The following is a 57,671-nucleotide window of genomic DNA, read 5'->3' on the forward strand; positions in this document are numbered from 1 at the left end:
TGAAATTTTAAAAAATGATGATAAGTATAGAGTAATAATAGGTGATTCCAAGCTGAGAAATAAAGGTGGAGAACTGAAATCTTTGGAAAAATATTCTTTAAATAATATTTTTTATAATAGATTTATTCCTCAAAATTTGAAAGAAAAGCATAAACTGTTGTATGTAATTGCTTTTCAAGCTATTAGGCTCTGTGGGTTACTACATGATATAGGACATCCTCCTTTCAGTCATGTCACAGAGTATTCTATAAATAAAATATATAAATCATTACAGGAAAAAGAGGAGTCTTTATTAACATCAAGAGAAAAACAATATGTGGAAATTATAAAAGACTATGACTCTGGTGATGGAAATTTCCAATTACATGAAAAAATGGGGATAAAGATGACTAATAAATTATTTAGTCAGATTATTTTTTCAGATAACATGAATAATGGAAAATTGAGTTTTGAGGAAAAATGGTTTAAAATTATAGTATTTGAATTAACAAAATTAATTTTTTCGGAGAGAGAAGGGTTGGAGTCATTACATAGTATTATTTCTGGTACTATTGATGGAGATAGATTGGACTATGTGAATAGAGATATTGAAAATTCAGGTATTGATAATGGGAAAATAGAATACAATAGATTGATTGCGTCTTGCAAGTTCTGTAAGGTTAAAATTGGCGATTCTGAAAAGGTAGAAGTTGTTTATGACGCTAAAACAATAAATACTATAGAAGATTTTTTTATGAAGAGGTGGTACTTATATAAGAATATAATAAACCATCATAGAGTTTCGAAAACAGATACTATTTTACAAAATTGTGTTGAAATAATTATTAAAAATTATTTGATTGATGAAACGTTGGCTGTGGAAACAGAAGAGTATATTCTACCAGATGATATATCAGGACTATGGCTTGCTATTAGATTTGCTCACTCTAATGAAGAGTACTTTGATTCTTTGATTCAGTGGGATGATAACTGGCTTATAACAGTTTTGAAAAAACATTATTTCAGAGATTATTACAAAAAACAAGAGAGTGTATCGTATATGTTAGAAGAATTTTTATCTAATCAAAAAAATTATTACTCTCTTATTAAAAATAATAATGATTTCAAATTTTTTAGTAGTGCTTTTGAAACTGAGATTAAATTTAATTGTATAGAAAATACTTCACAGTATAAAAAAATTGAAGAGAAATATTCTCAAAATTACAAAAATCGTGCGATGCATATAATATTTGCATATTTAGATTCAACTTTAGATGAAAAAATAGACATAAAACAAGTTATGGATGCTTTTATTAAATCAGAATATGAAAATGAAGTGGAAGACTATTTTGTAGTTTTCAAGAAGATAAAAACAGGATTAGATACAGATCCTATAATTTATAGCTTTGAAAATGAATTTAGCCTTTCTGAATTGTCGAATATTAGAGCCATTCTGGAAGTTGAAAGAAGCAATTATCCATATTTTTATGTTTATTTTAAGACTAAAAATGAAAAGATATTAGACAATGAATTTAGAAAAAAATTTTTAGAAAAATTTGGAAGATTTTTAGCTGAAAAAGTTAATATGATATTTGAAAAATTTAAGGAGGATTAAAAATGGAAAACATGACAAGTCAAAGACCAAGTTTCGTTGTATCTGAGGCAATTTTAAATCAAGAAGGGAAATTTACTGTCAAAGATATTTTAGATAAAGTCAGAAATATAATTCTTGATCAATTTGATACAATAGATACTTTAAAAAGGTATATTATCGAAAAACTCAATTCTATGTGCGATTATGGACTAATTGGTAGGACAGATGTGTATTATTTTTCTATCTAAATTGAAAAAGAGATTGTTGTAAAATAGGGTTTGTACACAAAATATAATGGTATTTCAGTAGAATTCCATAATATAACTTGTGAAAAAATCTTAAAATGCAATAATCTCTTTTGTATTTAAGGGTATTTTGTAAGTTCAGAATAAAAGGTGTATAAAATAAGGATAGAGATGTTTTAAGTAGAAATAAAACATGATTTATATTAACTTTAAAAAAATTAAGGCTCTATAATAAATATGTATCCAATACTTGACACAAGGGTGTTAATTTGTAGGGGAATCAAACGTACGGCGAGGATGTTCGATATTGCAATCTGTTTGAGAGCAGTGTTAATTTGTAGGGGAATCAAACTGGATCCCTGGAATTGTCAATATTAGTGCAGTCTATAAAACCCACTAATTTTTAGGCAGCCAGTAACTTTTGTTTATCCAGTAGCCTTCGGTATGCTGCCGGAGGAAGACCATCCGGATTTGAGGTGTAGTGGTACTATTTATATTCTAGCACCAATGCTTGCAGGCTTGGAACGGTAGAGGGATTGCTGGGAGCCAACTGCTACCATTTCTATTTCCTGTTTGTGCCAGGAATTTCCGAGCGGGCCTATACAGATGAGTGGCTGGAAAGACAGGCAAGAAAAGAAAATGAGCCCAAATATTTTCGGGGCAAGGCCTATACCACTTATGATGCAAGGCAGAGGCAGCGGCAGATGGAAGTAGCCATGCGAGCCCAGCGCAGAAAGGTGCGCTGCTTGGAGGAAGGGAAAGCGGATTCTGACGAGATCATGCTCCAAAAAGCAAAGTATCAAGGTCAACTGGGGGAGTATGCGAGGTTCTCCCGAAAGATGGGGCTCAGGCAGGAGCGAGAACGGATCTACCTGGATATGCACGGAAGAGTAGCACCGAATAAGAGTCAGATGGATAAAATTACAAAGCTATCTTCAACAGATAATATTTTTGAAAAGTCAAAACTATCTAAGTTGATGGGCGCTGGCAAAGATAAAATAGACTTTGGAAAAATAGATGAAAAATCAAAGAAATCGGTATATAATGGTGTAAAGAAAGTATTTGATAAATTTCCACAATTGAAAGGACATACTCGTGAAATAATTTATGATCCGAATTTGACAGCAATTGCATCCAGTGATTCTTTGGGTGGCGTTTTGAAGCTTTCAAAAAGATTTTGCGACTTTAAACAATTAGCAAAAGATTATGAACGTCAAACAAAGTTTGAATGGAATCCGAAAGGAACTACAGCTGACAGTATTATTGTTCACGAACTAGGACATCAATTAGATGGCTTCTTAACTTTGAAAGGTATATGCGGAGGACAGATTGGAAGATATGGAACTACCAAAACAAGTGTAGCGGTCAAGCGAGAAGTTTTACAGCGACTTGGTTACTATGATTATGTTAGAGCTGAGTGCGAAAACTGGCGTCGCATGGGTTACAAAGGTCGATTGTTGAATGAAGCAGTGGAATTTTCCGGGAAAGAATTTGTTACAAAACATATATCAGAATATGCACACAAAAACGAGCGAGAGTTTTTTGCAGAATGTTTTTCGGAATATATGACAAGTAAAAATCCTCGCGAAGCTGCCAGAATCTTCGGAGAAATACTAGAAGAAATAATGGAGGGGTTAGAATGACAATGTTTAATCCGGATACGCCAGATTTGGATAAGAAATTGCAAGAAATTGAAAGCAAAGAAATAGAAAGCGCTATGAAAGAACATGGGTATTCTGACGAAGAAATAAAAACTGCTATCAGAAATATGCACTTACATAGCGAAATAAATCGGTTAGAGGATATTATGTGCGAAAACGATGAAATGCTTCAGATTTTGCTTGAGGACGGATGGAAAATGGAAGAAATAGAAGAAGCCTTCAAACATAGAAATAGTAAAAGAAATTAATACTATTCATTCGAAAGAGTGAATGGTATTTTTATACTCATTTTCAGGAAAGGAGGGAAAAGCAATGGTAAAAACACTGCGAGAAAAGGTTGATTTTGCAGATGGGCGCATTGCCCGGATGGTGGCGCAGAAGCTTTCTGAAGAAGGCTATGAAGTGGATCTGGTTCCGGAAATGATATCTCAAAGCGACCTGGTTTTTCACAGAGAGTCGGGCTACGAGATGAGCATTTTTGAAGTGCAAAAAAAGTAGGAGGTGATCCAATTATCTCCCGTTAAGGCGCAGAGTTATGCGTCTTTTTTTACGCCCTGCCACACGGCGCTAAACTGGGCAACTACCATGCCAGAGGTCTACCTGGCTATATCCCGTACCGCTGAAAGAGCGGTCAACAAAATATTTCAGGAGGAAAAAAACAATGAAGAACATCTACGAAATTCTTAAGGACTTCGGGCTGGAAATTCCCGCAGACAAGAAGGCTGATTTTGAGAAAGCCTGGAAAGAAAACTATCGGACAAAAGCGGAGTACGAAAATGCAGTGACCAAGAGGGATGAGTAGAAAGAATCCCTGGACACTGTCAGCGAGAAGCTGAAAGCTTTTGACGGAGTCGATGTTGAGGCTCTCAATGGAGAGATTAAGAAGCTCCAGGGCACGATTGAGGAGAAAGAGGCGGAATATGCTGCAAAAGAGGCAGACAGAGCCTTTTCAGACACACTCAAAGAAGCTATCAAGACAGCTGGAGGGCGAAACGACAAGGCTATCATTGACAATTCCACCGGATGTGATAATCCCAAAAACGCCTCGCCATACCAATTACTCCCCTTATTATAAAAAAATAAGTGTAGATGTCGGAGTTAATTACTCTCTAACAACTACACTTTTATGGTACTAAAAAGCGGCTATTCAATACCTGCTAATTGTATATAGAAAAGGGGGTGCAAAATAGCTCCCATGGAAACTAGGAAGGGATTGTGTGAGGAAAAGAAAGGGAACCACACTAATACCCTAGAGTTGGAGTTTTGCAGAAAAATTGAAAAAAATTTCACAAATATCTATGCATAGGACTGTCAAATTTTGAGAAAAATTCCAAAACCTATGAAATACATAGGAAAATTCCGATTTTATATAGACAGAAAAAAGAATCAAGGTGTAATATAAATATATCATAGCGGTTTTTTGCTCGTTTTTAAGGGAAGGGGGAAAGGGATTTTATCTGTGCAGGCCCAAAACACCACAGGAAAAGCAGAAGGCAGACAAAGCGGTTGTATGGAGAGAGCAAGGGGAAGCCTATGGATGTCAGATATGGATAGAAAAGGAGAAACAGTATGAAGAAGAGGTTATCAGCCATCATCATAGTGGCGGTACTGACTCTGGTGGGAATTGGACAATTGGGACAGATGGGCAAAGTAAACGCCCAGGGAATCCCGAATACAGGAACGAATATTTCGGCAGAAAATCAGTATTATGCAGAAGATAAGACTAAAATGCTAAAGGTGTGGACCAAGGACAAGAAGGAAGCAGAGACCTGGGCATTTTGTCTGAATGAAAGGAAAGGAACGCCTGCCTATGACGGAAACGGGTACTACGTGGGGACGTATCGGCTGGCAGGCAGTGGTTCACAGGCTCTGATGCAGGAGGTGAACAAATCCTATCCGCGTTATGATGCAGAAAAGACATACAAAGCGATAGAAATGTTGATGTATCAGTTTTCTGAGGACCCGGATAATCTGATGGGAACATATGGGATCACTCCGTATCAGTACTGGGTAGCGACGCAGGAGGCAGTGTACTACTTTACACAAAGCAGAGAGATGGCGAATCAGGGAAGCTTTCCGGGCATGAATGCGGTGCAGAAGGCGCTAAAGGAAAAAGCGGAAGCTTACATGAATGGAAGCGCATTCCCGGACAATTCCAAGTTTGTGGAGGTGCGTACCTATGCTTCTGTTTCCGGCGGAGTACAGTCTCTGGTAAGTGGACATGTACGTCAGAAGCCGAAGGTGTATTTCAGTAAACAGGAATACAAACAGGGAATGACCGATGAAGAAATGTCTTACAACATCAACAACGGAGGCGGTCTGTCGGGAGCAGAGATGATCCTTGCGGATGAGAACGGAGAAATTCTGGTAAATCTGGATACACAGGAGCCGCTGGAATGGACATCGAATGCCAACCCCGCCAGGGTCAGCCTGATGCCGGGAAATTACCGTGTGATCGAGAAGAAGGCACCGGATGGATACCAGAAGGTGGAAGCGGTAGATTTTACGGTTCGTACAGACGGAAGCATCTTTACATATGGAAAGCTTCTGGAAGGAGACACCATCGTTCTTTTGGACAAGAAGCTGGAGCCGGAAAAGAAGCTGGTTTCCATCAAAAAAGTAGATAACAAAGGCGTGATGATCAATGGCGCGTCGCTGGAGCTTTGGACAGAGGGAGAAGGTGCCGCAAAGATCGAGTCCTGGTTTTCCATGGCAGGAAGTGCAAAGGAATTCCAGTTGAAACCGGGAACGTACCGCCTGAAAGAGAAGGAAGCGCCGGCAGGGCATGTGGCACTGCAGCAGGATATTGTCTTTACGGTAAGTGAAAGCGGTCAGGTGGCAGTTACCAGCGGAGAAAAAGTAACGGTAGAAAATAGTACGCTGGTAGTACAAAATGATCAAAAACCATATATCGGAACCTATGCAACAGGAAAAGAAGACAATCAAAAAGACGTGAAGACGGTGGACCATGCGATGACTTCTGAGGGACAGGTGATGGTAGATGACAGAATCGACTATTCTGGTTTTCCGGAGGGAGACTATGTAGCGTGCGCTACGCTGGTTTCATACAGCGGAACGCAGGAGATCACCAAGGCATACAAGGAATTTAAGGTAGGATCTGAAGGAAGAGGATCTGTCCTTGTGGAGGATCTGAAGATTCCGGCTACTATGCTGAAGACTCCGGGATTGCAGAGATTTACCGTTTTGGAAAGAGTTTACCGCGCAGAGGATCTGGGAGCAGATCGGCAGCCCAAGGAAGGCAGGTTGCCGATAGCGGAACATGTGGTGAACGATGACGAGAATCAGACGATTGGCGTCAATGTATATGAGCAGGTCTTTACATTTGGATTTACCAAGGTGGACGAGAAAAATACCAAGCTGGCAGGAGCAAGACTGCAGATTTTTGATGAAAAGGGGCAGGCAGTTCCCGGTATGGTGTGGACCTCTCAGGGGGCAGACAGCACTCCGATCCGTGTTTCCCTGAAAGCAGGAAAATATACATTGAAAGAGATTGGGGTACCGGAAGGGTATGAAGGCCTTTCGGACAAGCCGTTTGAAGTCATGGCAGACGGCAAGATCGTATTTGAAGATACGCAGGATGTCGCCACAAAACAGGTATCAGACGGATGGCTGGTAGATGTAAAGAACCATCCGGAACAGCCCTATGTGAACCCGGAGGGCAAGATCAGTACTACCGTGAAGGCAGACGGCAGCACGGCCAGCGAGACGGCTCTGGCAGAGGTTGCGGAAGCATCCGTCGGAGATGGGGTGGCAGTGGTAGATACCATCCACTATACAGGTCTGGTAGAGGGCAAGGAATATGATGTGACAGGAACGCTGTATGAAGTCAAAGACGGAGTGGTAGTCGGTGATGCAAAGGCGACCAAGACGGCGGTTCTGACAGCGGGAAAAGACGGCAAAGGCGACTGGGAGCTGGATTTTGGAACGGTAGAAGGGCTGGAAGTAGGGAAATCTTACGTGGTCTATGAGAAAGCCGTTTCCAAAGAAAATCTGGTAGACGCCGATGGAGACAAGAAGCCGGAAAGCAAGCAGGAAGTCAAGCATGAAAACCCGGCAGATAAATCCCAGACCTTTGTAATAAAAGAGACACCGAAAAAGGAGGTCATCTTCTCCAAGACCAACCTGGGCGGAGAAGAGATCGCAGGAGCGAAGATTGAGATCAAAAAGGACGGACAGACGGTAGAATCCTGGACCTCCAAAGAGGGAGAAAGTAAGACGGTCAAGCTGGCAGCAGGCACTTATGTCTTCCACGAAGAAGCGGCTCCTGCCGGATATGTAAAAGTAACGGATATTACCTTTGCTGTGAAAGAGGATGGAACGGTAGAAATCACGGATGTCAATGGCAACCAGAGTAAGGCAGAGGGAAATAAGCTGACGGTAGTGGATGAAAAGAAATATGTAAATCCAGACGGCAAGATCAGTACCACGGTGAAAGCAGACGACAGTCTGGCCAGCGAAACAACTCCGGCAGAGGTTACGGAAGCGTCCGCCGGAAACGGGGTAACAGTGGTAGATACCATCCATTATACAGGTCTGGTAGAGGGCAAAGAGTATGATGTGACAGGAACGCTGTATGAAGTCAAAGACGGAGCGGTAGTCGGTGACGCAAAGGCGACAAAGACGACGGTTCTGACAGCGGGAAAAGACGGCAAAGGCGACTGGGAGCTGGATTTTGGAACGGTAGAAGGGATAGAAGCAGGAAAATCTTACGTGGTCTATGAGAAAGCCGTTTCCAAAGAAAATCTGGTAGACGCTAATGGAGACAACAAACCGGAGAGCAAGCAGGAAGTCAAGCATGAAAACCCGACAGATAAATCCCAGACCTTTATCGTAAAGGAGACGCCGAAAAAGGAGGTCACCTTCTCCAAGACCAATCTGGGTGGAGAAGAGATCGCAGGAGCAAGGATCGAGATCAAAAAGGACGGACAGACGGTAGAATCCTGGACCTCCAAAGAGGGAGAAAGTAAGACGGTCAAGCTGGCAGCAGGCACTTATACCTTCCATGAGGAAGCGGCGCCTACCGGGTATCTGAAGGTGACGGATTTCACTTTCACCGTAAAAGAAGACGGAACGGTGGAGCTGGGCGAGATTGCTTCGGAAGATGCTGTAGAATGGAAAGAGGGAAAAGTCGTAGTAACAGATAAGGCAAAACCGGTTGATCCGGAACAGCCGGGCTACGAAAATCCTGCCGGAGAAATCCGCACGACGGTCAAAGCAAACAGCAGTACCGGAAACGAGACGGCACCGGCTCAGGTTTCAGAGAATGAAGCGGAAAGTGGTGTGACTGTAACAGATACCATTTCTTATACCGGACTGGTAGGCGGAAAGACTTATAAAGTGACAGGAAGCCTGAATCTTGTGGAGAATGGGAAAGCGGTAAAAGTGGTGGCAACCGCCACGGCAGAATTAAAGGCCGATGAAAGCGGAAAGGGCAGTTGGGAACTGGATTTTGGAACGATTGCCGGACTGGAAGAAGGAAAATCTTATGTGGTATATGAAAGCGCCAGATCTTTGGAGCGCCTGATAGACACAGATTACGACAACATACCGGACACACCACAGAATCCGGTACATGAAGATCCCAAGGATCCGGCGCAGACGATTACGGTAGTACCCAGAAATCCGGTGTATCCGGAAGGTAAGATCAAGACGATGGTAAAGGCCAACAATGCGACGGCAACATCGGAGCAAAAGGCAAGAGTGACAGCCGAAGAAGCCAAGACAGGTGTGCATGTTGTGGACACCATTGCATATGAGGGGCTTGTAGGTGGAAAAGATTACACTGTAAGCGGAACTCTGATGGAAGTGAAGGCAGGTCAGCCGGTAGGAACTGTGGATACGGTGGAAGCTACAAAGACAGCCGATCAGAGTGGCAGCGGCAGCTGGGAGCTGGATTTTGGCACAAGGCAGGATCTGAAACCGGGAAGCTCTTATGTAGTGTTTGAACGGGTAAAATCAGTAGAACCACTGATTGATAAAGATGGGGATGGTATTTCGGATCAGCCGGATGAGCATACCCATGAAAATCCGGAAGACAAGGCACAGACCTTTACGGTGAAGCCGGAGGAACCGGGTGGAGAAGAACCAAAATATGAAAATCCTGACGGAAAGATCCGCACGACGGTGCAGGCAGGTGACGCTGTGGCAAGCGAGAATGCAGCGGCGGAAGCAAAAGCATCAGAGGATGGTATTGCGGTTACAGATACGATCCATTACACCGGGCTGGTAGGAGGAAAAGCTTACAAGGTAACCGGTAAGCTGAATCTGATAGAAGACGGAAAAGTCGTAAAAACAGTGACGACAGCCACGGCAGAATTTACGGCGGAGCAAAGCGGCAGCGGCAGTTGGACGTTAGACTTTGGAAAAGTCAAAGGACTGGAAGAAGGAAAAACCTATGTGGTATATGAAAGTGCAAAATCTGTGGAGAAGCTGGTAGATACCGATTATGATAATGAACCGGATGCTCCTCACAGCCGTGTGCACGAAGATCCAACGGACAAGGCGCAGACAGTCAACGTGAAACCGGACACACCGCAGCCGGATGAGGAGAACGGAAAGATTCTGACTACGGTGAAAGCAAACAACTCTGTAGGAAGCGCGGATAAGTCGGCAAAAGTCAGCAAAGAAGAAGCCGGACAGGGCGTAAAGCTTGTAGACACCATATACTACGAAGGTCTGAAAGGCGGCAAAGTGTATAAAGTCACCGGAAAGCTGAACCAGATCAAAGATGGAAAAGTAGTTCAGACCGTGGCGGAAGCGACGGCAGAGTTTACGGCAGATCCTAACGGAAAAGGCAGCTGGGAACTGGATTTCGGAACGGTGACAGGACTGAAAGCAGGAGAAACCTATGTGGTATTTGAGCGAGCAGTTTCTGTGGAAAAGCTGATCGATACAGACGGAGACGGAGTTTTGGATAAAGAAGATGTGCATACGCACGAAGATCCAAAGGATAAGGCACAGACCGTTGAGGTCATCGGGGCTTCGGCAGGAAAAGTGAAAGGAAGTCCGAAAACCGGAGATTCCAGCCAGAGTATGCCGTATATCCTGATGATGCTTTCTGTAGCAGCTTTCGGAACCCTGTTCTTTGAAAAAAGACGCAGGATCAAAAGGTAACGCTAAAAAGACAGAGGCTAAAAAGGCGTATAACAAATAACCAATAAAAGACAGCGGGAGATTTCCTTGGAGAAGTTTCTCTGCAGAAAAAAGAGAGATCTTATCTGCAGGGAACCAGGGGAGCTTCCGCTGTTTTTCATATAAACCAGAAATCATTTCCGCTGAGAGATTTTGGAGGAGTGAAAATAACTTCAACGCAGATGGTTAATAAAATAACAAAATAAAAACGTAAAATAAAATAGTTAAAAAATATACAAAAATACTTTTCAGAGGCGGCAGGAAGGCGTATAATAAGATCAGTAAAAAAGAACGGAACGGATTCTAAAGGAGGTGCAAAGGATGGAGCAGGGAAAACTGATCGTGGAACGGCCCTACAAAAAAGTGTATCGTCTGGATAAGAGTATCGTCAAGATATTCGACAGGACGCATCCCAAGTCCCATGTGTTTAATGAAGCACTGAAGATGGCGCGGGTGGAAGAGACCGGTCTTGCCATTCCGAAGCTTCAGAAGGTGGAGCATGTGGATGGACAGTGGGCGATCTTCATTGAGTACAAGGAAGGGAAAACGCTGGAAGAGATGATGCGTGTGGATCCGGCAAACATGGACAAGTACATGGAGGATTTTGTAGATCTGCAATTAGAGATCCACGGAAAAGAGGCCTATCTTTTGGAAAATGGCAGGGACAAACTGGCCAGGGAGATCCAGAGCACCAAAGAACTGGATGCGACCACCAGATACGATCTTTTGACGCGCCTGGAGAGCATGCCAAGACATAGCAAGCTATGCCACGGAGACTTTAATCCCAGCAATGTGATCGTAGGGAAAAATGGAAAACTTACTGCGATCGACTGGGCCCATGCCGTCACGGGAAACGGAGGCGCAGACGCAGCCATGACCTATCTCCTGTTTGCCCTGGAAGACCAGGAGATGGCAAAGCTTTACATGAAGTGCTACTGTAGAAAGAGCGATACGGCAATGCAGTATGTGCAGCAATGGCTTCCGTTGGTAGCGGCGGCACAGTTGGGGAAAAAGGGAGCTTTGAAAAAAGAGTTTCTGATGAACTGGATTGATATTATGGATTATCAGTAAAAAATCACTGTCACTGGCTAAGCAAAACCGGTGGCAGTGATTTTTTCATTTGGAAAAGAGGTGCTTCACGAAAGGGCGTACGAAAAGTGCCTCCAGATGACAGCCCCCATCAAACAACAGGAAAGATCAGGAAAGAGAGACGGAAGAGGCAATTGTAGAAGTGATTTCTAAAAAGCGGTCAATATCACTTCGTCCGTGGCAATGTAAAGGAGAAACACGAAGAGCACCCTCCAACCCCAATGTCTCTATGATCCGCTGTGAATAAGGACTGCTTTTCAGACGCTCAAAGATAGTTACGCCATGTTCCAGATACAGTTGAGAGCAGAGAGAATAGTCGAGCCCTTTAATTCCCATGGCAATGATCAGATCCTTGGCAGTCAGATCCTCTGTATCGACATAGACCTCCACATTTGGAATGTGGCGTAATCCCGGAGTTTTTTCGGTGCCTTCCAACATTCGGTAAAGAAGAGCACGTTCCTGCATATGGATGCGGTGCATTCCTTTTACGAAAAGTGTTCGTCGGTCTGTCGGAACTGAAGTGTTCTCAGAGAGGAAGCTATCAGATCCAATGTCGCACACATAATCGATGACCGCTGTCATCGCAGCAAAATTTCCCGGTGTGGGAGTTCCAAGAGCCCACACATTAGCAGGCTTATGGATTAGCTTGCGATGAGGAAGACTTGCAACACGATCAGAGACATAGGCAAATCCGCAGCCCCTCACACCAAAAAATTTGTAGGGGGCAATATTGGCTACGTCTACCTTCCAGTCTGCTACATCAATAGGAGCATGCGGAGCATGCTGTACAGCATCGGACACGATATAAATATCCGGATTGATTTCTCTGGCACGTCTGGAAATTTCTTTAATATCCATTACATTTCCGGAAATATTAGAAGCTGCCATGATGCTTAAAAGACAGGTGTTCTCGTCTACATGGCTTAAAATGGTATCGACATCCAGCCCTCCGGTAATCCGATTGGCAGGTACTACCCGAAATTCTCTGTGAGTGCGGGCACAGTAATATTCAACGGCATCATGAGCAGAGGGATGCTCTAAAGCAGAAGTAACAGCATTGGTTCCCCAGTCGATTCCTTCCAGGATCGTGCCGACGGCATGAAACATGGTTTGAGAAGCAGATAATTCCGTGATTAAAGCTCCATCCTTTGCGCCGAATACAGTTTCTAAAATGTCCTGTGTACCACATGTTATATAAGAGGACAATTCAAATCCTCGACCACGTACTCTTTCAGGGCAATCAGGAAAGGCCTCTGCCTCTGCCTTTCTTTCAACAGCTTTTTTCAGGCGTAAAGATCCTCCTGAATTTTCAAAAAAAAGGCGGTTTCCATGTTCCGGATCTGCGTCTGCATGGAAAAACTTTTCCTTTAAATGGGCTTGATATTCATCCGAAAATAACTTTCCGTGTTTTTCGTTCATTGATTTTTCCTCCTTTACACGAATGTATCTATCTATTTCATCATAACACAGGGAGAAAAAGTTGAGAAATGAATAATTTGATTGTATAATATTAATAAAATTTATATTTGGAGGTGCAAGATGAATTTGGCGGAAATAGAAACATTCTTGATGATTGTGGAAACAAAAAATATTACGAAAACGGCAGAGACTCTCTTCGTGTCCCAGCCGACAGTCAGTCATCGATTAAAACTTCTGGAAGAGGAACTGGGCGTCAGCCTTTTAATCAGAAAAAAAGGGTATAAACAGGTAGAACTGACTACCTACGGAGAGGAATTTGTGCCCATTGCAGAACGGTGGCTGTATCTCTGGCAGGAAACACAGTCTTTGAAAGAGAAACAGGAAAAATATTACCTGACAGTGGGCTGCACAGATACCCTAAATAGTGCCATGATGTATGATTTATACAGAGAAATGCTGGACGAAGCGGACCGGATGACAAATTTACGGATCAAAACCCACTATTCTTCCGAGATCTATCACTATCTGGAAAAACACGAGATAGATATTGGATTTGTACACCATTATCTTCACTATAAGAATATTCTTGCAGAACCGCTGCTGAGCGAAGAGATGTATATCATTCAGTCGGAGCAGCCGGAGATTGAGAAAGAGGAGATCCATACAGACGAGTTGAACAAAGAGAGGGAGATCTATTTGAGTTGGGAGACTGATTATCAGATCTGGCACAACCAGTGGATTACAAAGGGAGAGAGACCAAGAATGCAGGTGGATACATTTGAATTGTTGTTTCACTTACTGTCAGGAAAAGGCATGTGGGCCATTGCGCCCTCAACGGTAGTGGAGCGGATTCAGAAACTGAAGCAGATCCATGTGAGTAAAATTGCAAATGAAATACGGCCGCCTAGAAGAGTGACCTATAAGGTTACACATAAGCATATGAGCGAGGCGACATTAAAAGCGGTGCAAATGCTTGACAAGCGGATGGAGCTTTATTTAAAGAAAAAGGGATGGAAGACAGATAAATAAAAAATGTTAATATATTATAGATAAATAATTTATTTTTAGAATAAAACAGGATGTGCTATACTCAAGTCAGAAATTGAGATCGAAGAATACTTCCGAAAGAGGAGGAAGAGGGATGGAAGCAAAATTTTTAATTGTGGGAGATTGTGCCATATCCGTCCAACTGGGAGAAGAAATCAGCCTGGAAGTGAATCAGAAGGTAAGGCAGCTCTTTTTGAGACTGACAGAAAAGCCGATAGAAGGAATCCTAGAGATGGTGCCTACTTACGCGGGACTGACGATCCATTACAACCCGGTTCAAATTCGTTTCGGGGAGTTGAAAGCACTGGTGGGGGAAAGGCTCTCCGGTGTGGAAAATATCAGGACAGTGGTTCAGATGGTGAAAGAAATCCCCATTTGCTACGATAAAGAATTTGCGTTAGATCTGGAAGAGTGTGCGGCAATGGAAGATATGACAGAAGAGGAGTTCATCCAGGTTCATTCGGGGGAAGAATATTATTGCTATATGTTGGGATTTGCTCCGGAGCACCCGTATATGGCAAGATTTGGACGACCTTTTCATTTTAAAAGAAGAGAAAGTCCTCGTGTAAGAATACCGGGCCATTCCGTGGTAGCTGCTCAGAATTTGTCAAACATGATTCCCTTTGACCAGCCGTGCGGCTGGAATGTGATCGGAGCGACCCCGGTAGCCTTGTGTGATTACAGAAGAAAAGATCCTTTTTTAATTCATGCAGGAGACTGGGTGAAATATATTCCGGTGAGCCGCAGAGAATATGAGAAAATAAAAGAACAGGACTGCAAGGGAAACTACCGGGTCAGAACCTATGAAAAAAGGATGGTGTAGGAATGGGCATACGGGTGGAAAGTCCGGGGATCCAGACGACGGTGCAGGATGAAGGACGATTTGGATATCAGCAGTTTGGAGTATCGCCGGCAGGTCCTATGGACAGAAGAGCATTTCATATTGCAAACATTCTGGCAGGAAATGACAGAACGGAAGCGGCGCTGGAAATGACCTTTCAGGGAGCGGATCTTGTATTTGAGCAGGAAAATATAATCGCTATAACGGGAGGGGATCTGTCTCCCAGGATCAATGGAAACCCGGTGGATATGTATAGGGCTTTGGAGGTAAAAGAGGGAGATTTACTTTCCTTCGGGTTTGCATCAGGCAATGGATGCAGGGCCTATGTGGCAGTTTCAGGAGGCCTGGAAGTACCGGTGGTGATGGGAAGTAAATCTACGTTAATGCGAAATCAACTGGGTGGAGTGAAAGGGCGAAAACTGGAAAAAGGAGATAGGATCGGCTTCCGGAGTCCTAAAAGCCGATTGAACCAGATGGACAGGAGAATCTTGAAACCAGAAAGATATTGGGGACAGGAGATTGTGTTACGTGTGGTTACCGGTCCTCAGGATACAGAATTTGAGGAAGAAGAGATTCGTAAATTTTTTTGGTACAGCGCAGTAATTACCAACGAGTTTGACAGGATGGGATGTCGTTTGGAAAGAAAAGAGCCTCTTCGACATAAAAAGGATGGAAACATCATCACAGATGGCATTGCATTTGGCTCTATCCAGGTACCTACAAACGGACAACCGATTATTATGTTAGCAGATCGCCAGAGTACAGGGGGCTATACAAAGATCGGAACAGTTATTTCCGTAGACCTCCCCAGACTTGTGCAAAGTGTTCCGGGCAACAGAGTACGTTTCGTAAGGGTGGGAATCGAACTGGCACAAAGCTTGTACATCAGGGAAGTTGAGGAGTTGAATCAACTGGAAGCTGATTTAAACAGAAAGGAGTAGAAAGAAATGAAAATTGTCGTGTTGGATGGATATACATTAAATCCCGGAGATATTAGCTGGGAGGGGCTGGAAGCTTTTGGAGAAGTAAAAGTATATGATCGGACAAAAGAAGAGGAGATTATAGAGCGTATAGGAGACGCGCAGGCGGTCTATACCAACAAAACACCTATCACCAGGAAGGTGTTGGAGGCATGCCCGCAGATCCGGTTTATTGGAGTACTGGCGACGGGGTACAATGTGGTGGACATAGAGGCGGCAAAGGAAGGAGGGATTCCGGTTTCTAATATCCCTACCTATGGAACAGATGCGGTAGGACAATTCGCCATTGCGCTGCTGTTGGAGATCTGTCATCATATTGGACACCATTCTCAGGCGGTGCGTGATGGAAAGTGGAGCCGTAGTGCAGACTGGTGCTTTTGGGATTATCCCTTGATCGAATTGGCAGGAAAGACAATGGGGATCATAGGGTTTGGAAGAATCGGGCAAAGCACCGGGCGTATTGCGAAGGCACTTGGAATGCAGGTAATCGCAAATGACGCATTTGAAAGCGAGGCGGGAAGAGAAATAGCAACCTATGTGGACAGGGAGACCCTGTTAAGAGAGTCAGACGTCATAGCGCTGCATTGTCCGCTGTTCCCGGAAACAGAAGGAATCATCAACAAGGAAAATATACAAAAAATGAAGGACGGCGTTATCCTTTTAAATAATTCCAGAGGACCTTTGATCGTAGAAGAGGATCTGGCGGCTGCGCTGGAATCGGGGAAAGTCTATGCAGCGGGGCTTGACGTGGTTTCTACAGAGCCGATTCGGGAAGACAATGTGCTGTTAAAGGCAAAGAACTGTTTTATTACGCCACATATTTCCTGGGCACCCAGAGAATCCAGACAGAGGCTGATGGATATTGCAGTGGAAAATTTAAAAGCATTCAAAAACGGAACACCGCAAAATGTTGTGAACCCATAGTAGGCGGTAGTTTAGGACAGAAAGACAGTGAGGAGGTGAACTATGTACACCATCGATTTAAACAGTGACATGGGAGAGAGCTTTGGGGCTTATAAATTGGGAGGAGACGAAAAACTGATCCAGTATGTGACTACGGCAAACGTGGCATGCGGATGGCATGCGGGCGATCCTGTGGTCATGGATACCGTTGTGCGGATGGCAAAAGAAAGAGGTGTTATGGTAGGGGCACATCCGGGTTATCCGGATCTGATGGGATTTGGAAGAAGGAAGATGGTCTTGTCCTTTCAGGAAGTGAAAAACTATGTTCGCTACCAAATAGGAGCGTTGGCGGCATTTACAAAAAGTTATGGGATGAGGCTCAACCATGTGGCGCCTCACGGAGCAATGGGAAACCAGTGCCAGTATGATGAAGAGATTTCCACAGCTATCGTGGAAGCGGTGCTGGAATTTGACAAGGAACTTATAATATATTACTGCGCAGGCGCTGTTTTGGGAGAGATTGCAGAGAGCAGAGGACTTCGGACGGCATCCGAGATCTTTGCAGATAGGGCCTATATGGACGACTTATCCCTGGTTCCCAGAAAGATGGAAGGGGCCATGATCACAGATGAAGAAATTGCGATCGCAAGATGTATCCGCATGGTGAAGGAGGGGAAGGTAACTTCCATCAGCGGAAAGGAACTGGCTATCCGGGGCGATACCCTATGTGTACATGGAGACGGTCCAAAAGCGCTGGAGTTTGTAGAAAAAATCAGAACGGCCTTTGTGCAGGAGGGAATTGAAATCAAACCTTTATAGCAGAGCATGTAAAAAGGTCAGGATGCAAGGCATCGGCTGAATCAAAGAAGATAGAGAGTATAACGTAAGAAGACGATCTTTGGTTTGTCCGGTGCTTTTTTTAACCTTTTTTGTGAGAGTTAGACAGTGTGTTTCAAAAAATAAGTAAACCAGGAAAGGAAGCGGAAGGATGAAAAAAGAAGAGAAACAATCGGCATCGGTAGTAAGAAAGATGATGATAGCGCTGGCGGGGGGACTGGTGGTAGGCCTTGGGTTCATGCTCTTAAGAAGTTATCTCCTGTCGGAGGGAAGAGAAGCCGTCTGGGATGGAATCAACCGCCTGCTATTTCAGGATATCACAGGAGAGCAGGGTGTTGGAGCAGTCGGGTTGTTTTATATTGTGGGACAGGTATTTATGAGAGGATTACAGCTGGCGATCGTACCTTTAGTTCTGGTATCATTGAGCTTGGCCATGTGCAGCATATCCAGTTCTTCCAAATTAGGAAGGATAGCAGGAAGAACGCTCCTGGGATTCTTTTTATTCTATGCATGCGGTGCGTTTTTAGGAGGAACGGTGGCATATCTCGTAAAAAGCGGCGGTTTCTTTGATGTTAAGCTTCCCAAAGAAGCAGTAACGGAAGCAGCCACGATCGCAGCTTTCAATCCATTGGCGACCATCGTGGAGGCGGTTCCGTCTAATATCACAGCCGCTTTCAGCAGCAATAACAGTATTCTGGCGGTTGTGGTGGTTGCGATCATTATGGGACTGAGTATGAATGCGCTGGGAAAGAAGGCGGATCCGCTGAAGGCAGTACTGGAAAGCGGAAATGAGATCATACAGATGTATCTGACATTTTTGATCAATAAAGTGGGACCTGTTGCAATCTTCTGTCTGATTTCAAGGACCTTTGCAATCTATGGAGTGGAATATCTGGCACCGGCAGCTTCCTATGTTGTATCTGCAATGATCACATTATTTGTACTGACGATAGTCTTGTATCCATTGGGAATCTGGGTAACGACAAGGCTGAATCCATGGCAGTTTATCAAAAAGATCGCAAAGGTAGGAGTGTTTGGATTTTCAGTCAATTCTTCCGCAGCAACACTGCCGCTGAATACCCGGACAAATCTGGATGAATTGGGCTGTTCGGAGGAAATTACCAGCTTCGTGCTTCCTACGGGGATGACGATCAATATGAATGGAACAACAATCATGCACATGTTTGCAGTGACTTTTATTGCGACAGCGTCGGGAATTGATGTGACGCCGGCAAATCTGGCAGTAGTAGCCTTTTTGTCGATCTGTGCTGCGATGGGGTGTCCAGCTATTCCGATCGCGGGAACCACGCTGATCGTGACAGTCCTCTCCGGAATGGGGTGGACAACAGATGCCTGCATGATTGCATACGCACTGGTAGTTGCTATTAACAGACCGGTGGAAATGGCTTTACTGCCGCTGAATGTAATAGGGGATGCGGCAACAAACGTGATCGTGAATGCAAAAGAAAAGGAACTGGACCTGGATCTATACAATCAATAGGCAAGAAGAAAAAAGAGTTGTTTTCGACGGAGAGTGAAGGCATACTGTCGGGGAACAACTCTTTTTTTATTCCTACGAAGATGTGTTTGGTCAAACAAAAAAGTATTTCACCGGGACTGTACTCTTGTGGCACATTTCCCTGCCGCAAAAGCGATCCGCTGCAAGCGGATCGCCCTGTAATACGGATAAACAGAATGGACGAAAGCAGATCATCGTAAAGGCCGACATTGGAGCAGCCGAAAAACCTGTTCTGCTGTCAGAGATAAATTTTCTTTTGCTGTCTCGGGAGATAAGGCTTCCTCTAGGGTGACAACATTGCGCAAAATAGGAAAAAAAGCATCAATGCCCGCTGCATTACAAGCGGTGGCATCTTTTGTGGCGCTGCCGGAAAAAGCGATTACGGTGGCGCCAAATTGTTTGGCCAGTTTGGCGATGCCTACAGGAGCTTTTCCCATGGTTGTCTGAGCATCCAGACGCCCTTCTCCCGTAACGACAACATCCGCTGTTTTCAGCTCTTCTGTAAGATGGGTTGCTTCCATGATCAGTTGGATTCCGGGAGTTAAGGAAGCCTGCAGATAGCTTAAACATGCAAAGCCCATACCTCCGGCGGCCCCGGAACCAGGAGTATCACGAAAACAGTTGTGCATTGTTTGTTCTGTGACAGAGGCGTAGTGTGCCATAGCGGCATCTAAGGGGGCTTTTAATGCTTCTGTGACTCCCTTTTGCGGGCCATAGATGTAGGTGGCTCCGGTGGGACCACAAAGGGGATTGGACACATCACAGGCTATCTGAAACTGGCAGAGTTTCAACTCCGGAAGTACATGTGCTGCGGATATGGAGAAGATCTTAGACAAAGCGCTTCCACCCATACCCACGTCAGCTCCGTTTTGATCAAGAAATCTGTAACCCAGGGCTTTTAGCATGCCGACACCACCGTCATTCGTAACACTTCCGCCGATCCCAATGATGAAATGCCGGCATCCACGCTGGATGGCATCCCGGATCATCTCTCCGACTCCGTAGGTAGTGGCTGTCAGAGGATCTTTTTCAGATTCTGGGATCAAAGTAATTCCGGCGGCGCTGGCCATTTCCAGAACAGCCAGCTGTCTGTCTGGCCAATAGCCGTAGTGTACGGAAACCGGGGCTCCCAAAGGACCGGAAACACGCAAAGAAATCGTCTGCCCGCCGAGTCCGGCGATCAAAGCGTCGGCGGTTCCTTCTCCGCCATCGGCAAGAGGCTTGACAACCACCTGTGCAGAGGGATGAGCAGCCAAAATCCCTTCTTTTGCAGCTATGCCGGCCTCCATGGAAGAAAGGCTCCCCTTAAAGGAATCGATTGCAACAACAACTTTCATAGGTGTCCTCCTAAATAGATAATCTGCATATATAGTTCCATAATTATGAAGTAATATAGACAGTATATCGGCTTTCAGAAGAAAAGACCATAGTATTTATACCAAAAAATAACGTATCAAGAAACGAAAAACAGGTACATGAAACAATGAAAATTCCTTAGGCTTCAAGGCAGCAGAGTGCCAGCTGAAGAAAAACAGCATCCTGAAATTTTCTGGGATTCCAGGAAGTTTTCTGGGCAATGCAGTTCAGCTGATACTGCAGGGTATTTTTGTGAATGTGAAGCTGTCCGGCAGTCTTTGTCAGGGAGAGGTTGTTGGAAAAATAGCAGTTCAACAAATGACACTCTTTGTCTGTGAGCGATTTTAGCACCTGAGAAGCAAGTATCTGCCGGGCTTCAGGAGGGAGATGTTCCAGCACAAATTCTAAAGACAGGCAGCGGCTGTCGTAGAAATCAGAACAGATCCGTTCGGCATGGGTTCTTGCAAGAGAAGCGCTGCGGTAGGAATGATGAAGCTGATGGATAGGAGTGAAGCTGCCCAAGCCGGAAACGACCTGTCCGTGGAAACGGGCAGAAAAATCTCCCGGAATAAAGTTTCTAAAGGATGCTTCGTCAAAAATTGCGATCCACTCGTTGGGATACAGATAATGGAAGAGCGGACACGCTAAACCGCGAAAATAAAACCGAAGAGACGTTTCTAAAGAGATATCGTTCATGTAGAGAGCAAATACGGCATACTGTTTTTTTGAGGAAATACGGTATTTGTCCAGCAACAGGTGCAGCTGAGAAGGATCCTGTATGTTGTTGTAGATCAACGAGGTGACAAGGTAGTGGATCGCCCTGCTTTCAGACAGAAACTCTTCGCTCAGATGCTGTTCTTTGAAAAAAACTTCAGAGATTTTTGTGATGAGAAATCCATAAGATTTCAATTCTTCAGGCGGACCTGTGATCCCAATCGCAGCAATTGGAGCATGATCAAGAAAAATAGGGTAATTGATACCAGGCTTTGATCCCTGAAAAGGATGTGCGTCATCTACAAATACGGGAAGTCCCCTGTGGATGGCAGAAGCTCCTGCCGCATGAACGGTACCTATGCGCTCAGGGTCGGTGCTGGCAATGATCTTCCCGGAAGGAGCGATCAGATTGGTATCTCTTTTGACAACTTCATGGATTGCGTGGACGATCTGGTTGGCCAGGCCATCAGATAGATGCATGGGCGTATCCTCCATTTGATGGAATATATGACAATAGGGGCGTGCGTGCAAGAAAACAAAGGCGTATGTTAAGTGGAAAGATCCGGCGTCACGTTAAACAATCCGAGCATCCGCTGGCGGGAGCCTTCATCTCCTACAAAGAGGAGAACATCGCCGTTTTGGATCTTTTCGTAAGGGCCGGGAGAAACATAAATGGAATCTCCGCGTTTGACGGCAACGATGGTTGCACCCGTCTGCTGCCAGATATTGATCTCGCCGATGGAATGGCCAAGGAAGTTGCACTGCTGGTCTATCTTCATATCGTAGGGGATCAGGTAGGCAGTACTGTGATCTCTCTGGGTCTGGGCAATCAGTTCGTCCAGCAAATTGACCATTTTATCCAGGTGAAGTTTCTGGGCATGGATGGTGTCCAAAAGACTCTCCCTGGTTTTACTGATAGAGATCGTACTTTGATACCGGTCAAAAAACAACTGTGCCTTTTCCCGTGAGGCTACGTAGGTCCCGCTTCCGTGCCGGCTGGTGACGATTCCCATATCTACAAGGATCTGAACTGCCTTTCGGGCAGTTTCGGGGGATACATGAAAAGTATTCGCCACCATGGAGCGTACCGTCAGTTTTTCTCCCACCGCATACCAGCCTTCGGCAATTTTTTCCGCCAGTTCCACTGCGATCTGGTGATATCTGGATTCATATATGTATTTGTCTGGGTGTTTTGCTTTCGATTCAGACATGATCTCACCTCATTTCCAATATTGTATAGAAATAATTTACCACAAAATGAAAAAAAATTACAGAACTTTTGACAAAGTGACAACATGGAGTTATAATAAAGTTGTCACTTAAGCGAAAAGAAGGGCAAAAATAGAAAAACAGGGGCAGCAGCTTGAAGGAAACAAAGGTGCTGCTTCCGTTTTTAGCCATAGACCGGTGACGGGAAGATCGTATTGTGTGAAAGGATAGGAGGCGTTTGTATGAGCGGACAAACAAAGAAGTCAGAGTTTAACAAGGTATTATCATCGAAGGATATCCTGGTGATCGCATTTGGGGCAATGATCGGATGGGGATGGGTCATCTCTACCGGCGACTGGATCCATAGAGGAGGCGTTTTGGGCGCCGCACTGGGGTTTGTTCTTGGAGGGATCATGATCTTCTTTGTGGGACTGACCTATGCGGAGCTGACGGCGGCGCTTCCACAGTGTGGAGGAGAGCACGTTTTTAGTTATAAAGCAATGGGACCCACCGGTTCTTTCATCTGTACCTGGGGAATCATTCTGGGATATGTGGGGGTAGTTTGCTTTGAGGCCTGCGCATTTCCCACCATCGTATCTTATATTTTCCCAGGCTTCCTGAAAGGGTATCTTTATACGGTAGCAGGATTTGATGTATATGCCACCTGGCTGGCTCTGGCTTCTGCTACAGCGGCAGTTATGATGTTTATCAACATTCTGGGGGCAAAAACGGCGGCCAATGTACAGACCATCTTGACTGCGATTATTTTTACGGTAGGGGTCGTACTGATCGCCACATCGGCAGTTCGCGGAGATACGAGCAACCTGGTGCCACAGATGTTTGCAGGAAGTGGAAACAGATCGGTAATCAGCCATATCCTACATGTAGCGGTAATGACGCCGTTCTTCTTTATCGGATTTGACGTAATCCCCCAGGCGGCGGAAGAGATTCAGGGTTCTTTGAAAAAAATAGGGAAAATCCTGATATTATCGATTGTTTTGGCAGTCGCATTTTACTCTTTGGTGATCATAGCAGTGGGATATCTGCTGGATCCGGCAGAGGTCAATGCTTCTATGGCGGGAAGCGGGCTGGTAACGGCAGATGCCATGGTAAAAGCTTTTGGAGTAAAGGCGGTTTCCAACGTGGTGATCATCGGAGGCCTGTGCGGGATCATTACCAGCTGGAATTCTTTCATGATAGGCGGAAGCAGAGCCATGTACTCTATGGCGGATTCCAATATGATACCGAAGGCTTTCGCCAAATTGCACCCCAAATATAAAACGCCGGTAAATGCATTGCTGCTGATCGGGATCATCTCCATGTTTGCGCCGCTGGCAGGCAGGCAGATGCTGGTTTGGATCTGCGACGCGGGAAATCTGGGATGCTGCCTGGCTTATTGTATGGTGTCTGCCTCGTTCCTGATCCTGAGAAAAAAGGCTCCGGATATGCCAAGACCCTATATGGTAAAGCATTACAAGCTTGTAGGATATACGGCTGTTCTCATGTCAGGAGCCATGGTGCTGATGTATCTGATACCGGGATCGGGAAGTACGCTGACGATCCAGGAATGGTGCATGGCAGGAGGCTGGGCGTTTCTGGGTCTGGTATTCTACGTTGCCAATAAGAAAAAGTATGGCAGTGAATTCGGACACCATACGGACATCGAAATTGAATACAGTGAAACAGACATGGAGGCCATTCGGCTGGCGAAAGCCGGGCGCAGATCGAAAGAGACAGAGGCGGTAGCTGCACAGGAGGCTGTGTCCGTGTAACGCTCGGGGGAAATTCAGACTTTTCCTGAGAGAAAGACAGGAGAATGGAGAGAGATCGGACAGATCTGCGCAGAAAAATAGAGGAACGGCTATTAGAATGGAATCGTAGGGCTCAGGCAGGGCTTTACGGTTTCATTTTTGTTAGAGAAAGCAGGGAAGGTAGTTAGAAAAAAGAAAGGAAAGGGAACATGCACAAATGCGTAATGAAGATTGGGAAAGACAGAAAGAAAGTGCCCATGAGCACTTGACATTTTTAGATTAGGAAAATAAAGAAAAACTCTTGCAAAAGAGTGGAAGGTGTGGTAGGATAAAATTCGGTCGATTTTGAGAGACCAAATCTGGCTCCGTGGTCAAGAGGTTAAGACATCGCCCTTTCACGGCGGTAACACGGGTTCGATTCCCGTCGGAGTCACTGTTATGTATGGCGCAGTAGCCAAGTGGTAAGGCATGGGTCTGCAACACCCTGATTCACCGGTTCAAATCCGGTCTGCGCCTTTTACAAAGAGGCTGTAAGGAAACCGTCACGGCGGTCTGCAGCAGGCATACAAAAAAGACGATGAGACGAAGCGGCCTCATCGTCTTTTTTGTATGCGCAGGACAAAGGCAGAGGACTAGGCGACGTGAAGCATCTGGATCAGAAAGATCCAAGTCAGACCATAGTAGGCGACCACTGCCACCAGATCGTTGATGGTGGTGATCAGAGGGCCGGATGCAACCGCCGGATCCACTTTGACTTTATGAAAGAACAAAGGGATCAGAGTCCCTACCAGACTGGAAATGACCATGGCCAGCAGCAGGGAAGTGCCTACGCAGCCGGAGATTAAAAACGCGGAAAGCAGGGAATAGCCTTTGAAAAAATCAATGTACAGTCCCAGGAAAAGGAAGGACAGGCCTCCCAGAAGCAGTCCGTTGCAAAATCCCACCTTCATTTCCTTCCAAACCAGAATCCCCTTATCTCTGGCACTGAGATCTTCGTCCATCAGAACACGAATCGTTACCGCCAGGGACTGTGTTCCCACATTCCCGGCCATATCCAGGATCAGCGATTGAAAACAGATGACAATGGGCAAAACAGCCACGACAGCTTCAAAAGCACCGACGACAGAAGATACGATCATACCGAGAAACAAAAGGATAATCAGCCAGGGAAGCCGTTTCCGCATACTGATCCCGGTGGTTTCCCGAAGGTCCTCCTCGGCGGTCAGACCGGCAAACTTTGCATAATCCTCTCCCAGTTCATCGTCTACTGCTTCAATCACTTCCTGGGCAGTCAGGATTCCGATGATCTCTTTTTTTGCGTTTAGGACAGGAAGAGAAGCTTCTGCGTAATTTTTAATACGCTCGATGCTGTCAGAGATCTTTGCGTGGTCGGGCAGATACGGATAAGAATAGCTGATCAGAGAATCCAGATGGTCGTGCTCTCTGGCGATGATCAGGTCCTTCAGATCGATAGCTCCGCTGAAGGTGTTTTTTTCATCGACGACATAAATGGTGGAAATATTGTCATGCTCCCCTGCCTGCTTTACCAGCTCGTGCATGGCCTGGCGAACGGTTAAGGTGTTTTTGATGCAGATATAATTATTTGTGATCAGACTGCCGATCTCATCTTCCTCATACGAATGGATCAGTTTGATGTCGGCCTTTACATCTTCCGTCAGGATGGGACGCAGCCTGCTTTTTGTGTCCTCATCCAGGAGCCGCAGCAGATCGGCGGCATCGTCAGAATCCATTTTGTTGATGACGGCGGCAAGCTGAGGGATTTCAAGCTCTGCAACATATTCGGCAGGATCGTCCATAAAAGAAACGATCCCGGATATCCATTCGGGCCCAAGAATGTGATACAGGCGGATACGCTCTTCCTTTGTTAATTCGTCCAGGCTTTGCGCAATATCATGTTCGTGGTAATCATGCAGCTTTTCGGCCAGGTCCCGATCTGACAGCCGTCCTCTTATAATAGCCAAAATTTCGCTGCGAACTACAATTTCTTCTCGTCTTTCTTTTTCCATAACAGCCTCCATTCTCCTTAAAAAAGGGCATAAAAAATCCATCGCATAAACGCGGCACACATCGGTGCGGTTTCAAGGACGATGGAAAAAGGCCTGGAATTTCGTTACAAAAGGGCGCCGCTGCGGACACTTGGAACGGAAGGCAGGTCTTTTTCATCGTCATACATACTTCGACTATCACAACTGTCCATACATTTCGCCTCCTTTTATAGATATCCCGTTTATTATAACACCGGCCGGGACGTTTGTATATCCCCTGGTGAGAGGAGCTATCGGCAGGAATTACGGAGCATCTGTTCCGAAAGGGAGAGGAGTGGTACAAGAAAGGGAGGATCAGGACGATTGTGCAATTCGGCAGGATAATCCAGAGAGTCGTCTGAAAAAAGGTTGCCCTATAATAGAGGCAGATACCTAATTCGGGAAACAAAAAATATAAGAAAAGAGAGGGAATAAGATGGAACGAAAGAATCTTTGGCAGACTTACACAAACAGTCAGTTAGAAGAACTGGAAAAGACAGCGGAGAATTACCGGCATTGTCTGGATGAAGGGAAAACAGAACGAGAATGCGTAAAAACAGCAATCAGACTGGCAAAAAAAGAAGGCTATCAGGATATGAAAGAGCTAATAGGAACCGGAAAGCAACTGCGGCCGGGAGATAAAGCCTATCTGGATTATATGGGAAAGGCGCTTGTCTTATTCCACGCAGGGGCGGCGCCCATAGAGCAGGGAATGAATATCCTGGGTGCGCACATTGATTCTCCTCGGATTGATATCAAACAGAATCCACTGCATGAAACAGAAGGACTTGCCTATTTGGACACGCACTATTACGGCGGGGTGAAAAAATATCAGTGGCTGGCTCTGCCGCTGGCCATACACGGGGTAGTCGTCAAAACATCCGGAGAAAAGATAGAGATATGTGTGGGGGAAGAAGAAACAGATCCGGTTCTGGTTATCACAGACTTGCTTCCACATTTGGACAAGAAAAGACGGGAGCAGAGCGCAGACAAGTTTGTGGATGGGGAACAAATGGATCTTCTGATCGGAAACCGTGCACAGGAGGAAGGGGAGCATCCGGTAAGCCAGGGGATTCTGAAGCTTTTGCGGGACAGATACGGCATGGAAGAGGAAGATTTTCTGTCTGCCGAATTTGAGATCGTACCGGCAGGAAAAGCGCGGGAGTGCGGACTGGATCAGAGCATGATCCTGGCATATGGACAGGATGACAGGGTGTGTGCATTTTCTTCCCTGTTTGCCATGCTGGAGGCGCAGGAGATCACAAGAACCAACTGCTGCCTTCTCGTTGATAAGGAGGAGATCGGGAGTGTGGGAGCCAGTGGAATGACGTCACGGTTTTTTGAAAATGCGGTGGCGGAATATCTGCTGCTGCGTGAGGGAGAAAACTACAGCGATCTGCTGCTTCGAAGGACCCTTGCAAATTCAAAAATGCTTTCATCTGATGTAAGCGCCGGATATGATCCTATGTATGAGGACGCCTTTGAAAAGAAAAACGCAGCGTTTTTAGGAGAGGGACCTGTCTTCAACAAGTATACCGGAGCGGGAGGCAAGAGTGGATCCAATGATGCCAACCCGGAGTATATTGCACAGATTCGCGGGATTATGGAAAAGGCCTCAGTACGTTTTCAAACGGCAGAGCTGGGGAGAGTGGATGTAGGCGGCGGAGGTACGATTGCGTATCTGATGTCTGTGTATGGAATGGAAGTGATCGATAGTGGAGTAGCGGTATTAAGTATGCACGCCCCCTGGGAAACGACAAGCAAAGCGGATATTTATGAAGCCGTCAGATGCTACAAAGCATTTTTGGAGGCGTCCTTTTTGTAAAATGGAATGCAGGAAGAAGCAGGCAGGCTTCCGAAGCTAGGGAGCTGCGTCGTCATCGACTTTCCGAAGTCCATCGCTGATTCCTTTGACAGAAGAAGCATAGGCGGAAGGGGACATTCCGGTAGAGATGCGAAACTGCCTGGAGAAATACGCAAGAGAGCCGTACGAAAGGAAATAGGCCAGCTCCGTCATGGTCATGGTACCGTCCCGGATAATATCCTTTGCCCGCTGGATCTTCATTTTGTTAAAGTGGTCGATCACACCGCAGTGGAGCTGTTTGTGGAACAGAGACTGAAGGGCGGATCGGGAAATGGAAAAGGTATTGCAGATATCGGAAACATGGAGATGCTCACAAATATGATATTCCATGTATTTTAAAATTTCAGAAAGACGTTCCTGCTCAGCAGACTCCTGTACCGGAGAAAATCTGTGGACAGGGCGGGAGGCGTGGTGTTCATCCTGGTGTTCCCGCACCAGCGTGATCAGAAACAGCTCCAGGTGAAGGAGGATCATCTGCTGGGATCCAAAGGGGGTGCATTCCTTTATCTGTATCTGCTCGATGGACGGAATATGTAAGGGAGTAGACAAAGTTTGTCTGGCTTCAGCGATCATGCCGGAGATCAGAGAGCGCTCCTCCCTACTGAGGGTAAAGGTTTTGTGAATAAAAAAATCCATGGCAGAAGAAGCGGAAGTAAAGGAAACTGCCACCAGGTTGGGAGAATCTTTTCCGATAGATTTGATTGCATGAAATTCGTCAGGCTGGTGAAAAATGATATCACCGGCATGGAGTGTGACCCAGGTACGGTCGGCGCAGACGGCAACGGTTCCCTTGTCCACATACAGAAATTCCCAAAAATCATGAGCTTCTCCGCGGAATTCAAAATTTTTCATGTATTCGAAATAATGGATGGTAATAATAGAATCGATAACAATGGAATGTTCCAGTACTGTTTTTACATAGCTCATAAAAGCCCTCCTGACAATATTGTAATAGGGTGTGGATAATTAGACAAGAAGCAAGGACGAAATATCAAACAATTATGTGCAAGTTATAATATAATGTGTAAAAAGCTGACAGAAAATTGGTGATTTTACCAATGAAATGAAGGGGATATCATGCTAAGCGTAAAAAAGAATGAAACAGAAATCAGGATAGAGGAGACAACCTTGAACGTTACACTTTTAAGGGGGGAAGCCTGTTGGAAATGGGACCAAGGATATGTTCCCCGGATGGAAAGTGAAGAGAACACGTGGAAATTCACAGATGCAACAACTATCCGGCATGAAATTGTGGAAAATGGAGTAGGGGCAGGGATCCGTAGCCACTTTGGAGGATTTGAGAGCGATGGAAAGAGCTGTTCCTATGAATTTGAAACCCTTGTCTGGATAGAAGCCTGTACAGGAGACGTATTTTTTGAATGGATCCCTCTGTGCGAAGAAGGGATGCAGATCCGGCGGGTATACTGGCCCGGACATATGGCCTTTGAGAAAGCAAGCCCTGACTGGTATACGGTACTGAATATGCAGCAGGGAGTATTGATCCCAAATACATGGGAAACAAAGCTGGATGAGATTCCGTTTGAAGGACGTTTTGGAACAGCCGGCGGATATATGCCGTGGTTCGCACAGTTTAGAGGAGAAGAAGGCTATGTGGCGATCTGTACGACTCCGTGGAACGCAGGGTATGGAGTGAAGCACCCTGAACAAGGACCGTATACGCAGGTGGGGATCTGGTTTGAGCCCAGCCTGGGAAAGATGGAGTACAGGCGGATAACCCGGTATACCCTGATAGAAGAAGGAGACTACAATACTGCCTGCAAAATTTACAGAAGGTATGTAAAGGAAGACGGAAGGCTTTGCACGCTGGCAGAAAAGGCTGCCAGAGTACAGCGGGTGGATGAGCTGATCGGCTGCAGTTTTTTGCACAAGGGAATTAAGACCTATGTGCAGCCACAGTCAGATTTTTACGATGCAAAGCATCCGGATAAAAATAACCGGCTGACCGGATTTGCCACAAGGGCAAAAGAGATCGCCGACCTGCATCAAAAAGGCGCGGGAAAGCTGTATCTGCATCTGGATGGATGGGCAGAGCCGGGGTACGACAACAATCATCCCGACTATATGCCCCCATGTAAAGAAGCCGGAGGCCGGGAAGGAATGAAAGAGCTGGCAGATACCATGCATCGGTGTGGCGATCTGTTTGGGATTCACGATCAATACAGGGATTATTACAGATCGGCAGCCAGCTTTGAGGAAGAGTACGCCTGTCGTCTGGTAGACGGCAGCATCCCGACACATCAGAGATGGGCAGGCGGACCGCAGTCTTACCTGTGCGGAACGCAGGCGCCCTATTATGTCAGAAGAAATTTCACGGCGCTGGAAGAGCAGGGGATCCAGTTGGACTGTGCGTATCTGGATGTGTTCACCTGCAATGAGGGAGACGAGTGCAACAATCCCCGCCACAGGATGACCAGAAAAGACTGTCAGGAGGAAAGAAACCGCTGCTTTGACTATCTGATGTCAAAAGGGATTCTTCCAAGCTCCGAAGAAGTAAGCGACTGGTGTGTACCCAGCATGGTATTCAGTCATTATGCTCCTTATGATTTTATGCTCCGTCAGCCGGGAAGTCCCAGGTACGGGATTCCGGTGCCCCTGTTCAGTCTGGTCTATCACGACTGTCTGATCGTGCCGTGGATGATGGAAAAAGTCAGTGAGACGGAAGACTATATGCTCTATGCGCTTTTAAACGGAGGAGCGCCGTATCTTTGCAGGGACGGGGCCTATCCGAATGTGGACGGTGCATTTGACGAGGGAATCCGGCTCAGCCTGGAAGAAAAAATCGAAAGATGTAAGGCTGTTTCAAGGCTGCATCAAAAAATTGCAAAATGTGAAATGGTAAGGCATACGATGGTGAACAAGGATCCGGGGATCCAGAAAACGGAATTTGCAGACGGAACAGAAGTAACTGTGGACTTTTACCAACAGATCTACAGAATAGGAACGAAAACAGAGGTGGGAGAATGGAAAAAGGTGTAAAGGTTGTGATCGCAGGACTGGGAAGCAGAGGAAGGGAAGAGTATGCAAAGCTTGCCAGACTGGATCCGGGAAAAATGGAGATTGTTGCCATAGCGGATCCGGATCTTCAAAAGCTGAGAATGACGGCAAAAGAGTATCATATCCCGGAGGAGCGTTGTTTTACCAGTGCAGAAGAATTATTTGCCTGCACGCGGATGGCAGATGCAGCGATCATCGCAACACAGGATCGTCAGCATGTACCGCAGGCGCTGCTTGCTTTGGAAAAAGGGTATGATCTGCTGTTGGAAAAGCCGGTATCTCCCGACCTTCAGGAATGTATCCGGCTGGAGGAGGCTGCGAGAAAATATGGGCGGCGTGTGGTAGTCTGTCATGTGCTGCGGTACACACCCATTTATCAAAAGGTAAAGGAACTTCTGGAAACGGGAGCCATTGGAGAGGTGGTATCCATCGCGGCAACGGAAAACGTGGGGTGGTTTCATCAGGCACATAGCTTCGTTCGTGGAAACTGGTCAAATTCTGACGAAACAAGCCCGATGATCCTTCAGAAATGCTGCCATGATATGGATCTGTATCTGTGGCTGGCAGGAAAAACCTGTGAGTCCGTGTCTTCTTACGGGAGCATGTATCACTTTAAAAAAGAAAACGCTCCGGAGGGAAGTACGGACCGATGCCTGGATGGGTGTCAGGCAAGACGGGAGTGTCCGTTTGACGCAGAAAAAATCTATATGGACAACCGGATCATTGGGTACCGGACGGGGCACCGCCAGTGGCCGCTGGATGTGCTTGTTCCGGAAGGACCCAGTGAAGAAACGTTGATGGAGGCGTTGCGGACCGGAAAATATGGCCGCTGTGTTTATCGGTGCAACAACAACGTGGTAGACCACCAGGTGGTCAATCTGAATATGACGGACGGAACGACGATGAGCTTTACTATGAGCGGATTTACCTCCTCGGTTTCCCGCTATGCAAAATTCATGGGAACGCGGGGAGAGCTTACTGTAAATATGGATTCCCAGGAACCGGAAAAAGGAGAAATCTGTATTCGCAGGTTTGATGCAGAAGTCACGGAGATAGAGGTGGATGTTATGGGATTGTCCGACGACTTTTCCGGACATGGCGGCGGAGACCGGCGTATGGTGGAAGAATTTCTGGAACTGGTTTCCGGAAAAAAGGAAGAAAGTGGACACATCACATCCCTGGAGCGTTCTCTGGAAAGTCATTACTGTGCTTTGGCAGCAGAGCAGTCCAGGCTCTGTGGCGGAAAACCGGTAGTTTTAAAAGAATTTGTAAAAGCGTTACAGGAAGTGTATGTGAGCCCTTCGGGTATGACCGGAACGGCTTCATAATAAATGTCTTATCAACGGAAAAGAAAAGGAGGAGCATTATGAAAAGAAACTGGAAAAAACTGGCAGCCGTTTGTGTATGTGCGGCAATGAGTGTGACGATGCTGGCAGCCTGCGGAGGAAAAGGCGAGGGAGGAAGTGCAAAAAGCGGGAAGACGACCCTGACCCTGGGAATCTGGGATGAAAAACAAAGGGATGCCATGGAACAGCTGGCGAAAGCATATGAAAAGGAACAAAAGGATGTTACGATCGAGATTCAACTGACGCCGTATAAGGGCGGAGAATATTGGACAAAGCTGGAAGCAGCTGCGACAGGCGGAAAGGCGCCGGACGTATTCTGGCTGAATGTACTGCATCTGGATGCTTATGTGGAAGGCGGGATTTTGGCGGATCTGACAGATGCGGTTAAAAAGACGGATATTGCAGACAGTTTTCCGGAAACCCTGGTATCAAACTATGTCCGCGACGGTGTGAACTACGCTGTGCCGAAGGATTTTGATACCAATGCCCTGTGGTACAACAAAGAGATCTTTGACAAGGCAGGCGTAGAATATCCGACAGACGATATGACCTATGAAGACCTGGTGGCGCTGGCGGAAAAATTAAAGGCAGCAGGACTCCCGGATGGGGTGTATCCGTTTGCGTGCCCCGTAGACTTTCAGACCTGGTATTACCAGACAGTATTTGCAAACGGAGGATATATCCTGAATAAAGACAAGACAGAGACCGGCTATACAGACGAAAAAACGCAGGCGGGAATCCAGTGCTGGATCGATATGATAGACAAGGGATTGTCACCTAGTGCGGCGGCACTTTCTGAGACAACCGCGGACGCCATGTTCGAGGGAGGACAGCTTGCAATGAATTTTGCCGGTTCGTACATGGTGCCGGAATATGCGGGAAATGATGCGATCGCAGGAAAGATCGACTGTGTTGAGATCCCTACGTTCAACGGGATAGAAGACAACTGCATCAATGGTCTTGGGTATGCAGTTTATGAAGGAAGCAAGAACAAGGAAGAAGCCATCGCGTTTGCCACCTGGATGGGAAGCAAGGAAGCAATGAAAATACAGGGAGAAACAGGAGTTGTAATCTCGGCAAGAACAGACGCACAGGAATATTTTGCAAATGCAAATCCGAACTATCATCTTGCAGCGTATACCAATCATGCAGAGAAGGCATATCCTCTTCCTGTTTGCCCCAAGGCGGCAGAACTGTATGATCTGGAGGCAACGTATCTTCAAAAAGCATACAATGGAGAGCAGCCGCTGGCAGAAGTTTGTAAGGAACTGAAAAAAGAGGCAGATGCACTGCTGACAAAATAAGAAAAACGAAATGGGTGATCGTATGGCTGAAGGAAAAGCAAGAAAAGGCGCAAAAAGAGGAGTGAGCAGGAGACAGAAAAAGGACTGGATCGCAGCCTATCTTTTCATTGCGCCGGTTACACTGGGACTGCTGGTATTTTACATCTGGCCGTTTTTGCAGAATATATGGTTTAGCTTCAACAGCGTAAATAAGTTTAATGTAACGAATTTTGTGGGTTTGCAGAACTATGAAAAGCTGCTACAGGACGAAGAGGTATGGAAGAGTTTTGGGAATACGCTGAAATATGTAATCATAACGGTGCCGGCAGGAATGTTTTTGTCTATCTGTATTGCAGCCTTACTGAACACAAAAATCAAAGGAACCGCTGTTTATCGAACACTATATTTTTTACCATCCGTTACCATGGCTGCGGCTGTAGCCATGGTATGGAAATGGATCTACAATGAAAAAATGGGGATCCTAAACGGTGTGATAAGGGCACTGGGCGGAAAGGGGCATGGATGGCTGACCGATTCCGGAACAGCGCTTTTTATGATCATGATCGTAGGATTATGGATGACGGTGGGATATAACACGATTATCCTTCTGGCAGGAATGCAGGGAATTTCAAGAACCTACTATGAGGCGGCAGCCATTGACGGAGCGGGACCTCTGCAGAGATTTTTCAAGATTACCATACCGATGTTGACACCCACGATCTTTTTTGTGATGATCACATCTGTGATCAGTGGTTTTCAAGTGTTTGACGTAGTGTATATGATGGTGACAAAGACAAATCCGGCATATGCGGATGTGCAGACGGTGGTAATGCTGTTCTACCGGCAGGCGTTTGATTATGGATACAAGGGATATGCGGCAGCCATCTCTGTTTTGATTTTTGCTGTGATCATGGTCATTACGGTCGCACAGCTGATTGTACAGAAAAAATGGGTGAATTATGACTAAGGAGGGGAAAAGATGAAAGACAGAAGGATAGGAAAACAGATATGGATCCATATATTGCTCCTCCTTGGGATTGGGATTACGGTATTTCCCTTTGCGTGGATGGTACTGACCTCTTTTAAGACGGTAGGGGAAGCGATGCAGATACCGCCTACGATCTTTCCGAAGAAATTTCTTTTGACGGCTTATCAGCAGATCATAACGGCGCTGCCATTTACCAGAGTATATCTGAATACGATTATTTCTACGGCGGTAACAACGGTCGCGCAGGTGGTGTTTTGCTCTATGGCTGCCTATGCGTTTGCACGGATCGAATTTCCTTTTAAAAATATTATTTTTGTGATCATTTTGTCGGTGCTTATGGTTCCGGGACAGATTTTTCTCATTCCCCAGTATCAGATCATTCAAAAACTGGGGCTTTTGGATACGATACCGGCGCTGTTTCTGCCAAATTTATTCAGCGCTTTCGGGACGTTTTTGCTGCGGCAGTTTTTTCTTTCGCTTCCAAAGGAGCTGGAAGAGGCGGCTCTTTTGGATGGCTGCAGCAGATTTCAGATTTTCTGGAGAATCATGCTGCCTCTTGTAAAACCGGGCATTGTGTCTCTGGTCATTTTTACAGCTAAATTTGCCTGGAATGATTTTATGTGGCCACTGATCGTGAATACATCGCCAAAGATGATGACCCTTGGGCCGGCGCTCTCTACCTTACAGGGACAGTATACGACAAAATATCCCATGCAGATGGCAGGAGCCGTTATGGCGGTCATTCCTATCATTTTATTGTTTTTTGTTTTCCAGAAGCAGTTTATTGAAGGGGTAGCGCAATCCGGGATCAAAGGATAGGGCGATGACTGTGGATGTCATCGGAGCAGAAGTGGCCGGAAAGGAACGGGAAGAGAGCATGGCGGAAAAAGACGCGGTACAGCAGCACAAAAATCTGTCTGACATGGAGGAACAGGAGCTGTTTTTACAGCAGTGGGAATGCAATGATCTGATGTACGAATACAACCAGGTCAGGCCGTCCGATCAGGAGAAGAGGGAAAGGCTTTTAAGAGAACTGTTGGGAAAAGTGGGCGAAGCCTGCATAGTAGAGCAGCCGATCCGGGCAAACTGGGGGAAACACACATATCTGGGAGACCGTGTCTATATTAACTTTAATCTGACGCTGGTAGATGATGCGGAAGTTTGGATTGGAGATGATGTGAAGATCGGTCCCAATGTGACGATCGCAACGGCAACGCATCCTTTGGAGGCGGATCAGAGAAAGCAGGGGATCCAGATGAACCGGCCGGTGCATATAAAGAACGGAGTGTGGCTGGGGGCAGGTGTGATCGTACTACCGGGAGTGACCATCGGAGAGAATACTACGATCGGAGCGGGAAGTGTCGTGACAACAGATATTCCTGCCAATGTGGTGGCATACGGGATACCGTGCAGAGTAAGAAAACGCCTGTAGCAGAAGGACGTGATTTTCTTTCCGGCGCCACAAATCTAAAATCGTGACAACCAAAAAAGACACAGGGTATTTTCTGTGACCCGGCGGGGAAGATCCGCCGCCGGATCCGGTTACAGAAGCCTGTGTCTTTTCTGGTTGTCTGTACGAGTGGGTTCTATTCTGCACTTAATGCAGCCATGGTGATGTAATTGTAGGGCTGATTAAAGTGGGGCAGGAAGAAGATGTCCAGAAGTTTCAGCTTATCAATGGTAACACCTTCTTCAATGGCGAGGGAGAACATATGGATTCCCATGGAAATATCTTCAAAGGAAGCCATCTGTGCTCCAACGACACGGCGGGAGGAAGTTTCGTATACGATACGGATTTTTACATTGGCATTGTGCGTCATAAATCCGGGCCGCTGTAAATCCTCAAAATCCGTGTATTTTACAGAAAGGCCAAACTTTTCTGCCGCTTTTACAGAAAGGCCGGTAGAAACCATGTGGTATCCGAAGATGGAGATACCGTTAGATCCCTGCACGCCAATAGATTCCAAAGGTGTGCCGCCGATATTGTGGGCAGCTACGATGCCCGAACGGACTGCGTTGGTGGCCAGTGCGATATAGGCCGGCTGCTGTAGGGCATTGGAATACACATTGGCACAGTCGCCGATGGCATATACGTCGGGATCGCTGGTCTGCTGATGACGGTCTACCAGGTAGGCGCCGTTTTTGAATAATTTCAGATGATCTTTTCCCAAAGCATTGTTGGGGAGGAATCCGATGGCGTTGATCACCAGATCTACGGCGTAAGAGCCTTTATCCGTTACCAGAGTCTGAACACGTTCCTCGCCCAGATAAGCCGTGGCTCTTTCGCCCAGGTGAAGGTCGATCTCGTGCTTCTTGAGATTTTCATCCATGTCTTTGGAAAACCATTCGTCATAGTAGCTGGCAAGAGAAGTGGATTCCACATCAAACAGCAACACATTTTTGCCGCGGCGTTTTGCTGCTTCTGCAATTTCCACGCCGATATATCCGGCTCCGATCACGGCAACCGTCTGCACCTCTTCTTTGGAAAGCTCTGCGTCCACTGCCTGTCCTTCCTGAAACAGCTTCAGGAAATGGATGCCGTCCAGGTCATGTCCGTCAATCTTGGGAGAAATGGGGAGGGAACCGGTAGCAAGGATCAGCTTGTCATAGCTTTCCTGGAACTTGCTGCCGTTTGCTTTTTCACAGCAGACAACTTTATTTTGAAAGTCTACTTCCGTGACAGATGTTTCCATGTGGATCTTTGCGCCTTTTTCGGCAAACGCCTTCTCGTTGGTGTAGAAAAGATTCTCATAGCTTTCGATCTGCCTTCCTACCCACAGAGCCGTTCCACAACCCAGATAGCTGAGGTTGGTGTTGCGGTCGATCATAACGACTTCCTGATCCTTGTAGGTATCCAGTAAAGTGTTTGCTGCCGCGATGCCGGCATGATTGGTTCCGATGATGACTGTTTTCAATTGAATCACTCCTTTTCTGATCTGATAAAGATAATAGTAACTGTTTTCTATTGTTATTTTCTTGATTATATAAAAGAAATGAGGAAAATGCAATAGAAATTTATGAAAAATGGACAAAAAAATCATCCGAAACTCTTTTTAACAAAGGGTTTTGCCGGAAAAAGGAGTAAAGCATCAGATAAAAGGAGGAAAGAATGCCGAGAAAAAGAAGACGCTTTGAATGTGGAGAGATTTTGTGTAAAATAAAAACAGGTTGGGGAAGGGGATTGTAAAGAAGAGCACAAACGAACGCATGAAGGAGGAAAAAAGATGAACCGCAGAAAAAGAAATAAAGTATTAGGAGAACAGGTGGTAAAGGCGCTGGAAAGCAGAAATATGGAAGCCTGTTACGTGGAAACCAGAGAAGAGGCGAAAGAAAAGGCTTTGGAGTGGATCAAAGAAGGAAGCAGCGTGTCCTGGGGAGGATCCCTGTCAATCGCAGAGATCGGATTGAAGCAGGCGGTCTGTGAAGGAGATTTTCAGGTGTTCAACAGGGATCTGGGAAAAGACAGAGAGGAAAGAAGGAACATAGAAATAGCTGCTTATGGATGCGACTATTTCCTGACCAGCGCCAATGGGATCTCTTCGGACGGCGTACTGGTCAATATGGACGGACTAGGGAACCGGGTTTCTTTTATTGCATCCGGACCCAGAAACGTGATCGTGGTTGCGGGGATGAATAAAGTGGTAAAAAGCGTAGAGGATGCCATTTCCAGGACAAGGAATGAGGCGGCGCCCATTAATACACAGCGGCTGGGACTGGACACTCCCTGTTGCAGACTGGGAACCTGCTTTGACTGTAAGACGCCTTCTACCATCTGCTGCCAGATGTTGATCACCAGATATTCCAGAGAGAAAAACCGAATCAAAGTCATTTTGGTGGACGATACCTTGGGATTTTAAAGCAAAGAAGGGCAAAACAGAAGAGAAGCGGAGAAACGGCGGAAAATAAAAAAACACCGATCCGCTTTGGATGATCGATGTCCCTGAAAATATGCGAAGGCGCCAACCAGATTTGAACTGGTGATGAAGGTGTTGCAGACCTCTGCCTTACCACTTGGCTATGGCGCCAAAGATTATCTTTTCTCATTCTATCAAAAGATAAAGGGTTCGTCAATTTAAAATCACCGGAATTTTCACCCGCAGGGAAAATGCTCCGAAATATTTTCAAAAAGGGGAGCCTTGTGCTATAATGGCGGGGAATAGAAAGAAGGCGGGAGATATAAAAAGATGAAAGAAGAAAAAAAACCTTATTACCATAGAAAGAAAAAAAAGCAGAAAAAGGCGACAGGCAGGAGCATCCTGTCAAACCTGATCCTTTTGGTGGCGATCGGCGTATTTTGCTTTTCTGGATTCCAACTGTTTAAGATCTGGAAGGGATATAACACCGGGAAGAAGGAGTACGCAAAGGTGCGGGAACTGGCTGTTGAGACCAAAAAGGACGAAAAGGGAGAAGAGACATTTTCAGTGAATTTTGAGGAACTGAAGAAGATCAATCCGGATACGGTAGCGTGGATCCGGTTTGACCCGGAACCGTCTGTGATCAACTATCCGGTGGTTCAGGGTAGCGACAATGAAAAGTATCTGTCCAAAACCTTTTCCGAGAATGAAAATACGGTGGGGGCCATTTTCCTGGATGCCAATGCCAGTGCGGACTTTTCAGACAGGCACACCCTGATCTACGGACACTGGATGCGGGACGGTTCCATGTTCCGGCATCTGGAGGATTACAGAGAACAGTCTTTTTGGGAGGCGAACCCCTATTTTTACCTGTATACGCCGGATGGGAAGAAGCTGACCTACCAGATTTATTCGGTGGGAGAGGTAAAGGACACATCAGACAGCTATCTGACACAGTTTGCGACGGATGAGGCTTTTCAGAAGTTTTTGACCATGACCAAAGATGTGGCACAGTATGATACGGGCATTGCAGTGGATACCTCCAGCAGGGTCGTGACCCTTTCGACCTGTACCAGTGCAGGCGATGAGAATCGTTTTGTGGTGCGGGGCGTAAGAGTGAAGGAAGAATAGAAACATCCTCAAAAAAGGAAAAATCGGACAAAGGGTGATCGTATGGCAAACTACAAGTATGAAGTAGGAGATGTGGTAACTCTCAAAAAACCGCATCCTTGCGGAAGCAAAAAATGGGAGATCCTGCGGGTAGGGGCGGACTTCCGCCTAAAGTGTACAGGCTGCGGACATCAGATCATGATGGCCCGACCGCTGGTGGAAAAAAGCACAAGAGATTTAGAGAAACCACTTGAAAACCGCTAAAAAATATGGTAGTATGAACCACTGTGACACAGTGTAATTTGGGGAAGTTTCCCCGGATATCCTTGCTCCTACGAAAGAGTAGGGGCCAAAAAGACCAGAAGGAGGTGCAAGGCGACATGAACAAGTATGAGTTAGCTGTTGTTGTCAATGCAAAAATCGAAGATGATGAAAGAGAACAGGTTGTCGAGAAAGTAAAAGCTCTGGTAGAGCGTTTCGGCGGCAAGATTTCTGACGTTGATGAATGGGGTAAGAGAAGACTGGCTTACGAGATTCAGAAAATGAAAGAGGGATTTTATTATTTCATCCACTTTGAATCTGATGCAGAGGTTCCAGGCGAGATCGAGCAAAGAATTCGTATTATGGACAATGTACTCAGATATTTATGCGTAAGACAGGAAGCATAAGCAGGAAGCAGAGGGATTAATATGAATAAAGTGATTTTAATGGGACGTTTGACGAGAGATCCGGAGGTTCGCTATTCTACCGGCGACACCTCTATGGCGATCGCAAGGTATTCTTTGGCGGTGGACAGAAGGTTCCGGAGAAATAATGACGGCGAGCAGAGTGCAGATTTTATCAACTGCGTGGCATTTGGGAGATCGGCTGAGTTTGCGGAAAAGTATTTCAGAAAGGGACTGAAGGTGCTGGTAACGGGACGGATCCAGACCGGCAGCTACACCAACAAGGAAGGCCAGAAGGTATATACGACAGATGTTGTGGTGGAAGACCAGGAGTTTGCGGAGAGCAAAGCTGCCAGTGAAGCACACGGCGGTGGATTCCAGGGGATGCCTTCACCTGCGGCAGGGACAGACGCCGGAGACGGATTTATGAATATCCCAGATGGAATCGACGATGAATTACCGTTTAATTAGTGTGTGGTAAGGAGGACAAGACCATGGCTTTTGAAAAAGGAAACCGTCCGGAAGGCGGATTTAAGAAAAGAGGCGGTATGCGCAGAAGAAAAAAAGTCTGCGTATTCTGCGGCAAGGACAACACGATTGATTACAAGGATGTGGCAAAGCTGAGAAAGTACATTTCTGAGAGAGGAAAGATCCTTCCCAGAAGAATCACAGGAAGCTGTGCAAAGCACCAGAGAGCTCTCACAGTAGCCATCAAGCGTGCGCGTCACCTGGCATTGATGCCATACGTTCAGGACTAATCGGAGCTTTCAAAGAGCAGGCGAAGGTTTCGCAGACCGGAACAGAAGATACAAAAAAGCAGTGTAGCTTCAGCAGAAGCTACACTGCTTTTTTGTGTAAACGGACGGTTATTTCCACAAAATCTGGCAGGGCTTTAACGTTACCTGTGTGGCCTCGCCATTTCCGTCATAAAAGACGGTGGATTGAGTATTGTTAGAATTGTTGACAATAGCATACTTCCCGGTTTCGGGATAGGCGTGGACTTCACAGAACAGATTGTCCGTGTGCCAGCGTCGGAAAGCGTCTTCCTTGTGTGCCGCATAATACATCGCCCGCATGAGAAGACGAGTGTTTTCGTGGCTGTAGGGAAGGCCGCTGATATAGACCCCTCTTCCCTTTCCGTAGGGATGAGCAGCCAGATGCACTTCGTTGTCAGAGTATTCCAGAATCTCCGTCTGCCGGGAAAGGGCGTAGATATTGTGCTGACTCTCCCCAAAACAGAAGGCATCCTTTGCGTCGGCTGTGATGAAATGGGAGGAAAGAGCCGTGTGAAAATATTTGTCGGTGGATAAGGTATAGCCCAGCTCTTTGTCTACCCCCAGCACATCTGCCAGCTGGAAGAAGCGTCCCTGATGGTGGATGGCGGAAGGTTCCCCGATCCCCAGAAAAGCGCCGCCGCCATAGACCCATTGACGGATGGCAGTCACAAGCTTTGGATCCAGCCATTCCTCCCCGCCGGAAAAAGCGGTGCCGGCATCTCCTACATTCAGGATCACATCCACATCTGCCGGAATGCCTCCGGTACGGATATCCTGGAAACTGAGGAAGGAAACGTCCACGGCAGCGCCGCTTAAAGCTTCCAGCACACCAAAATAAGAATAGGTCTGCTTGTACCAGAGGGCGTGAGCCACCATGTGGGTCTGCCAGGAACGAAGCCGGCCCCAGGCGTTTAAGACAGCGACCTTCAGACCGCAGTAGGGGCGCTTTCCTTTTACGTTGTCGTAGATGGTGCGAAATTCTTCCGTAACCTGCGCGATGTAATCTATGAATTTGGGGAATTGATAGGCCAGGCTGAGATAGCCGCCGTATCCGATCCGATCCAGAGGGCTTCGCATCAGGGCGCGTCTTGCGCTCAGCCAGTTTTCTACCGCTTCCACACAGGGATCATTTCCTTCATAAAAGGTGTCGGGAAAGAAATAGGGCAGAAAGCGGCCTTCTGTGTATTTCACATGAGGAATATCGGAAATAAGGCGCAGCGTTGCGCCGCCGCCGACACTTCCTACGACGGCATCCATCCCGATTTCCCGGAAATAAGGGCCGTAGGGTTCCGTTCCAATCCAGTTGTCCCCCAGGAACATCATGGCCTCTTTGCCGGCTGCATGGGTAATATCCACCAGCTCCTTTGCCTTCTTTGCGACAAATCTCTGAATGAAATCCATGTAATCCAGATAAGCCTTTGTGGGGACACGAAAGGCGGTGTTATAGTATCCGTTATCCACGATATCTTCCGGTCGCAGAGCGTATCCATATTCGGCCTCAAATTCTTCAAAAGCCTGGATAGAGACAGTTGCGCCGTATCCGAACCAGTCTACAAATTTCTCTCGGGCCTCCTCATTAAATACCAGAGTGAAATGATAAAAGAAGGTGGTAAAGCGAACCACATCTGTGTCCGGATTTTCCTTCAGCCAGGAAGTCAGGTAATCCGTTGCAAATCTGCCGGAATGGGGCAGACGGACGTCAAAAGGAATTTCGTGCGGCTTGTCGCCCCAGTCGTTGGTAATATGGTTGTACATCTGAGTGGGATCCCAGATGGCGTACACGAAAAAGGAGACGGTGTATTCGTGAAAAGGGATGGCCTGTTCCAGGAGAACAAGATGCTTTTTTGTGTCCACCTGCCAGCAGGAGACGGGCAGGACCTCCCCCGTAGTGCGGTCGATGACTTCCCACCAGGTATGAGGATCGTGGCGATAATCCGGAACCACCTGTTCCCTGAAATATCCGTCAAGAAAATCAATGGTCAGTTCCGTGGAAGTGGCCAGATTCCTTTTGGACATCAAAAGCATCTGCTGGCATTCATCCATATGTTCCCTGGCAAAGTCGTTGTGGCCTCTTGCCACAAAGTAGGTGGTGTAGATTTTGGCGTCCAGTTCCTTCAGTTCCTGGTCCAATTTGGTCCCGTCACTGTCCCGCAGGGCGTCGGCGCCCCATTTTTCCATGATTTCTTTTGTTTCAGTCAAAAACCCGGATTGGCTGGGCAAAGTGACTCTTCCTCTCGCTTTAGACATAGCAAACCTCCTTATATTACCGGGCGGCAAAGACCACCCTGAAATGACTCTCTGGATTTGAGTATAGGAGAGGAAGGGCAAGAATGCAATAGCACGATTGTCGACTTTTTTTGTCTTTTTGGACAGACTTTCAGAACCGTCTTGTTTTCGCATATATTCTTTGCTATAAAAGAAGGAAAGGGGCATGAAGGAACGACGGGGCGAAGTGCCTGGGATCATGCAGAACACATATGGGAGGACACTTATGAGAGTATATGCAGTGAAAGACTACCGGGAAATGAGCAGGAAGGCGGCCAATATCCTGTCGGCGCAGATCATATCCAAACCGGACAGTGTGCTGGGACTTGCTACGGGTTCTACGCCGATCGGAACCTATGAACAGCTGGTAGAGTGGTACGAAAAAGGGGATCTGGATTTTAGTGAGGTCAGGACTGTCAATCTGGACGAGTACAAAGGACTGGACAAAGAAAATAAACAGAGCTATTACTACTTTATGCACAGGCATTTGTTCGACCGGGTAAACATCCCGCAGGAACAGACCCACCTGCCGGACGGAACCAATGCAGAAGCGGAAAAAGAATGCAGACGATATGAAGAATTGATGGAAAGCCTGGGAGGGATCGACATTCAGCTTTTGGGAATGGGGCATAACGGGCATATCGGATTCAACGAACCGGCGGAGGCGTTTGCAAAAGAAACCCACTGTGTCGATCTGCAGGAAAGTACGATACAGGCCAATAAACGTTTTTTTGAATCGGCAAAAGAGGTACCCAGACAGGCCTATACCATGGGGATCGGCACCATTCTAAGAGCCGTCCGGATCCTGGTGATCGTAAGCGGAGAGGATAAAGCGGATATCGTAAAGAAAGCCTTCTGGGGGCCCATTACCCCGCAGGTACCCGCCTCCATCCTGCAGCTGCACCCGGATGTGATCCTGGTGGCAGACGAGGCAGCGCTGTCTAAGGTGACAGAGAAGCTCTAGCGCCTTCGCTCTGCCATGGCCTTAATGGAAGACGCATATTCAGAGGGAGTCATTCCAGTGAGCTTTTTAAACTGACGGGAAAAATAATGGATGGAAGTATACCCCAGCTGTTCGGAAATCTGGGTGAAGTTCAGCCGGTTGGTCCGGATCATTTCCTTGGCGGCGTTGATCTTCATCAGGGAAAAATATTCGATGATCCCCATATGGCACTGGGCCCGGAACAGCTTTTGCAGCTGAGAGCGTCCGATCAGGTTGTCCTTGCAGATCTGATGGATGGTAATGTGGGAACAGAGGTGGGATTCCAGATAGTCGGTGACACGGTGAAACAGCTCCGTGTCACTTTTTTTCGTCATAGGGCCAAAAGAATCCCGGCCGGGCAGCCTGCGAAGAACCACCGGGTTGGAATGCCGGCGGATCAGGTGGATCAGGAAATGCTCCAGATACAGCCGGATCAGCTGCTGGGCGCCAAACATATCGGCAGGCTTTTGGGGCATGTTCTGTAGATAGGGGTCATCCAGTCGGCAGTCGAAACAGCGCCGGGCTTCAATGATGATATCTGCCAGAAGGTTGCGCTCCGTGTCGTCGATCAAAAACGTTTTTTTACGGAAGAAGTCCATCGCCGGATCGTCACACTGGAAGGAGATGACCACCAGGTTGGGGGCGATGGTTCCGTTGGCGTGTACGTCATGGAATTCGTTGGGTTCGTGAAAGGCGATCTCTCCCTGCTTCAGAGTCCGCAGCCTGGTCCCGGCGGTAATGGAAACTTCCCCTTTGTCCACACAGATAAATTCCCAGAAATCATGGGCTTCTCCATCAAAGGAAAAATCATTCATATATTCAAAATAGTGGATGCTGTAAATTTTACCAACAGACACTTCGTTTTGCAGTGAAATTCCGTCATATCCCATAAGATACCTCGCGATTTGTCTTGAAATAGAGTTGTTTTTTTAAAATATTATGGATTCTTACCAACAGTATACAGGAAAAAGGAAGGGAAATCAAAAGAAAAATACCGATAGTGCAAATTTATGAAAATATAATACAAAGATTTTTGTGCAGTTTTGTAATAGAATGAGGACAGCGAGAGAAAACACTTTATAGGAGGTAAAGTAGTATGAAAAAGAAACTGGTTAGCGTATTGCTGTGTGGAGCACTGGTTGCCGCTGCAATGGCAGGCTGCGGCAAGAAGTCTGACAGCGCTTCCTCTGACAGCAAAGACAGCGACAAGCTTGTGTACTGGTCTATGTGGAGCGAGAAAGAGCCCCAGGCAGAAGTGATCAAGGAAGCGGTAGAAAAGTACACAAAGGACACAGGCGTAGAGGTAGATCTGCAGTTCAAGGGACGGAGCGGACAAAGAGAAGGTCTGCAGCCGGCATTGGACGCAAAACAGCAGATCGACCTGTTTGATGAGGATGTCAACAGAGTCAACGGATCCTGGGGAAAATACCTGCTGGATCTGGAAGATCTGGCAAAAGATTTTGAGGCAGAGCACGGAAATACGACGCTGTTCCAGATTGCAAGAAACGCATACGGACAGACTCACGACGGAGATGCAACGCTGCATTCTATTCCTTACCAGCCGTCTATTTTCGGTTTCTTCTACAACAAGACCTTGTTTGAAAAGGCAGGAATCGAGGCGGTTCCGACTACCTGGGAAGAGTTTGACGCAGTGTGCGCGAAGCTGAAGGAAGCAAAGATCACACCGATCACAGGCGACGGAGCCTATGCAACCTCTTTCCTTGGCTATCACCTGGGACGTTATCTGGGACAGGATGGCGTAAAGGCACTGGTGGGAGATCCGGCAGTGAAGGAAAAGGTGGAAGCAGGGGAGATCGAGGCAGTGACCTGGGATGATCCGAGAGTGGCACAGGCAGCGAAAGATCTGGAAGACTTTGCAAGTAAGGGATACTTCTCCGAGAACATAGAGTCCAATGTGTATCCGGCAGGACAGAATCAGGAATTTGCACCGGGGGATGCAGCAATCATCATCTGCGGATCCTGGCTGCCCAACGAGATCAAGGATTCGGTATCCAAGGATCTGAAATGGGGATACTTCAATTATCCGGCAGTATCCGGCGGAACCAATGATGCAACGGCAAACAACATTGCAAACCAGGTATTTGCGATCAACAAGGATTCCAAGAAGGCAGAGCAGGCATTTGAACTGATCACCTATATCGCGGCAGGAGATTTCGATAAGAAGATGACAGAGGAAGCTCTTTGCATCCCGGCCGACAAGGCAAATGCAGATGCATGGCCGACAGAGCTGCAGGAAGTAAAACCGGGATTTGATGCAACCACTACTTTCTATGACTGGGCAGTGGGTGTAGAAAATAACGGAGACCTGACACCGGCATTAAGCGAAAACGTATTAAAGCTGATGGGCGGCAAGATGACAGCCGATGAGTTCGTAAAGGCTTGCAAGACCGCAGCAGAAAAATAAAAACTGTTTGAAGTTTGAGAGAGCAGTGAGGGGAATATGGTGGCATGGGCAGACTGCCTTCGCCACCATATTTTGTAAGAAGAAGGAGGGATTTGCGTGAAGAAAAATAAGGGAATGATAATTGGGTTTCTGATGCCGGCAGTTATCATGTTCCTGGCTGTATTTCTATATCCGCTCATCAGAACGGTCCTGATGAGCTTTTTTAAGATCGAGTCGGTTACAGATACCGCGGATATGTGGCAGTTTGTGGGAATCAGTAACTACGAAAAACTGTTGTCGACGGATATTTTCCGTACAGCCATGTGGAACATTGGAAGGATATGGCTGTTTGGCGGACTGATCGTCATGCTTTTGTCACTCCTTCTGGGCGTGATCCTGACCAGCGGGATCAAAGGGAAAAAAGTATTTCGTGCCATCATTTATCTTCCGAATATCGTGAGTGCAGTTGCATTGGCAACTATGTGGCTGCAGTATGTGTACAGTCCTAAGTTCGGACTGTTAAAAAGTGTACTGGAGTTTGTAGGGCTGGACAAGCTGGCCAAGACCCAGTGGACAGCGCCGGATAATGTATTTTGGGCGCTGCTGATCGCCTACTGTTTTGGAATGGTGGGCTATCATATGCTGATCTGGATGAGCGGGATCGAAAGGATCAGTCCGGATTTTTATGAAGCGGCTACAATTGACGGGGCCAATAAGCCTCAGCAGTTCAGATATATGACACTTCCTCTGCTGAAGGGAGTGTTTAAGACCAACATTACCATGTGGTCAGTCAGCACGGCGGCATTTTTTGTATGGTCCCAGTTGTTTTCTTCCGTGACGGCCAACAAGGCCACCATTGTTCCGGTGCAATATATGTACATGAACATTTTCGGGGCGGGGAATGCGGTAACAGAGAGAAATGCAGGCTATGGAGCCAGCATCGGGATCGTGCTCTGCCTCTGCGTGGTTCTGGTGTTTACCGTCTGCAACCTGCTGATCAAAGACGACGATCTGGAATTTTAGAAAGGGGGAGCAACTGATGAAACAAAGATGGAACTGGAAAAAAGAGTTAAAGCTGGCCCCCGGGTATCTGGTGGTGTTGTTGTGGGTAGGATTTACCCTTTTGCTCCTGGGATGGATCGCAGCGGCAAGTCTGTCTACCACGGCAGATATTTTCAAGGGAGATGCGCTGAAATTTCCTACAGGACTTCATTTTGAAAATTATGTACAGGCGTGGGGATCCGGCGGTGTGGCTACCTTTTTTAAGAATTCACTGCTGTATTCTGTGATCTCCTGTATTCTTCTGATCCTGATCTGCGCGCCGGCAGCCTATGTGCTTTCCAGGTTCACCTTTCTGGGAAACAAGGTGATCCAGACGGGATTTGTGGCGGCGATGGGAGTGCCGATCACCATGATCATCCTGCCGCTGTTTGGCGTAGTAGCAAATATGGGCATCTTAAACAGTCTTCTGGCAAGCAAGGTGACGCTGATCTTTCTGTATACGGGGATCAATATCCCTTATACGACGATTTTTCTTCTGACCTTTTTTTCCAACCTGTCAAGGACGTATGAGGAGGCGGCGGCGATCGACGGATGTCCGCCGGCCAGAACGTTTTGGAAGATCATGTTTCCGATGGCACAGTCCGGGATCGTGACGGTAACGATCTTTAATTTTATCAATATCTGGAACGAATATTTCCTGTCTCTGATCTTTGCCAACAGTGACGAGCTGCGTCCGGTGGCAGTGGGGCTTTACGGAATGCTGCAGTCCATGCAGTACACCGGTAACTGGGCGGGAATGTTTGCAGCGGTTATCATTGTATTTCTTCCCACATTTGTTTTATACTTGTTCCTGTCGGAAAAAATCATCGGCGGTGTTACAGGCGGAATCAAAGGATAGAGGAAGTACAGACGGAAAGAATGGCAGATAGAAAGAGTTTGGAGGTAAGGAAAATGAAAAAACCGGTACTGGTCATTATGGCAGCGGGAATGGGAAGCAGATACGGAGGGTTAAAGCAGATCGATCCCATTGACGAAGAGGGGCAGATCATTATGGATTTCTCCCTGTTTGACGCAAAAAGAGCAGGATTTGAAAAAGTGGTATTTATCATCAAGCGGGAAAACGAAGAGGATTTCCGTCAGGTGATCGGGAAAAGAATGGCAGACCATATGGAGGTTGCCTATGTATTCCAGGATATTGCCAACCTGCCGGAGGGATATCAGGTGCCGGAAGGGCGCGTCAAGCCATGGGGAACCGGTCATGCAGTGTTAAGCTGTCTGGAGGAAATAGACGGTCCCTTTGCAGTGATCAATGCAGACGATTATTACGGGGAAGAAGCCTTCCGCCTGATCTATCACTATCTGGAAAGTCATGAGGATGATGAAAAATACCGTTATACCATGGTGGGATACCAGTTGGGCAACACGGTAACGGATAACGGACATGTTGCCAGAGGGATCTGTGAGATGGACGAGGCCGGACGGCTTGTGGGGATCTGTGAGAGAACCCGGGTAGAAAAAAGAGACGGAGGGATCGCCTTCACGGAAGACGAGGGAGAGACCTGGAATTTCGTGCCAAAGGAAACCACGGTGTCTATGAACATGTGGGGATTTTCTGCCAGTATTCTGCAGGAATTAAAGAAAAGGTTCCCGGCGTTTTTGGACAGGGGACTGCAGGAAAATCCCATGAAGTGCGAGTATTTTCTGCCGGAAGTAGTCAGCAGGCTGCTGGAAGAAGAAAAGGCAACGGTGGATGTTTTAAAATCAAAAGACAAGTGGTATGGAGTTACATACAAAGAGGATAAACCGGTGGTGATGGAGGCTGTCAGAAAAATGACGGAAGAGGGACGGTATCCGAAAAAGCTTTGGGGGGAATCATAACATGGCACAGGTAACAAGACAGCAGCTGGATGAAGCGATCGGAAGCTTCCAGTATGAAGGGATCCTGACAAGGGAAGAGCCGTATGGAAGCGGACACATCAATGATACGTATCTGCTGGTATTTGAAATTGCAGAAATGGGAACGCTAAAGGTGATCCTGCAGCGGATGAACAAGGATGTGTTTACAGATCCCAGGAGTCTGATGGAAAATATCGTGGGCGTCACATCCCACTTGAGAAAAAAGATTATCTGCCAGGGAGGAGATCCCGACAGGGAGACCTTAAATGTGATCCACACGGTGGACGGAGATCCGTTTTATGTGGATTCCAAGGGAGATTACTGGAGATCCTACAAATTTATCACAGACGCCACCAGCTACGATCAGGTAGAAAAGGAAGAGCATTTTTATCAAAGCGCCGTGGCTTTCGGGACGTTTCAATGTCTGCTGTCGGATTATCCGGCGGAAACCCTTCATGAGACCATTAAGGATTTTCACAATACATGCGCCCGCTATGAAGCCTTTGAACAGGCGGTTCTGGCAGATCGAAAGGGAAGAGCGAAAGAGGTGGAAAAAGAGATCGCCTTTGTCCGTCGGAGAAAGGAAACGGCAGAATATTTTTCGCGGCTGTTGGAGGCAGGAAAGATCCCGATCAGAGTGACCCACAACGACACCAAGCTGAACAATATTATGATCGACAACAAGTCGGGAAGGGGGATCTGCGTCATCGATCTGGATACGGTGATGCCGGGACTGGCTGTGTTTGATTTTGGCGATTCCATCCGATTTGGAGCCAGCACGGCCACGGAGGATGAGAGGGATCTGTCAAAGGTCTCCTGTGATATGCATCTGTTTGAAATCTATGTGAAAGGATTTATTGAGGGCTGTCAGGGAAAACTGACAGAAAAAGAGATCGAGCTGTTGCCGATGGGGGCGAAAGTCATGACCTTTGAGTGCGGGATGCGGTTTTTGACAGATTATCTGGAGGGAGATACCTACTTTAAGATCCACAGAGAGGGACAGAATCTGGACAGATGCCGGACGCAGTTTTGTCTGGTGGAGGACATGGAACGCAAGTGGGATACCATGAAGGAAATCGTAAGAAAGTACGGAAATGCAGGGAGGTAGTCACATGGCAAAAAAAATACTGATCACAGGCGGCGCAGGCTATATTGGAAGCCACACGGCGGTGGAGCTTTTAGAGAGCGGCTATGAAGTGGTGATCTATGATAATCTGTCCAATTCCTCGGAGGAATCTGTAAGGCGGGTGCAGAGGATCACGGGGAAAGCCGTGACCTTTTACAAGGGAGATGTGCTGGAGGAAGAGCTTTTAAAGAGCGTGATCCTTCAGGAGAGGATCGACGCGGTGCTACATTGTGCGGCTTTAAAGGCTGTGGGCGAGTCGGTGGAAAAACCGCTGGAGTACTACCACAACAACATTACGGGAACCCTGACCCTGATCAAAGTGATGAAGGAAACGGGAGTGTGGAATCTGGTATTCAGTTCTTCCGCTACCGTGTACGGGAATCCTGTGGAGATTCCCATTACGGAAGCCTGCCCCAAGGGAGCGTGTACCAATCCTTACGGCTGGACCAAGTCGATGATGGAACAGATCATGATGGATATCCAGAAGGCGGACCCCAGATGGAATGTGATCCTGCTGCGATATTTCAATCCGGTAGGCGCTCATAAAAGCGGAGAGATCGGAGAGGATCCCAGAGGGATCCCCAATAACCTGATGCCCTACATTTCCCAGGTGGCCGTAGGGAAACTGGAAAGGCTGGGGGTATTTGGGAACGATTATGATACGCCGGACGGAACGGGAGTAAGGGACTATATCCATGTGGTCGATCTGGCAAAGGGCCATGTAAAAGCCATTGCCTACCTGTTTACAGATCCCGGCCTGGAGATCATCAATCTGGGAACCGGAACAGGGTATTCTGTACTGGATATGGTCAGAGCCTTCGCTAAGGCCTGCGGGAAGGAGATCCCTTATGAGATCCGTCCGCGAAGAAGCGGAGATATCGCCACCTGTTATGCAGATCCGGCAAAGGCAGAAAAGGTTCTGGGCTGGAAAGCAGAAAAAGGCCTGGAAGAAATGTGCGAGGATACCTGGCGGTGGCAGTCCATGAATCCGGAAGGATTTCGATAAAGAAACACAGATGATACATTCCCTGACGGCAAAGGTGCGGCTGGAAAGTGTGCATGGGAGTCGTCAGGGAAGTATCATCTTTTATTTTTGGTCGAAAGATGGTATACTATATGTTATTAGTGAGAACTGGATTCATTTTTAGAGGATGAGAAGATGGCAGAAAAAGAGAAGCAACAGGTAAAGCTGAAGGGGCAATTAAAATATTACCTGCAGATGCCCATGGTCATGACGGTGCTTTTGGTGCTGATGAACATCTGGATCTACCAGATCGACCGGAAGGCGGGGACGCTGATGTTTATCCTGCTGGCAGTGTACGCAGGGATCGTTGTGGCGCTTTATGTGTACAGCAAGTCGGCAGTCATGAAGGATCTGATCGAGTTTGCCGCCCAGTACGGGATCGTGCAGAATACGCTTTTAAAAGAGCTTTCCATCGCCTATGCGATTTTGCTGGAGGACGGAAAGGTTGTCTGGATGAACGACTGTTTTCAGGAGTCGTTTGGGGTGTTCCAGCAGCAAAAGCTGTATCTGAGCAAATATATCCCACAGCTGAACAGGGGGGTATTTCCGAAGGACGTGGACGAACGGACGCAGATCGAAGTGTCCTATGAGGGACGCGAGTATATCGCCGAGCTGAGGCGGGTCTGGGCAGAAGGGTTCAGCGATACGGAAAAGCTGCTGCAGATGCCGTCGGAAAAAGAGTATTTTATAGCAGTATCCCTGCGGGATGTGACGGATATGAACCGGTATATCCGGCAGAATGAGGAACAACGGCTGGTAGCCGGGCTGATCTATATTGACAACTACGACGAGGTTGTGGCCAGTGTGGAGGAAGTGCGCCAGTCCCTTCTGGTGGCGCTGGTGGACCGACGGATCAACCAGTATATTGCCAGGATTGACGGAATCGTGAAAAAGATGGAAAATGACAAGTACTTTGTGATTTTCCAGAAAAAATATCTGGAAGGTCTGGAGGACGACCGGTTTTCCCTGCTGGAGGATGTAAAGTCGGTCAACATCGGCAACCGGATCCCGGCTACGCTCAGTATCGGGCTGGGCTTCAGCGAGACGGCTTATGCCCAGAGTAATGATTATGCAAGAGTCGCCATTGATCTGGCGCTGGGAAGAGGCGGCGACCAGGCGGTGATCAAAGACAGGACGGGCACCACCTATTACGGCGGAAAAAGGGAACAGACAGCCAAGAACACCCGGGTGAAGGCGCGGGTAAAGGCAGAGGCGCTGCGGGAATTTATTACCGTGAAAGACAAGATCTTCGTCATGGGGCACAAGATGGCGGACATGGATTCCTTTGGGGCGGCTATCGGAATCTACCGGGCGGTGGCGGCGCTGGAAAAGACGGCTCATATTGTCATCGACGAGATATCAACGACGGTAAGGCCGCTGTATGACAGTTTTCTGAAAGATATCTCTTATCCCAGAGACTTCTTTCTGAAACCGGAAGAAGCGGTGGATCTGGCAGATGAAAATTCCCTGGTGATCGTGGTAGACATTAACCGCCCTTATATGACGGAATGTCCGGAGCTTTTAAAGAAAACAGAGACTATCGTGGTACTGGATCATCACCGGCAGAGCAGCGACCATATTGAAAATGCCCTGCTGTCCTACATCGAGCCCTATGCCTCCTCCACCTGTGAGATGGTGGCGGAAGTGCTGCAGTACATTGTGGATGATGTCAACATTCCCAGCATAGAGGCAAGCAGTATGTATGCCGGTATTACCATTGACACGAATAATTTTTTGAATAAGACAGGGGTCAGGACCTTTGAGGCGGCGGCTTTTTTGCGAAGAAGCGGAGCGGATATCACGCTGGTGCGGAAGCTGCTGCGGGACGATATGGAGGCTTACCGCGCCAAGGCGGCGATCATCAGCGGAGCTTCCGTGTACAAAGGAATGTTCGCACTGGCGATGGGAGAGGATCTTTCCATTGAAAGCCCCACCATCGCAGGCGCCCAGGCGGCAAATGAGCTGCTGGATATCAACGGGATCAAGGCGTCTTTTGTACTGACGGAGCATAATGGCAAGATCTATGTCAGCGCAAGATCCATTGATGAAGTCAATGTACAGTATCTGATGGAGAAGCTGGGGGGCGGCGGACATCTGAACGCGGCGGGAGCCCAGTTTGACCATACGGATATGGAGAAGGCGATGGAAGAACTGAAAGAGAAGATTGATGAATATCTGCAGGAGGAAGGAGACGAATAGATGAAAGTTATATTGACAGAAGACGTAAAAGCACTGGGAAAAGCAGGAGACATTGTGGAGATCAATGACGGATACGCCCGCAATTTTATTCTGAAGCAGAAAAAAGGTCTGGAGGCGAACAGCAGGAACCTGAATGACCTGAAGCTGAAAAAGGCCAACGAAGATAAGGTGGCGCAGGAAAAATACGAGGCGGCGCTGGCGCTGAAGCAGGAAATCGAGGCCGGAAAGATACAGCTGGCCATCAAGACGGGAGAGGGCGGAAAGGCTTTTGGGTCCATCTCATCCAAAGAGATCGCGGCAGAGGTGAAAAGCCAGATGAATCTGGAGATCGACAAAAAGAAGGTGCTGCTGAAAGACGCGATTAAAACCGTCGGAGAGCATACGGTAGGGATCAAACTGCATCCCAAAGTGACGGCAGATCTGAAAGTCAGCGTAGCGGAAGAGTAGGAGGACGGCATGGAAGAAGCGCTTGCAAAAAAAGCGATGCCGCACAGCGTGGAGGCGGAGGCCTCTGTGGTAGGCTCCATGCTGATGGATAAGGATGCCATTATGACGGCAGCAGAATTGATCAGCAAGGAGGACTTCTACCAGACGCCCTACGGTATCGTGTTTGAATCCATGGTGGAGCTGTTCAACGAGGGAAGACCGGTAGATCTGGTAACACTTCAGGAACGGCTGAAGGAAAAAGACGTGTCGGACGAGGTGGCCAGCATGGAATTTGTGCGGGATCTGATCACGACGGTGCCTACCTCGGCAAACGTCAAATATTATGCGGAGATCGTGGCGGAGAAGGCACTGATGCGCAGGCTGATCCGTTTGAATGAAGAAATTGCCAACACCTGCTATGTGGGCAAGGAGCCTCTGGATGTGATCCTGGAGCAGACAGAAAAGTCGATGTTCGAGCTGCTGCAGCGAAAGGGTGGCAAGGACTTTGTTCCCATTCGGCAGGTGGTGATGCGGACGCTGGAGAAGATTGAAAAAGCGGCGAAAAACAGGGGGAGTGTGACGGGAATCCCTACCGGCTTTCACGACCTGGATTACAAATTGTCGGGACTTCAGCCGTCGGATCTGATCCTGATCGCGGCCAGGCCTTCCATGGGAAAGACGGCGTTTGTGCTGAATGTGGCGCAAAATGTTGCCTTCCGTTCAGGGAAGGCGGTGGCGATCTTCAGTCTGGAGATGTCGAACGAGCAGCTGATGAACCGTCTGTTCGCCATGGAATCCAATGTGGATGCACAGAGGCTGCGTACCGGAAATATGCAGGATACTGACTGGGAAAAGCTGATCGAGGGAGCCGGAGTGATCGGAACCTCCGGCCTGATCATTGATGACACGCCGGGAATTTCTATTTCAGAGCTTCGCTCCAAGTGCAGAAAATATAAGCTGGAGCATGGGCTGGATCTGGTGATCATCGACTACCTGCAGCTGATGACGGGCAGGACAGGACGGGCGTCTGAATCCAGACAGCAGGAGATTTCTGATATCTCAAGGGCTTTGAAGGGACTGGCAAGAGAATTGAATGTGCCGGTGATCGCACTGTCACAGCTAAGCCGTGCGGTAGAACGCAGAGATGACAAACGACCGCTGCTTTCGGACTTGAGGGAGTCCGGAGCCATTGAGCAGGACGCCGACGTGGTGATGTTTCTTTACCGGGACGAATATTATAACAAAGACTCCGAGCATAAAAAGGAGGCGGAGGTTATTATCGCAAAGCAGAGAAACGGTCCGGTGGGAACCGTCAGTTTGGTGTGGCTGGGAGAATATACCAGATTTGCCAATATGGTCCGGGAGGAAGTCAGGGAGAAGTAAACAAGAGGGATATTATCCTATCCATCCAAATAAAAAAGATATTACCGGCATCTTCCGAGTAATATCTTTTTTATAATGGCGATGCGCCAAAGTCCCAATCCATCTGAAACCCGGGCGATCACCCACAATCCCGAAACACGCCCTGTGGCGGTTCCGGTCATTCATTCAGGATCAATTAAGCCTGAGAAATGGATCCTGTAGGACATTGAGAAGCACAGGCTCCGCAATCAATACAAGCGTCTGCATCAATTTCGTACTGATCAGCGCCCTGAGAAATCGCTCCAACTGGACATTCCGGCTCGCAAGCTCCACAGCTTACACAATCACTGCTAATTACATGTGCCATTGGTAAAACCTCCTTTTTCATAATGAAGAATAGGGAATCTTTTTAGATTTCCTTTGACTTATCATAATACAAAACAGGCAAATATACAAGGGAAAGGACAGTCAAACCGGAAAAATTAAGAAAAATTTCAAGACTTTCCGGTCAAATTGGTGTATAGTGTTGGAGTAGAAAATTTGTCACAGAAACAGACAGATTGGAAGGAGTTTTAGAATGAAAAAGAGAATGGCCGGCGTTCTTGCAGTCCTTTTGGGGATGAGCCTGCTGTTATGCAGCTGCAGGATTCAGGAGGACATGGCATCAGATAACGGACAGAAAACAAAGGTGAGCAGCGAGGAGATCAAAAGACAGGCGTGGCTGCAAATGATCCAGCCGGCTGCCTACAGCAATGCAGAAGGGTTGAATCTGGAAAAGGGCGCCTACATCTCTGTGATCGGAAAGGGAGAAAGCGGACCTTTCTGGAATACCGTGGAAAAAGGAGCCGAGGCGGCAAAGGAGGATCTGAACAGGATCCTGGGATATACGGGAAAAGAAAAGATCAAAGTCACATATAGCGGATCCGGCACAGAAAACAACGTGGAAGAGCAGATCAATATTCTGGACGAGGAGATCGCAAGATATCCCATCGCAGTGGGGATCGCTATTGCCGACGTAAAGGCGGGGACCGTACAGTTCGATATGGCGGCAGAGAATGATATCCCCATCATTGCGTTTGATTCGGGGAACTCCTATGAGGGCCTGATGTCCATGGTAGCGACGGATAATGAAGGGGCGGCAGGGGAAGCGGCGGCCCACATGGCGGAAGAACTGCCGGAGGGCGGAAGCATCCTGGTATTTGCATCAGATTTTCGGGCGGAATCCTTGCTCCTGCGGGAGAAGGGATTTCAGACTGCGGCGGCGGAATATCCCAACCTTCCGGTGGCGGGAGTGTACTACCTGAACCGGCTGGAAGAACAAAAGGAAGGAATGATTCAGGAGATAGAAAACGGAACCTACGAGAAACCGGAAGGGGTAGAGAAGACGGAAGAGGGAGTACAGCCGGACAGTATTTCCCAGGAGATGACAATGGATTATCTTTTGAAGAAGAATCCGGAAGCGAAGGGTTGTTTTATTATGGACGGATCAGCGGTACCTGCCGTACTGGAGGCCATGGAAAGGACCGATACGGATCTGTCGGTGATCGGCTTTGACGTAACGAAAAGGAATCTGCAGGAATTAGAGGCAGGAAAAATAAAAGGCCTGATCGTGCAGAATCCGTTTGGAATGGGATATGCGACGGTGATAGCGGCGGCAAGAGCCTACCTGGGGCTGGGAAACGAGGCAGAAGTCAATACCGGCTATACCTGGGTGACGAAAAAGAATCTGAAAGAAAAAAGCGT

General features: G+C 47.1%; 49 protein-coding genes, 3 tRNA genes and 1 pseudogene (1 of these 53 running past the window's edge). 42 read left to right on the forward strand and 11 right to left on the reverse strand.

Translation table 11 applies throughout. The features are described from left to right. The 9 genes and pseudogenes from SOW26_RS04280 to SOW26_RS04320 form a co-directional block, all read left to right on the forward strand. A partial coding sequence (locus tag SOW26_RS04280; protein WP_320651952.1) for an HD domain-containing protein occupies positions 1-1,594 on the forward strand: 1,594 nt, incomplete at its 5' end. Between the two features lie 2 nt (positions 1,595-1,596). Continuing rightward, positions 1,597-1,821, forward strand: coding sequence for a hypothetical protein (locus SOW26_RS04285; protein ID WP_320651953.1), 225 nt, complete (start codon positions 1,597-1,599; stop codon positions 1,819-1,821). Between the two features lie 509 nt (positions 1,822-2,330). Continuing rightward, positions 2,331-3,461, forward strand: a pseudogene (locus SOW26_RS04290) (phage minor capsid protein); the annotation flags it as partial. Further along, the gene (locus SOW26_RS04295; protein ID WP_320651954.1) at positions 3,458-3,727 is read left to right on the forward strand and encodes a hypothetical protein; all 270 of its coding nucleotides are present in this window, start codon (positions 3,458-3,460) and stop codon (positions 3,725-3,727) included. The pseudogene SOW26_RS04290 and the gene SOW26_RS04295, both read left to right, overlap by 4 nt. A 64-nt stretch (positions 3,728-3,791) precedes the next feature. Next, positions 3,792-3,977: a hypothetical protein gene (locus SOW26_RS04300; RefSeq protein WP_320651955.1), complete on the forward strand. Its 186-nt coding sequence runs from the start codon at positions 3,792-3,794 to the stop codon at positions 3,975-3,977. Between the two features lie 163 nt (positions 3,978-4,140). Beyond that, positions 4,141-4,281 carry a hypothetical protein gene (locus SOW26_RS04305; RefSeq protein ID WP_320651956.1) on the forward strand — a complete coding sequence of 47 codons (141 nt, stop codon included), beginning with the start codon at positions 4,141-4,143 and terminating at the stop codon, positions 4,279-4,281. Positions 4,282-4,290: 9 nt separating this feature from the next. Beyond that, the gene (locus SOW26_RS09705) at positions 4,291-4,554 is read left to right on the forward strand and encodes a phage scaffolding protein (RefSeq protein ID WP_320651968.1); all 264 of its coding nucleotides are present in this window, start codon (positions 4,291-4,293) and stop codon (positions 4,552-4,554) included. A gap of 494 nt (positions 4,555-5,048) precedes the next feature. After that, entirely contained in the window at positions 5,049-10,613 is a 5,565-nt protein-coding gene (locus SOW26_RS04315; protein ID WP_320651957.1) for a VaFE repeat-containing surface-anchored protein, read from the forward strand. A 339-nt stretch (positions 10,614-10,952) separates the two neighbouring features. After that, a complete protein-coding gene (locus SOW26_RS04320) occupies positions 10,953-11,702 on the forward strand; it encodes a phosphotransferase family protein (RefSeq protein ID WP_154476838.1) in 750 nt (249 codons plus the stop codon). Positions 11,703-11,828: 126 nt separating this feature from the next. Here the strand turns inward: SOW26_RS04320 and SOW26_RS04325 are convergent, their stop codons facing one another. Next, entirely contained in the window at positions 11,829-13,139 is a 1,311-nt protein-coding gene (locus SOW26_RS04325) for an aminotransferase class V-fold PLP-dependent enzyme (RefSeq protein ID WP_154476836.1), read from the reverse strand. A gap of 120 nt (positions 13,140-13,259) precedes the next feature. Here SOW26_RS04325 and SOW26_RS04330 point away from each other — a divergent pair, with 120 nt between their 5' ends. The 6 genes from SOW26_RS04330 to SOW26_RS04355 all read left to right on the forward strand — a co-directional run bounded on the left by SOW26_RS04330 (position 13,260) and on the right by SOW26_RS04355 (position 19,248). After that, positions 13,260-14,168 carry a LysR family transcriptional regulator gene (locus SOW26_RS04330; protein ID WP_154476834.1) on the forward strand — a complete coding sequence of 303 codons (909 nt, stop codon included), beginning with the start codon at positions 13,260-13,262 and terminating at the stop codon, positions 14,166-14,168. A gap of 112 nt (positions 14,169-14,280) precedes the next feature. Next, the gene (locus SOW26_RS04335) at positions 14,281-15,009 is read left to right on the forward strand and encodes a 5-oxoprolinase subunit B family protein (protein WP_276959240.1); all 729 of its coding nucleotides are present in this window, start codon (positions 14,281-14,283) and stop codon (positions 15,007-15,009) included. A 2-nt stretch (positions 15,010-15,011) separates the two neighbouring features. After that, positions 15,012-15,968: a 5-oxoprolinase subunit C family protein gene (locus SOW26_RS04340; protein ID WP_276959242.1), complete on the forward strand. Its 957-nt coding sequence runs from the start codon at positions 15,012-15,014 to the stop codon at positions 15,966-15,968. Positions 15,969-15,974: 6 nt separating this feature from the next. After that, a complete protein-coding gene (locus SOW26_RS04345) occupies positions 15,975-16,931 on the forward strand; it encodes a D-2-hydroxyacid dehydrogenase (protein WP_154476828.1) in 957 nt (318 codons plus the stop codon). A 42-nt stretch (positions 16,932-16,973) separates the two neighbouring features. Continuing rightward, positions 16,974-17,729 carry a LamB/YcsF family protein gene (locus SOW26_RS04350; RefSeq protein ID WP_154476826.1) on the forward strand — a complete coding sequence of 252 codons (756 nt, stop codon included), beginning with the start codon at positions 16,974-16,976 and terminating at the stop codon, positions 17,727-17,729. A 169-nt stretch (positions 17,730-17,898) separates the two neighbouring features. After that, entirely contained in the window at positions 17,899-19,248 is a 1,350-nt protein-coding gene (locus SOW26_RS04355; RefSeq protein WP_154476824.1) for a dicarboxylate/amino acid:cation symporter, read from the forward strand. Positions 19,249-19,457: 209 nt separating this feature from the next. On the opposite strand, the gene SOW26_RS04360 is transcribed toward SOW26_RS04355, so the two are convergent. From SOW26_RS04360 to SOW26_RS04370, 3 genes are all read right to left on the reverse strand, one after another. Continuing rightward, the gene (locus tag SOW26_RS04360) at positions 19,458-20,603 is read right to left on the reverse strand and encodes a glycerate kinase family protein (RefSeq protein WP_276959244.1); all 1,146 of its coding nucleotides are present in this window, start codon (positions 20,601-20,603) and stop codon (positions 19,458-19,460) included. 157 nt (positions 20,604-20,760) lie between these two features. Continuing rightward, positions 20,761-21,816 (reverse strand): CdaR family transcriptional regulator, encoded by a 1,056-nt coding sequence (locus SOW26_RS04365; protein ID WP_173017061.1) that lies wholly within the window; start codon positions 21,814-21,816, stop codon positions 20,761-20,763. Positions 21,817-21,884: 68 nt separating this feature from the next. Beyond that, positions 21,885-22,547 carry a GntR family transcriptional regulator gene (locus SOW26_RS04370; protein WP_154476818.1) on the reverse strand — a complete coding sequence of 221 codons (663 nt, stop codon included), beginning with the start codon at positions 22,545-22,547 and terminating at the stop codon, positions 21,885-21,887. 240 nt (positions 22,548-22,787) lie between these two features. On the opposite strand from SOW26_RS04370, the gene SOW26_RS04375 reads away from it, so the two are divergent. The 3 genes from SOW26_RS04375 to SOW26_RS04385 all read left to right on the forward strand — a co-directional run bounded on the left by SOW26_RS04375 (position 22,788) and on the right by SOW26_RS04385 (position 24,812). Continuing rightward, positions 22,788-24,317, forward strand: a complete 1,530-nt coding sequence (locus tag SOW26_RS04375; protein WP_320651958.1) for an APC family permease — start codon at positions 22,788-22,790, stop codon at positions 24,315-24,317. A gap of 340 nt (positions 24,318-24,657) precedes the next feature. Then, positions 24,658-24,729, forward strand: a tRNA-Glu gene (locus SOW26_RS04380). Between the two features lie 11 nt (positions 24,730-24,740). Next, positions 24,741-24,812, forward strand: a tRNA-Cys gene (locus SOW26_RS04385). Positions 24,813-24,928: 116 nt separating this feature from the next. Here the strand turns inward: SOW26_RS04385 and mgtE are convergent. After that, on the reverse strand, positions 24,929-26,323 hold the full coding sequence (gene mgtE / locus SOW26_RS04390) for a magnesium transporter (RefSeq protein WP_154476814.1): 1,395 nt from the start codon (positions 26,321-26,323) through the stop codon (positions 24,929-24,931). Positions 26,324-26,777: 454 nt separating this feature from the next. On the opposite strand from mgtE, the gene SOW26_RS04395 reads away from it, so the two are divergent. After that, positions 26,778-28,166: an aminopeptidase gene (locus SOW26_RS04395; protein ID WP_154476812.1), complete on the forward strand. Its 1,389-nt coding sequence runs from the start codon at positions 26,778-26,780 to the stop codon at positions 28,164-28,166. 36 nt (positions 28,167-28,202) lie between these two features. Here the strand turns inward: SOW26_RS04395 and SOW26_RS04400 are convergent, their stop codons facing one another. Next, positions 28,203-29,132 carry an AraC family transcriptional regulator gene (locus SOW26_RS04400; protein ID WP_276959274.1) on the reverse strand — a complete coding sequence of 310 codons (930 nt, stop codon included), beginning with the start codon at positions 29,130-29,132 and terminating at the stop codon, positions 28,203-28,205. Positions 29,133-29,282: 150 nt separating this feature from the next. Between SOW26_RS04400 and SOW26_RS04405 the strand changes: the two genes are divergently transcribed. From SOW26_RS04405 to SOW26_RS04430, 6 genes are read left to right on the forward strand one after another with little or no spacing between them, the layout of a single operon-like run. Next, complete coding sequence (locus SOW26_RS04405; protein ID WP_276959276.1) at positions 29,283-31,202, forward strand: DUF5696 domain-containing protein; 1,920 nt, start codon at positions 29,283-29,285, stop codon at positions 31,200-31,202. Further along, on the forward strand, positions 31,187-32,548 hold the full coding sequence (locus SOW26_RS04410) for a Gfo/Idh/MocA family protein (protein WP_276959278.1): 1,362 nt from the start codon (positions 31,187-31,189) through the stop codon (positions 32,546-32,548). The genes SOW26_RS04405 and SOW26_RS04410 overlap by 16 nt, the downstream gene beginning before the upstream one ends. Positions 32,549-32,586: 38 nt before the next feature. Next, positions 32,587-33,870 (forward strand): sugar ABC transporter substrate-binding protein, encoded by a 1,284-nt coding sequence (locus tag SOW26_RS04415; protein WP_276959279.1) that lies wholly within the window; start codon positions 32,587-32,589, stop codon positions 33,868-33,870. A 22-nt stretch (positions 33,871-33,892) separates the two neighbouring features. Next, entirely contained in the window at positions 33,893-34,816 is a 924-nt protein-coding gene (locus SOW26_RS04420; RefSeq protein WP_320651959.1) for a carbohydrate ABC transporter permease, read from the forward strand. 12 nt (positions 34,817-34,828) lie between these two features. Further along, entirely contained in the window at positions 34,829-35,656 is an 828-nt protein-coding gene (locus SOW26_RS04425; RefSeq protein WP_154476800.1) for a carbohydrate ABC transporter permease, read from the forward strand. A 4-nt stretch (positions 35,657-35,660) separates the two neighbouring features. Next, positions 35,661-36,269, forward strand: coding sequence for a sugar O-acetyltransferase (locus SOW26_RS04430; RefSeq protein WP_276959283.1), 609 nt, complete (start codon positions 35,661-35,663; stop codon positions 36,267-36,269). A gap of 154 nt (positions 36,270-36,423) precedes the next feature. Here SOW26_RS04430 and nox read toward each other — a convergent pair whose 3' ends face one another. Continuing rightward, on the reverse strand, positions 36,424-37,758 hold the full coding sequence (nox, locus tag SOW26_RS04435; RefSeq protein WP_334296367.1) for a H2O-forming NADH oxidase: 1,335 nt from the start codon (positions 37,756-37,758) through the stop codon (positions 36,424-36,426). Positions 37,759-38,061: 303 nt separating this feature from the next. On the opposite strand from nox, the gene SOW26_RS04440 reads away from it, so the two are divergent. Continuing rightward, the gene (locus SOW26_RS04440; RefSeq protein ID WP_154476796.1) at positions 38,062-38,694 is read left to right on the forward strand and encodes a lactate utilization protein; all 633 of its coding nucleotides are present in this window, start codon (positions 38,062-38,064) and stop codon (positions 38,692-38,694) included. 97 nt (positions 38,695-38,791) lie between these two features. Here SOW26_RS04440 and SOW26_RS04445 read toward each other — a convergent pair. Further along, a tRNA-Cys gene (locus tag SOW26_RS04445) sits at positions 38,792-38,862 on the reverse strand. Between the two features lie 159 nt (positions 38,863-39,021). On the opposite strand from SOW26_RS04445, the gene srtB reads away from it, so the two are divergent. The 5 genes from srtB to rpsR all read left to right on the forward strand — a co-directional run bounded on the left by srtB (position 39,022) and on the right by rpsR (position 41,224). Further along, a complete protein-coding gene (gene srtB / locus SOW26_RS04450; protein WP_276959285.1) occupies positions 39,022-39,822 on the forward strand; it encodes a class B sortase in 801 nt (266 codons plus the stop codon). A 42-nt stretch (positions 39,823-39,864) separates the two neighbouring features. Next, positions 39,865-40,065 (forward strand): DUF951 domain-containing protein, encoded by a 201-nt coding sequence (locus SOW26_RS04455; RefSeq protein WP_154476792.1) that lies wholly within the window; start codon positions 39,865-39,867, stop codon positions 40,063-40,065. A 116-nt stretch (positions 40,066-40,181) separates the two neighbouring features. Next, complete coding sequence (rpsF, locus tag SOW26_RS04460) at positions 40,182-40,469, forward strand: 30S ribosomal protein S6 (protein WP_276959286.1); 288 nt, start codon at positions 40,182-40,184, stop codon at positions 40,467-40,469. 21 nt (positions 40,470-40,490) lie between these two features. Further along, positions 40,491-40,937, forward strand: coding sequence for a single-stranded DNA-binding protein (locus SOW26_RS04465; RefSeq protein WP_154476788.1), 447 nt, complete (start codon positions 40,491-40,493; stop codon positions 40,935-40,937). Between the two features lie 23 nt (positions 40,938-40,960). Beyond that, a complete protein-coding gene (gene rpsR / locus SOW26_RS04470) occupies positions 40,961-41,224 on the forward strand; it encodes a 30S ribosomal protein S18 (RefSeq protein ID WP_154476786.1) in 264 nt (87 codons plus the stop codon). Between the two features lie 108 nt (positions 41,225-41,332). Here the strand turns inward: rpsR and gnpA are convergent, their stop codons facing one another. Beyond that, positions 41,333-43,489 (reverse strand): 1,3-beta-galactosyl-N-acetylhexosamine phosphorylase, encoded by a 2,157-nt coding sequence (gene gnpA, locus SOW26_RS04475; RefSeq protein WP_276959288.1) that lies wholly within the window; start codon positions 43,487-43,489, stop codon positions 41,333-41,335. Between the two features lie 244 nt (positions 43,490-43,733). On the opposite strand from gnpA, the gene nagB reads away from it, so the two are divergent. After that, positions 43,734-44,471 carry a glucosamine-6-phosphate deaminase gene (nagB, locus tag SOW26_RS04480; RefSeq protein WP_276959290.1) on the forward strand — a complete coding sequence of 246 codons (738 nt, stop codon included), beginning with the start codon at positions 43,734-43,736 and terminating at the stop codon, positions 44,469-44,471. On the opposite strand, the gene SOW26_RS04485 is transcribed toward nagB, so the two are convergent. Continuing rightward, positions 44,468-45,379: an AraC family transcriptional regulator gene (locus SOW26_RS04485; protein ID WP_276959292.1), complete on the reverse strand. Its 912-nt coding sequence runs from the start codon at positions 45,377-45,379 to the stop codon at positions 44,468-44,470. The genes nagB and SOW26_RS04485 overlap by 4 nt on opposite strands. Before the next feature lie 206 nt (positions 45,380-45,585). Between SOW26_RS04485 and SOW26_RS04490 the strand changes: the two genes are divergently transcribed. The 9 genes from SOW26_RS04490 to dnaB all read left to right on the forward strand — a co-directional run bounded on the left by SOW26_RS04490 (position 45,586) and on the right by dnaB (position 55,949). Continuing rightward, positions 45,586-46,914: an ABC transporter substrate-binding protein gene (locus SOW26_RS04490; RefSeq protein WP_276959294.1), complete on the forward strand. Its 1,329-nt coding sequence runs from the start codon at positions 45,586-45,588 to the stop codon at positions 46,912-46,914. 96 nt (positions 46,915-47,010) lie between these two features. Beyond that, positions 47,011-47,916, forward strand: a complete 906-nt coding sequence (locus SOW26_RS04495) for a carbohydrate ABC transporter permease (protein WP_320651960.1) — start codon at positions 47,011-47,013, stop codon at positions 47,914-47,916. A 16-nt stretch (positions 47,917-47,932) separates the two neighbouring features. Next, positions 47,933-48,793, forward strand: a complete 861-nt coding sequence (locus tag SOW26_RS04500; protein ID WP_154476776.1) for a carbohydrate ABC transporter permease — start codon at positions 47,933-47,935, stop codon at positions 48,791-48,793. Positions 48,794-48,846: 53 nt separating this feature from the next. Further along, the gene (locus SOW26_RS04505; RefSeq protein ID WP_320651961.1) at positions 48,847-49,773 is read left to right on the forward strand and encodes a nucleotidyltransferase family protein; all 927 of its coding nucleotides are present in this window, start codon (positions 48,847-48,849) and stop codon (positions 49,771-49,773) included. A 1-nt stretch (position 49,774) separates the two neighbouring features. Then, on the forward strand, positions 49,775-50,899 hold the full coding sequence (locus SOW26_RS04510; protein ID WP_154475279.1) for a phosphotransferase enzyme family protein: 1,125 nt from the start codon (positions 49,775-49,777) through the stop codon (positions 50,897-50,899). A 4-nt stretch (positions 50,900-50,903) separates the two neighbouring features. Beyond that, the gene (galE, locus tag SOW26_RS04515; protein ID WP_320651962.1) at positions 50,904-51,923 is read left to right on the forward strand and encodes a UDP-glucose 4-epimerase GalE; all 1,020 of its coding nucleotides are present in this window, start codon (positions 50,904-50,906) and stop codon (positions 51,921-51,923) included. 153 nt (positions 51,924-52,076) lie between these two features. Beyond that, positions 52,077-54,140 carry a DHH family phosphoesterase gene (locus SOW26_RS04520; protein ID WP_276959300.1) on the forward strand — a complete coding sequence of 688 codons (2,064 nt, stop codon included), beginning with the start codon at positions 52,077-52,079 and terminating at the stop codon, positions 54,138-54,140. After that, a complete protein-coding gene (gene rplI, locus SOW26_RS04525; protein ID WP_276959303.1) occupies positions 54,141-54,587 on the forward strand; it encodes a 50S ribosomal protein L9 in 447 nt (148 codons plus the stop codon). A 9-nt stretch (positions 54,588-54,596) separates the two neighbouring features. Further along, a complete protein-coding gene (gene dnaB, locus SOW26_RS04530) occupies positions 54,597-55,949 on the forward strand; it encodes a replicative DNA helicase (RefSeq protein WP_154476768.1) in 1,353 nt (450 codons plus the stop codon). A 175-nt stretch (positions 55,950-56,124) separates the two neighbouring features. Here dnaB and SOW26_RS04535 read toward each other — a convergent pair whose 3' ends face one another. Further along, positions 56,125-56,295 carry a DUF362 domain-containing protein gene (locus tag SOW26_RS04535; RefSeq protein WP_154476767.1) on the reverse strand — a complete coding sequence of 57 codons (171 nt, stop codon included), beginning with the start codon at positions 56,293-56,295 and terminating at the stop codon, positions 56,125-56,127. Positions 56,296-56,505: 210 nt separating this feature from the next. Here SOW26_RS04535 and SOW26_RS04540 point away from each other — a divergent pair, with 210 nt between their 5' ends. Then, positions 56,506-57,671, forward strand: partial view of a substrate-binding domain-containing protein gene (locus SOW26_RS04540; RefSeq protein ID WP_320651963.1) — the 5' portion only. Its footprint extends 19 nt past the window's final position; 1,166 of the gene's 1,185 nt are visible here — the first part of the coding sequence; its start codon is at positions 56,506-56,508; the stop codon falls past the right edge of the window.

Origin of the sequence: Suipraeoptans intestinalis, from assembly GCF_034091795.1 — a bacterium.
In the GTDB taxonomy this organism is placed as follows: Bacteria; Bacillota; Clostridia; order Lachnospirales; family Lachnospiraceae; genus Suipraeoptans; species Suipraeoptans intestinalis.

What these genes read in the sequence shown, in the direction of transcription:
- SOW26_RS04285 (WP_320651953.1), top strand. Translation starts at nt 1,597, where the DNA reads ATGGAAAACATGACAAGTCAAAGACCAAGTTTCGTTGTATCTGAGGCA.
- SOW26_RS04295 (WP_320651954.1), top strand. Translation starts at nt 3,458, where the DNA reads ATGACAATGTTTAATCCGGATACGCCAGATTTGGATAAGAAATTGCAA.
- SOW26_RS04300 (WP_320651955.1), top strand. Translation starts at nt 3,792, where the DNA reads ATGGTAAAAACACTGCGAGAAAAGGTTGATTTTGCAGATGGGCGCATT.
- SOW26_RS04305 (WP_320651956.1), top strand. Translation starts at nt 4,141, where the DNA reads ATGAAGAACATCTACGAAATTCTTAAGGACTTCGGGCTGGAAATTCCC.
- SOW26_RS04315 (WP_320651957.1), top strand. Translation starts at nt 5,049, where the DNA reads ATGAAGAAGAGGTTATCAGCCATCATCATAGTGGCGGTACTGACTCTG.
- SOW26_RS04320 (WP_154476838.1), top strand. Translation starts at nt 10,953, where the DNA reads ATGGAGCAGGGAAAACTGATCGTGGAACGGCCCTACAAAAAAGTGTAT.
- SOW26_RS04325 (WP_154476836.1), bottom strand. Translation starts at nt 13,139, where the DNA reads ATGAACGAAAAACACGGAAAGTTATTTTCGGATGAATATCAAGCCCAT.
- SOW26_RS04330 (WP_154476834.1), top strand. Translation starts at nt 13,260, where the DNA reads ATGAATTTGGCGGAAATAGAAACATTCTTGATGATTGTGGAAACAAAA.
- SOW26_RS04335 (WP_276959240.1), top strand. Translation starts at nt 14,281, where the DNA reads ATGGAAGCAAAATTTTTAATTGTGGGAGATTGTGCCATATCCGTCCAA.
- SOW26_RS04340 (WP_276959242.1), top strand. Translation starts at nt 15,012, where the DNA reads ATGGGCATACGGGTGGAAAGTCCGGGGATCCAGACGACGGTGCAGGAT.
- SOW26_RS04345 (WP_154476828.1), top strand. Translation starts at nt 15,975, where the DNA reads ATGAAAATTGTCGTGTTGGATGGATATACATTAAATCCCGGAGATATT.
- SOW26_RS04350 (WP_154476826.1), top strand. Translation starts at nt 16,974, where the DNA reads ATGTACACCATCGATTTAAACAGTGACATGGGAGAGAGCTTTGGGGCT.
- SOW26_RS04355 (WP_154476824.1), top strand. Translation starts at nt 17,899, where the DNA reads ATGAAAAAAGAAGAGAAACAATCGGCATCGGTAGTAAGAAAGATGATG.
- SOW26_RS04360 (WP_276959244.1), bottom strand. Translation starts at nt 20,603, where the DNA reads ATGAAAGTTGTTGTTGCAATCGATTCCTTTAAGGGGAGCCTTTCTTCC.
- SOW26_RS04365 (WP_173017061.1), bottom strand. Translation starts at nt 21,816, where the DNA reads ATGCATCTATCTGATGGCCTGGCCAACCAGATCGTCCACGCAATCCAT.
- SOW26_RS04370 (WP_154476818.1), bottom strand. Translation starts at nt 22,547, where the DNA reads ATGTCTGAATCGAAAGCAAAACACCCAGACAAATACATATATGAATCC.
- SOW26_RS04375 (WP_320651958.1), top strand. Translation starts at nt 22,788, where the DNA reads ATGAGCGGACAAACAAAGAAGTCAGAGTTTAACAAGGTATTATCATCG.
- mgtE (WP_154476814.1), bottom strand. Translation starts at nt 26,323, where the DNA reads ATGGAAAAAGAAAGACGAGAAGAAATTGTAGTTCGCAGCGAAATTTTG.
- SOW26_RS04395 (WP_154476812.1), top strand. Translation starts at nt 26,778, where the DNA reads ATGGAACGAAAGAATCTTTGGCAGACTTACACAAACAGTCAGTTAGAA.
- SOW26_RS04400 (WP_276959274.1), bottom strand. Translation starts at nt 29,132, where the DNA reads ATGAGCTATGTAAAAACAGTACTGGAACATTCCATTGTTATCGATTCT.
- SOW26_RS04405 (WP_276959276.1), top strand. Translation starts at nt 29,283, where the DNA reads ATGCTAAGCGTAAAAAAGAATGAAACAGAAATCAGGATAGAGGAGACA.
- SOW26_RS04410 (WP_276959278.1), top strand. Translation starts at nt 31,187, where the DNA reads ATGGAAAAAGGTGTAAAGGTTGTGATCGCAGGACTGGGAAGCAGAGGA.
- SOW26_RS04415 (WP_276959279.1), top strand. Translation starts at nt 32,587, where the DNA reads ATGAAAAGAAACTGGAAAAAACTGGCAGCCGTTTGTGTATGTGCGGCA.
- SOW26_RS04420 (WP_320651959.1), top strand. Translation starts at nt 33,893, where the DNA reads ATGGCTGAAGGAAAAGCAAGAAAAGGCGCAAAAAGAGGAGTGAGCAGG.
- SOW26_RS04425 (WP_154476800.1), top strand. Translation starts at nt 34,829, where the DNA reads ATGAAAGACAGAAGGATAGGAAAACAGATATGGATCCATATATTGCTC.
- SOW26_RS04430 (WP_276959283.1), top strand. Translation starts at nt 35,661, where the DNA reads ATGACTGTGGATGTCATCGGAGCAGAAGTGGCCGGAAAGGAACGGGAA.
- SOW26_RS04440 (WP_154476796.1), top strand. Translation starts at nt 38,062, where the DNA reads ATGAACCGCAGAAAAAGAAATAAAGTATTAGGAGAACAGGTGGTAAAG.
- srtB (WP_276959285.1), top strand. Translation starts at nt 39,022, where the DNA reads ATGAAAGAAGAAAAAAAACCTTATTACCATAGAAAGAAAAAAAAGCAG.
- SOW26_RS04455 (WP_154476792.1), top strand. Translation starts at nt 39,865, where the DNA reads ATGGCAAACTACAAGTATGAAGTAGGAGATGTGGTAACTCTCAAAAAA.
- rpsF (WP_276959286.1), top strand. Translation starts at nt 40,182, where the DNA reads ATGAACAAGTATGAGTTAGCTGTTGTTGTCAATGCAAAAATCGAAGAT.
- SOW26_RS04465 (WP_154476788.1), top strand. Translation starts at nt 40,491, where the DNA reads ATGAATAAAGTGATTTTAATGGGACGTTTGACGAGAGATCCGGAGGTT.
- rpsR (WP_154476786.1), top strand. Translation starts at nt 40,961, where the DNA reads ATGGCTTTTGAAAAAGGAAACCGTCCGGAAGGCGGATTTAAGAAAAGA.
- gnpA (WP_276959288.1), bottom strand. Translation starts at nt 43,489, where the DNA reads ATGTCTAAAGCGAGAGGAAGAGTCACTTTGCCCAGCCAATCCGGGTTT.
- nagB (WP_276959290.1), top strand. Translation starts at nt 43,734, where the DNA reads ATGAGAGTATATGCAGTGAAAGACTACCGGGAAATGAGCAGGAAGGCG.
- SOW26_RS04485 (WP_276959292.1), bottom strand. Translation starts at nt 45,379, where the DNA reads ATGGGATATGACGGAATTTCACTGCAAAACGAAGTGTCTGTTGGTAAA.
- SOW26_RS04490 (WP_276959294.1), top strand. Translation starts at nt 45,586, where the DNA reads ATGAAAAAGAAACTGGTTAGCGTATTGCTGTGTGGAGCACTGGTTGCC.
- SOW26_RS04500 (WP_154476776.1), top strand. Translation starts at nt 47,933, where the DNA reads ATGAAACAAAGATGGAACTGGAAAAAAGAGTTAAAGCTGGCCCCCGGG.
- SOW26_RS04505 (WP_320651961.1), top strand. Translation starts at nt 48,847, where the DNA reads ATGAAAAAACCGGTACTGGTCATTATGGCAGCGGGAATGGGAAGCAGA.
- SOW26_RS04510 (WP_154475279.1), top strand. Translation starts at nt 49,775, where the DNA reads ATGGCACAGGTAACAAGACAGCAGCTGGATGAAGCGATCGGAAGCTTC.
- galE (WP_320651962.1), top strand. Translation starts at nt 50,904, where the DNA reads ATGGCAAAAAAAATACTGATCACAGGCGGCGCAGGCTATATTGGAAGC.
- SOW26_RS04520 (WP_276959300.1), top strand. Translation starts at nt 52,077, where the DNA reads ATGGCAGAAAAAGAGAAGCAACAGGTAAAGCTGAAGGGGCAATTAAAA.
- rplI (WP_276959303.1), top strand. Translation starts at nt 54,141, where the DNA reads ATGAAAGTTATATTGACAGAAGACGTAAAAGCACTGGGAAAAGCAGGA.
- dnaB (WP_154476768.1), top strand. Translation starts at nt 54,597, where the DNA reads ATGGAAGAAGCGCTTGCAAAAAAAGCGATGCCGCACAGCGTGGAGGCG.
- SOW26_RS04535 (WP_154476767.1), bottom strand. Translation starts at nt 56,295, where the DNA reads ATGGCACATGTAATTAGCAGTGATTGTGTAAGCTGTGGAGCTTGCGAG.